Source organism: Deinococcus terrestris (assembly GCF_009377345.1).
Lineage (GTDB): Bacteria > Deinococcota > Deinococci > Deinococcales > Deinococcaceae > Deinococcus > Deinococcus terrestris.
On the sequence record NZ_WBSL01000001.1, the window covers coordinates 938,284 to 995,126 of the forward strand.

Here is a 56,843-nt window from a genome sequence, read left to right on the forward strand (position 1 = left end):
CGGCACGCGGGTCAGCGTGCATGTGGTTGTTCCGGCGGGAAGCGACACGCACAGCTTTCAGCCGAGCACGGCGGCCATTCGGCGGCTGGCGGGAAGCCGTGCCCTGTTCGCCAACGGGGCGGGGCTGGAGCCGTGGTTGCCGAAGCTGAAGGCGGCGGCGCCGAAGGTGCCCGTGACCGAACTGACACGCGGCCTGAAGCTGCGCGAGATGGGCCAAGCGGGGGGGGAGGACCACGGCCACGACGACCACGGTCCCCTCGACCCCCACGCCTGGTGGGACGCGGGCCTCGCCGCCGGGTACGTGCGGAACGTGCAGTCGGCCTTGACGCGGCTGGACCCGGCGGGGAAAGCAACCTACACGAAGAATGCGGCGGCGTACCTGCGTCAGCTCAGCGCGGCCGACGCTTACGCCAAAAAACAGTTCGCCACCGTCCCCGCTGCCCGCCGCCGCATCGTGACCAACCATGACAGCCTGGGCTACCTTGCCCGGCACTACGGGCTGACGGTGGTGGGGACCGTTCTCCCCGGCGGCGGCACCGAGCGCGAACCGAGCGCCCGCGAGCTTGCCGCGCTGGTGTCGGCTGTGAAGAAGAGCGGCGCCCGCGTGATCTTCACCGAGGCCGCGCTCAACACCCGCCTCGCGCAGACCCTGGCCCGCGAGACGGGCGCGAAGGTGGCCCCGCCCCTCTACACCGACACCCTGGGGCCGAAGGGCAGCCGGGGCGAGACGTTCCTGAAGGCGCTGCGGCACAACGTGGACGTGATGGTGCGGGCGCTGAGGGGCACGTAGCTAGCAATTCGAGGTGTCAAGAGGTCGAGGAGTGGCTGTTTTTCCTTCTCGACCCCCCGACTTCTGGACCCCTCGACCTCCTTTTTGATTCCGCCCTCGCAATATCACCCCGCGACCCGCTATGCTGGCCCGATGCTCGGCGTGGACAACCTGACAGTGCGCTACGGCACCCATACGGCGCTGGAGGGGGCGACCGTGCGCTTTGAGGCGGGGCAGTTCAGCGCCGTGATCGGGCCGAACGGGGCTGGCAAGAGCACGCTGCTTAAAGTGCTGGCGGGCCTGCTGCCCGACCCCCAGGGCAGCGTGCACTTCGACCCCGGCCACACGCCGCGGCAGTGCGTGTCCTACGTGCCACAGCAGCAGACGCTGGACTGGGCCTTTCCGGTCACGGTCTGGGACGTGGCGATGATGGGCCGCACCGGGCGGCTGGGCTGGCTGCGCTGGCCGGGGGGCAAGGACCGCCAGAAGGTGGCGGCGGCGCTGGAAGAAACGGGCGTGTATGACCTGCGCCACCGCCACATCGGGGCCCTGTCGGGCGGGCAGCGCCAGCGGGTGCTGCTCGCGCGGATGCTGGCGCGGGAAGGGCACCTGCTGCTGCTCGACGAGCCGCTCACGGGGGTGGACCCCGCCACCCAGGAGGGGCTGATGGCCCTGCTGCGCCGCCAGGCCGACCGGGGCCGCGCGGTCGTGATGGTGACCCATGATCTCGACCAGGCGCGGCGCTGGTGCGACCACCTCGTCCTGGTCAACCGCCGCATCGTCGCGGACGGCACCCCGGACGAGGTCTACACCCCGCACAACATCGAGGCGACCTTCAGCGTGAGCCACCTCGGGCACACGCACGCGGAGGCGTGATGGGAGCCTGGCCGCGCCCAGCCGCTGAGGGGGCAAGGGAGCGGGAAGCCCTTTCTCGCCTCCCCATCCCCCCGACTCCCCGACCCTCCCCGGCAGGCGCCCCCTGATGGAGTGGCTCACCGACCCCCTGCAATTTGACTTCTTCGTCCGGGCGCTCGCGGCGGTCATGATTGTCAGCGTGCTGTGTGCGCTCGTGGGCGCGTGGGTGGTGCTGCGGGGGCTGAGCTATATCGGGGACGCGATGAGCCACGCGGTGCTGCCGGGGCTGGTCGGGGCGCTGCTGGCGGGGGGCAACCTGCTGATCGGCGCCCTGGTCGCCGCCGTGCTAACTGCGCTGGGCATCGGGGCGGTGGGGCAGCGGTCGGGCCTCAAGCAGGACAGCGCCATCGGGATCGTGTTTGTGGGGATGTTCGCGCTCGGCGTGGTGATGCTCTCCAGGGCGCCGACCTTTGCCACCGACCTCAGCACCTTCTTGATTGGCAACCCGCTGGGCGTGACTCCGGCCGACCTGTGGAGTGCGCTGGGCGTGACGGCGCTGGTCGCGCTGGTGCTGGGGGCCTTTCACAAGGAGTTGCTGCTGGCTTCCTTCGACCCTACCGAGGCCCGCGCCATCGGGCTGCCGGTGGGGCGGTTGGGGCACCTGCTCTTGATCGTGATCGGGCTGGTCGTGGTGCTGACGGTGCAACTGGTGGGCACCACCCTGAGCGTGAGCCTGCTGGTGACCTCCAGCGCCGCCGCCCGGCTGCTGGCCCGCAGCCTGAAGAAGATGATGGTGCTCGCGGCTGGGCTGGGCATCCTGGGCGGAGTGACCGGGCTGTACCTCAGCTACTACCTGGACACGGCGGCGGGCGCGACCATCGTGCTGGTGAACACGGCGATCTTCGTACTGGCGCTGCTCTTCCGGCGCAGAGAGTAAAGGGGCAGACTTAGCCGATGCGCCCACTCTTCTCGCGGTTGTGGCGGGCACACAGCAGTTGCACGTTCTCGGGGGTCAGGCTGGTGCCCCCGCGCGACCACGGCAGGACATGGTCGAACTGAAGGTCGTCGGTCGCTCCGCACTCGACGCACTGGCCGCCGTCCCGCTGCCACACGGCCAGCTTGACCCAGCCGGGAATCACTCGGCGGCGCTCGGGGTGGGCGGGAACGGGGGTGGCGGCGTCCTCCTCGCCCGGCACCGCCTCCAACCGGAAGACAAAGACGTAGCGGGTGCCGTCGTGCTCCTGCGCGGCGCTGGTCAGGTGAAAGACGCCGTTAGAGGCCCAGATGCCGGGGCGCAGCTTCTCGTAGACGCGGACCCGTTCGGGGGGCACTTCCCCGCGCTCTGCGGCCCGCGCTGCCTCGAAAAAGAGGCCATTCTGGGTGAGCCTGCCGCCCGGCGTCCGCAGGGGCTGGTCCACCGTCTTGGGGTCGAGGCCACCCGCCTTGGTGCGGGGCGCGTCGTGGCCTTCGTAACGCAGCACCGTGCCGTCCTCGCTGAGCTGGTCGCGGTAGGGAGCATCCGGCTGCACAGACATCAGCAGGACGCTATGCCCTCCGCGCACCCGGAAGTTCATGCCGCGCTGAAGGGACACGCCCTCGCGCAGACACATCTCCAGGTGGCTCATCACGCGGGCGGGCATGGGGTTACGCTACCAGGTCCGGGGGCCGTCCCCACCAAAGAAGACCGCCCCCCGGAGGGAGCGGCTGATCGCTGAAGGCTTCAGTAGAACTTGGTGATGCGCTCGACCGAGTGGCGGTGGTGGGGGAAGCCTTCCTCGGCCCGCTTGCCGATGGGCAGCATTCCGGCGAACTGCACGTGCTCGGGCAGGCCCAGCAGCTCGCGCACCTTGTCAGGCTGGAAGCCCAGCATGGGCACGGTGTCGTAGCCCTTGCCACGGGCGGCCAGCATCAGGAACGAGAAGGCGATGTAGGCCTGGGTCAGCGCCCACTGGCCGCGCTGCACGGTGTCCTGGGCCTCGAACTGTCCCCGCAGTCCGGCGGCGCGGGTCGTGATCTGCTCCTCACCCATGCCGGGGTGAATGGTCTCCTCGGCGCTGGCCAGGGTGTCTTCCATATCGCTGTAGACGACGATCACGGCGGGGGCATTGGTGACCTGGGTCTGGCCGTAAGCGACTTCCTGAAGCTTGGCCTGGAGTTCGGGGTTCTGAATCACCGCGAAGCGCCACGTCTGCACGTTGTTGGCGCTGGGCGCGAGGCTGGCGAGGCGCAGGATCTCGCGCAGGTCGTTCTGGTCCATCGGCTCGGGCACGAACTTGCGGATGCTGCGGCGGCTCTCGATGGCTTCGGTCACGGTCAGGGGGCGGGTCAGGGTCGCGGTCATAGGTAAATGATATTCCCAACTGCTTTGGAAAGTCAAGCGGTGTGAGTTTCGTCCCGATTGGCGGCGCGGGAACGTGTACAGTTGGGGCATGAGCACCGCACACCCAGGCTTCTGCCCGGTCTACCGGGCCATCGGCGTGTTGCAGGAAAAGTGGGTGCTGCACATCGTCCGGGCGCTGCTGGGCGGCGAGAAGGGCTTCAACGAACTCGCGCGGGCGGTGGGCGGCTGCAACAGCGCCACCCTGACGCAGCGGCTGGAGCACCTCGAACACCTTCAACTCATCGCCAAGCGCACCGAGGACTCGCCGGGTAAACTCGCCCGCAGCGTCTACACCCTGACCCCCGCCGGGCGCGAGCTGCAAAGCGTCATTGACGCCATCGACGGTTGGGCGCGGCTGCACCTCGGCGCCGCCGACGTGGCGACCCCCGCGTGACGGCTGTTCTGATCTTTATCGTCCTGCCGCTGAGCCTGATCGTGCTGTCCCGCTTTATCCGGCCTGTTCAGCGCGACCCCCGCCACGGGGACGCGTTCGGCGAGTCGCTCGCGGCGGGCGGGATGTTCGGCGGGCATGGGCTGGAGCCAGACGAGCGGGCCGTGCGCGAGGACACCGAGCCGGTCCGGTTCAAGCTGGACTGACCTTACTCCCCTAACCTCTCAAAAGAGTGCCCCGGCATGGGCGGCGATCAGCAGGGCCGCGTTTGCCGGGGTGAGCTGCGCCGTATCGAGGACAATGGCGCCGGGGGGCGGGGCCAGCAGGCCGTTCTCCTCCACTATCCGGCGCACCCCCTCCGGGTCGCGCAGCTTGAGGCGGCCCACGCTGCGCTCCGGCAGGGCAGCGCGGCGGGCGAGTTCGTCGGTCGGGCAGGTCAGCCACACCGGCACGAAGGTCGCCCCCCGCCCCGCCGCCAGCGCCCGGAAGCGCTCCAGCGCCTCGGCCTCGCCGGGCTGGTCGGCCAGGTAGACCGTGAAGATGTGCGACAGCCCGCGCGGGGAGGCCGCCACCGCCTCGCGCACGACCGCCCGCACCTGCGAGGCAAAGGGCCACGCCTCCGGGGGCACGGGCCTCACCCCGTCTAGCCCGAAGGCATGAAAGACGGGATCGTTGGTGAGGTGGTTGTCGAGCAGCGGTGCCCCGGTCAGCCGCGAGAGGTGCGTGCCCACCGTGCGTTTCCCGCTGCCCGGCGGCCCGACGAGGAGATACAGGAACGAGGCCATGCCCGCCAGCCTAGCGGCCCGGCCCACTTCCAGCATCGGCCTAACGGCAACGCCCCCACCGCTGGGGTAGGGGCGTTAGGGGCGGACAGCAGAGCGCTACTCCAGCACCGCCTCGTGCACGATCTCCACGTTGCCGGTCATGATGCGGCTCAGGGGGCACATCTGGGCCGCCTGCTGCACGTGCTCCTCGAAGTCGGCGGGGTCACTGCCGCTCACCTTGCCGCGCACGACGAGGCGCATGGTGCTGATCTTGAAGCCTGCTCCGTCCTTGACCATCTCGCAGGTGGCCTCGGTCCGTAGGTCTTCGACGGTGTGCCCGTGGCCCGACAGCAGGGCCGAGAGCTGCATGGTAAAGCAGCCCGCGTGCGCGGCGGCGAGCAGTTCCTCGGGGTTGGTGCCCACGCCCTGCTCGAAGCGGGTCTTGAAGGAGTACTGGGCGTCTTGCAGGGTGCCCGACTCGGTGCTGACGGTGCCGCTGCCGCCCCGGAGGTCGCCCGTCCAGTGGGCGCTGGCCTTGCGTGCGATGTCTGCCATACCGGGCAGTGTGCGCCCGGCCCGGCGGGGCCGCACTTGAGGCAGCCTTTAGACTGCCGTATGACCACGCCGCCGCCGCACCCCTGGGAAACGGGCGCTCCCACCCAGGGCTACCACTGGCCCGCCCCGACTCCCCGCGCCGCCGTCCTGCTCACGCACGGGCTGGGCGAGTACGCCGGGCGCTATGTCGAACGCTACAACCGCCTGATTCCGCGCTTGCAAGAGGCGGGCTTTTCGGTCTACGCCTCCGACCTGCGGGGGCACGGGGCCTCCCCAGGGCGGCGGGCGGTCGTGGACGCGCGGGCGCTGGTGGAAGACCACCTGCTCGCACGGGAGGTGCTGCGGGGCCAGCCGCTCCCGATCTACGCCTTCGGGCACTCGCTGGGCGGCCTGATCACGGCGGCGAGCGTAGCCCGCGACCCACGGGGGCTGAGCGGCGTGATTCTCTCCAGCCCGGCCCTACTCGTCGGGGAGGATGAACCGCGCTGGCTGAAGGCCGCCGCGCCGCTGCTGGCCCGCGTCGCGCCGGGCGCGGCCACCACCGTGCTGGACAGCGCGGGCCTCTCCCGCGTCGCGGAGGAGGTCGAGGCCTACCGCGCCGACCCGCAGGTCTACCAGGGCAAGGTGCCCGCTCTGACTGCCGCGTCCATGCTGCGCCTCAGCGGCGAGCTGTGGGCGCACTATGACCGCTGGACACTGCCCACGCTGGTCCTGCACGGCGACGCCGACCGCATTACCGACGTGCGCGGGACCCGGCGCTTCATGGAGGCGATCCCCGCCCAGGACAAGACCCTGCACCTCGTGGAGGGCGGCCACCACGAACTCCTGAACGACGAGGGCCGCGATGAGGCGCTGGCGTGGATTCTGGGATGGCTGCGGGAGCGGACCACGTAAGGCGTTCATGTCGCCCTCACATGGGCTCATCACAGGTGGCCGCGTAACCTCCCCTCCATGCCCAAAGCCCTGCTGCCGCTGGCCCTGCTGTCCGCCGTCCTCGCCGCCTGCTCGGGAGCGCCGCAGGGCACCCCGCGAGTCCTGACCACACCGGGCGGGAGCCTAGCGGGCGAGCGGCCCCAGACGCGGCAGGCCACGCTGATCATGGAAGACGGCAGCCGCCAGACGGTGACGGGCTTCGTGCGGGACGGGATGCTGCTGCTCGAAGACGACATCATCCTTGCGGACGACGTGAGCGCCCTGTCGCTGCAGGGCACCTACGTGGTGGACACCCGTTACCGCTGGACGGGACGCACGATTCCTTACACCTTCGCCAGCAACGTGCCCCAGGCGATCCGTGACCGGGTCGCGCAGGCGGCCGCCAACATCCGTTCGACGACCAATGTGGTGGTCACCCCCCGCACGACCCAGAGCAACTACGTGCAGATCACCTACAACACCGGCACGAGCTGCGCCTCCGGCCTGGGCATGACGGGCGGGCGCCAGACCATCACGCTGGCCGACCGCTGCTCGGTGGGCACCATCGTCCACGAATTCGGGCACACCATGGGCCTCTTTCACGAGCAGACCCGCCCCGACCGCGACCAGTACGTCGCCATTCAGTGGCAGAACATTCCCGCCGACTGGCAGAGCCAGTACCAGATTCGCTCGGGCAGCCAGGGCTACGGGGCCTACGACTTCGACTCGATCATGCACTACCCCGCCTATTTCGAGGGCAAGCTGGCGATCAAGCCGCTCAACAGCAGCGTCAACCTCAACCGCATGGGGCAGCGCAACGGCTATAGTCCCACCGACGTGAGCACCATCAACGCCCTGTACCCGCGCTGAGCGGATGAAATGAGCGAGCCTGACCTCACCGGGCCAGGCTCGCTTTCAGGTCACGCGGTCAGGGCGTGACTTCGGCCAGCGGGCGCTCCACGCTCTCCCCTACCGGCTCCGGCTCGCGCTGCCCGCCGCCGTCCCGGATGTCGGGGTGAATCCCAAAGTCCTCGGCGATCAACCGGGCAGTCATCTTGGCGGACATCATCACGCTGGGGGTGCCCGCGCCGGGCTGCGCCCCGGCCCCGACGAGGTACAGGTTGCGGATGTCCTCCGAGCGGTTGTGCGGACGGAAATACGCGCTCTGAACGAGCTGCGGCTCTGGCCCGAAAGCGTTGCCCAGGTACGCGTCGAGCGTGCCCTCGAAATAGTCCGGCGTCACGAACTCGCAGTGGGTCAGGCGCGAGCGCAGGTCCGGAATGTGGCCGCGCTCCTCCAGAAAGGCGAGCACCCGGTCCACGAGTTTCGGCCCCTCGACCTCCCAGTCCAGCCCCGCGCCCTTGTGGGGGACCGGAATCAGGGTGTAGGCGGCGTGGTGGCCGGGGGGCGCCAGGGTGGGGTCGGTCAGGGTGGGGATGTGGAGGTACTGGCTGAAGTCGTCCGGCAGCGGTTTGCCGCCGAAAATCTCGCTCAGCAGTTCCTCGTAGCGCGGCCCCAGGATGATGTTGTGGTGGCGCAGGTCGAGGGGGCGGCCGTCGTCGCGGAAGCCGAAGTAGATCACCACCAGGCTCATGCTCTGGCGGGCGGCCTTCACGCGGGGGTCACGGTTGACCAGCCGGGCGCGGCGGGGCAGCCGCTTGAGGTAGGTGTTCGCCCAGTCTCCATTGCTCACCACGATGTCGGCGCGGCGTTCCTCGCCGTCCTCCAGCCGCACGCCCCGCGCCACCCGCGCCCCGATGGGTGCCCGCACCGGGCGGCCCCGGTCGTCACTGACCAGAATCTCCTCCACCCCGCGTCCGTACTCGATGCGCCCACCGAGTTCCTCGAACTTCTGGACAAAGGCCCGCACCAGCGACCCCGTCCCGCCCATCGCGTAGTGAATCCCCCACGTCTTCTCGACGAAGTGGATCATCGCGTAGATCGCGGGCACAGAGAGAGGATTGCCCCCGATCAGGAGCGTCTCGAAGGAGAAGACCTGCCGCATCTTGGGGTTCTGGAAGTACTTGGACGTGAAGGAAAAGAGGCTGCGCACCGCGTCCAGCCGCATCAGGTCGGGCACCACCCGCAGCATGGTGGGCACGTCCCCGAAGTGGGTGTACCCCAGCTCCAGAAAGCCGCGCTGAAAGATGGCCCCCGCGTCGGCGTGGAAGCGTTCGTAGCCCTCCAGGTCCTCGGGGGCAAGCTCCGCAATCTGGCGGCGGGTCGAGTCGGGGTCACCGTCGTAGTCAAAGAAGGTGCCGTCGTCGAAGAGGATGCGGTAGAAGGGCAGGATCGGGACCAGCCGCACGTACTCGCGGGTGCGCGGGCCACCGCTCTCGCCCTCGCGGACGCGCTCGCCGGTCAGGACGTGCTCGGGGTAATCGGGAAGGCCGAGTTGCCCGCCGCCTCGCTCCAGCGCGAACAGCTCCTCGATGAAATGCGGCACCGTGATCACGGTCGGCCCCATGTCGAAAACGTACCCGTCCGGCGTGCGCTTCTGGTAGGCGCGGCCGCCAGGACCGTCCATGCGTTCGAGGATGGTCGTGTCGAAGCCCAGGCTTTGCAGCCGGATGCCTAGGCTCAGGCCACCGAAGCCGGAGCCGATGATGAGGGCGGTCTTGCGGGTCTTGGCGGGGCGTGGGGAAGTGTGGGGATCAGGCATGGGGGGTCCTTGTCCGGCCCTGGCGCGGGGGTCAGAGGCCGTGGGGCAATGATCGGGGAGCCGTGGCTCGGGGGTAGGGCCTACGGCTCGAAACTCAGGCCCGCGCGGCCGCGCAGTTCCCACCACGCGCGGGGCAGCAGCATCAGCTTGCGGGTGCCGCTGACATACGCCCGGCGGCGGAAATTGTCGTAGTCGGCGCGGGCGAGGTCGTCGAGAATGCCCTCGTAGGAGTGGGCGGCCACCTGCACCGCGAGCCGGGCCGAGCCGTTCAGGCAGGGAATCCCGGCCCGGCCCTCGGCGTACATCTCGCGGGCGAGTCCGGAGAGGTGGCGCATCAGGGCGCGGTACTCGGGGGTCACCTCTCCGGCCTCCAGCGCCGCGCGGGAAACGCCGAACTCGCGCATGAGCGTGGCGGGCAGGTACACCCGTCCCCGCTCGAGGTCCTCGCCCACGTCGCGCAGGATGTTGGTGAGTTGCATCGCCTGCCCCAGCCGCAGCGCGGCGTGCAGGGTACGCTCGCCGCCCCGGTAGCCGCTGATGGGCGCGATCATGAAGCCCACCACGCCCGCGACCCGCCGGCAGTACAGCAGCAGGTCGTCCAGCGTGTGGTATTCGGCACCGCGCAGGTCCATCTGCAGGCCCTGGTGCAGTTCCCCGAAGGCCGAGAGGGGAATCGGCCAGCGGCCCGCCGCCCACGCGAGGGCCACGTCGCCGGGGTCGTGGCCCGGCTCGCCCGCGAAGGCCGCCTGCACCCGCGCCCACCAGTCGGCCAAGCCCCGCTCGGCGGCCTCGCCACGGCGTTCATCGACCACGTCGTCCCCGGTGCGGCAGGCGGCATACACGGCCCACACCGCCGCCCGCTCCTCGGGGCCGAAAAAGCGCGACCCCAGGTAAAAGGTCTTGCTGTGATGCCGCGTCACGTCCCGGCAGTGGGCGACGGCTGCCGGGGGCGGAGCCAGGTCTGGGGGGCGTTGGGTCACAATCGGCTCCTCTCCAGCCGAGTGTAGGGGCCACCGGGAGCGGGAACGTGACGGTTTCTTACAGATTTCTGCGACGTTGACCGGAGGAGCCTTTACTCGCCGCGTCCATACCGCTCGAAAACGGCCGCTCCCAGCCGCAGCCCGTGGGTCCGGACGCAACCCGGAAGCTGCCGCGCCACCCACGCCGGGTCGGGAAAGGTCAGGCCGCCCAGCGCGGGCCGCGACAGGGCGGCTTGCAGCGGTCCCCCGGTGCGGGCGAGGTACATCAGCCACAGGGTGCCGCCGGGCCGCAGCACACGCTCCAGCTCGGCCAGGAGGCGGGCGGGGTCGCGCGTCTCGTTCAGGGCGGCGCCCACGGTGACTCCGTCGAAGCTGGCGTCCGGCAGACCGCTCGCTTCCAGGTTGGTGAGGAGCCAGTCCACCCCCGGTGCTCGCACCCGCCGCCGCGCCGCCGCCAGCATCGGGGCACTGAGGTCGGCGGCAACCACCTCGCACCCGGCCTGCGTGAGCACCCCCGCATAGAAGCCGGTGCTGGTGCCCGCATCGAGCCAGCGCTGGCCGGGGCGGGGGCGGCACAGCACTGTGAACAGAGCCGCCTCGCGCTCCAGGGAGAAGGGCTGGCCGGTCAGCCACGTCAGCGACCGCGCCCGCCACGCGGCGTAGCCCCAGGCGGTGGGGTACAGGAGGTTGCTGCGCTGGGCCAGGGTCAGTGGGCGGGGGACGCCTGCGGCCGGGTTCAGGGTTTCTTTGGTGTGGCGCGGCGCGGGCATGGGGTTCATTATGCTGGTCACATTGGCCTGCTCCGGCAGGTTGAGTTCCTGGAGGACGTATGCAAGAGCAACGCAAGAGCATGGGGAGTGCCCTGGTCGACGTGTTCGACGCCGCCGTGGCCCTCGCCAAGACCGAAGTGCGGGGAATCGCCCATCAGGTTGGGCAGGTCGCCAAGGCCAAGGGTCTGGGCGTCGTCCTGCTGCTGGGCGCGACCGGGCCGCTGATTCTGGGGCTGGTGTTCCTGATTCTGGCCCTCTTCTACGGCCTGATGCGGCTGGGTCTGGGGGCCTGGGTCGCCGCACTCATCATCGCGCTGCTGAGCTTTGTCGTGATGGGCGTGCTGGTGATGATGGGCCTACGCAAGCTCAGCGCCGAGGTGCCGCGCGAGGGCGGCGACCGCTCCGATCCCGGCCGCCCCATGACCGAGGACGAGCGGCTGGAGGCCCAGTATCAGGCCGAGCAGAGCGGCAAGCTGCGCGAGGTCCAGTACCCCGCGCCCACGGGGACGCAGGCGGCGGCCCAGGTTGCCGGAACGGGCACCCGCGCCGTGGACACGGACACGGTGATTGCCACCCCGGTGGCAGGCGGCGCGGGCACGAGTGGGAGCCGGATGGGCGAGGCCAGCGTCAGCCCCAGCCGGGGGTCGTACCTGACGGGTCAGGCCACCGGGGCCCCGACGGGCAACTCGGCGCCGCACACCCGCACCTCGCCCGATACCGCCGCGAACATCGACAGCCTCGGCCCGGCCCACACCGGGACCCGTGCGAGCGCCGCGTCGGTGGCGATGGGCGCGGACGTGGAGCGCGGCACCGTGCGCCCCGGCGTCAGCACTTCCGGCTTTACGGCGGGGGGCGTCGGCGTGAACGCCAGCGATCAGGGGGCGGGCATCAAGACCACCCTCACCCGTCAGGAAGGCGTCTCTGACGGTGTGGCGCTGCGTGGCACCGACGCCGGGGAGGTGCGTCTCCCCGTGTACGAGGCCACCGAGACAGGCGAGCCGCAGGTGTACGGCAGCGGCCTGAACAAGAAGCTCGACGGCAGCGAGACCCATGACGCCGGAGCGGGCGGGCACGGCGGACACACCAAGCATGACCCCAACATCCAGCATCCCGTGGTGCTCAAGGACGCGCCGGGAATCCCGGTCAGCACCGAGCCCACCTTCCGGGACGACATGCCCAAGGAGGACCAGTGATGGACGCCTACTCCCGCAGTGAGCGTGACGAGGCCCGCGCCCGCCTGAGGGCCAGCGTGGACGCATTGACCGAACAGGCCAGCCTTCAAGTGCAGATGCAGAAAGACCCCCTCAGGATGCTGGGCGGCGCGTCGGCGGTCGGCGCCCTGGTGGGAATCGCGGTGGGGCGGCAATTCCGGCGCAGCAAGAAGATTTATGTGGACGCCACCAGCCCCGCCAAGCACCAGAAGGCCCTGATCAAGGCCCAGCACAAGCAGCAGGGCGGCAAGGGCGTGGGTGGAGCCCTCGTCGCCACCCTGACAACCCTGGCTTTCAAGGCGCTGAACGAGCGGGTACTGACGCCCAAACTCGAGGAGATCGCGGGTGGGCTGATGGAGAAGGCCGGACAGGAGCCGGGCAAGGGGAGCGGTGGGCAGGCCGCGAAGACCAGCGCCCGCCCCAGCGCGGCAGCCCCCGCAGCCTCTTCCGGCGGAGCGGCCAGTTTCCTCAAGCGTCCCGAGCCTGTGGGGACGGCAGGCACGTCCGGCAAGCCGACCTACGGCGAGCAAAGCCTCGATCAGGCGGTGGCCAGCGGCTCGCCCAGCGTGTCGGCCGCGACTGCTCCCTCCCACGTCGGTGTGCTCCCCACGCCCAAAAGCATGGTGGAAGCCAAGGCCCAGGGCACGCCCATCGCGCCCGATGAGAAGGTCAATCCCAATCTGCGCTGAGCCGCCTCTTGTCATCAGCAGCCCACCCGCGAAGGTGGGCTGCTTTGGCATAGGTCGTGATTCGGTCTGCTAGCCTGCGCCCCATGACGGCGACCCGCAGCACCCGCCAGCGCGACGTGATCGCCCGCGTGATGGACGACGCGGAAGGCCCCCTCGCGGTGGGGGACGTGCTGGCCAGGGCACAGTCCGACCTGCCAGGTCTGGGGGTCGCCACCGTCTACCGCACCCTCAAGCTGCTCACCGAGCAGGGCCGCATCCACCCGGTCACGCTCGACGGCGAGACGCGCTATGAGCGGGCCGGGCGCGGCCACCACCATCACTTTTCCTGCACCCGCTGCGGCCGAGTGTTCACCCTGCATACCTGCCCGGTGGCCTTGCCCAGCGGTACGGTGTACCCCGGCGGCTTCATCGTGGAGGCGCACGAGGTGACGCTCTACGGGCAGTGCCCGGCGTGCGCCCAGGCCGGATGAGGCCGGGCCGCTTGTTCAGGCACAGTTAGGGAGTCAAGGACATATGCAAGCGCTCAAGCACCGCCGCGTTGGGTCCCGGTGTGCGGTAGGGATTGAGGGCAGACTGGGCCAGGAGGACCTGAACCGTCCCGAGTCCCCCAGGCACCTGAAAGCTGTAGAGCAGCGCCGTGCGGTTGACCGGGCCATCCGGCGCGGCAAAGCGGGCACGGGCGGCGAGCAGTTCGGCCCGGCGGGCGAGGTCGGCCTCGGCCCGCGCAAGCTGGGTGCGCTGGCTGGTTGTCAGTGCGGCGAGCAGGCGCTCCCGACTCTGCCCCGCCGCTGAGGCTCCCAGGGTGGGGGCGGCGGCCAGGGCCTGGGCCTCGGCCCGCAGGGCGGCGCGGGCGGGGGCGTCCAGGGTCAGCGTGCCCCGCGCGGTGAGATCGGCCAGCACCCGCACGGTGCGGAGGAGGTGCAGGGTGGGCAGGGCCGCCTGCACCCGCTGGGGCGTCTGGACACTCATGGGCACCTCGCTGCGGGGCGCCGCCGTCCGGCCCGCAGCCGGGGAACTCGCCGCCCCCATGCCCCCACCGAGGGCCACCAGAGCCAGGCCGATCAGCACACACCGCGTCATGGATTCAGCTTAGCCCCAGCCGGTGACGGGCGGCTGACCCTGCGCGGCCCAGCAGAAGGGAGCCGGGACTCCCAGATCCCGGCTCCCCTCCCCAGCGTATCGGCTGGTGTCGGCTTTACTCCGACAGGCGGCGGGCACGCTGCTCGGGGGTTTCCTCGGGCAGGATCCAGGCGCCCTTCTTGGGAAGGTGATCCTTGCTGACGCGCGGCTGGGCCTTGACCGTCTGTGCCGACAGCCCGGTCAGGTTCTCGTACCACTTGTAGGCCTGCACCTGCACGCCCGCCGTGGTCGCGGCGTCCAGCACGGCGCGATAGCCCTGGTGCCCCAGCTCGGCGGCCCTGAGGTAGTTCAGGGCGGCGTACTCGCGCTCGGCCTGCGCGAAGAGGGCGTCGGCGCTGCGGGCCGCGCTCTGCACGCCCTGGACCTTGCCCGCGCGGCGGGTGATTTCCAGAATCGCGTTGGTGTTGTTAAGGTACGCGGCCGTCAGGTAGCGGTACTGGGCGTCGAGGTTGAACTGCCCGAAGGTGCGCGACAGGTCGTTGTAGGACATGATCGTCGCGCTCTGGTCGCCCGAATCCACGAAGCGGAAGGGACCGCTGGAGCCGTACGAGAGGTCCTCTTCGCTGTCGTAGCCGTCGTGCGGGTGCGAGAGGCTGAGGTGGTGCCCGACCTCGTGGACGGTCGTGTCGGTAAAGCCGTAGCCCGCGTTGATCAGGCTGGGCGTCAGGAAGGAGTACACGAAGCTCTGGGTCCCGGTCTGACCGTCGTCGTAGGCCACGCCCAGCAGCCCGCCCTGACTGTCGCTCGCATCGTTGAAGGCGTAGATCGGCAGCAGGTACTTGTCCCCGGCCGCCCTGTAGCTCTCGCGCAGCTCGCGCACCCCGAACTGGAACAGCTCCTCACCGGAGAAATCCGCGAAGTCGGGCGAGCAGATGTCTTCCGCCTCGACCGGGAAAAAGCAGTTGTACACGTCCGCGAGGTCGCCGTCGAGCGCCGTCTGCCGGACGTTGGTGCTGAACTTGGCGAAGGGCTGGAGCACCGACACACGGCTCTGCAGCAGAGTGCGGTTGAGCAGCGTGCCGGGGTCGCGGGCGCCCTCGCCCTGCTCGACGCGCACGTCGAGTTCGATCTCCTCGGGCATGCGCGGCGGCGTCAGGGCCACCCGGTAGATCGGGCTGGGGGTGAACAGCAGGTTCAGGGCGGTGTAGCGGACCACCCGCGCGAGGTCCACGCTGACCTTGCGGCCATAGGCCGTGCTGGCCTTGCGGGTGCCGTATTCCCAGATGGGCGGCATGCGGTAGTCGGGCTCCCCGTCCCCGGTCGAGTCCGCGTTCGTCACGTCCCAGGCGTCGGTCCAGGGGTCGGGGTTGGCCGACAGGTCGTAGAACCACACGCGCTGCGGCGCCGCACCCTGGCGCACGCTGCCGCCCCAGGCGATCAGGCGTCGGCTGGCGCGGGCGCCGAAGCGCGTCCCGGTGTCGGTGTCAGCGGCGTCCGCGCGGGTGTAGGAGTGGAACTTGAAGTCTGGGCGGCTGTACCAGTTCACCAGGTAGATCGTGTACTCGCCGGGCTTGACCCCCACGCGCGAGACGTTGTCGGCCAGCCAGTTCTCGGTCGCCAGGGCGTCAATCTCGAAGTTTTTTTCGACGGGGCGGTTGATCAGCGGGGAGGGCGTCTCGCAGTCGTCCACGGGCACCTGATAGGGCTCACCTGTCTCCTCGTCCACCTCCGTCACGAACTGGCAGTTGAAGTACTTCTGAAAGACCGTCAGCGGCCTCTCGGCGGCGTTCTGCGACAGGTACCCGAAAAAGTCGTTCTCGAACTGCTGGTCCGCAAACACGTAGTTGTAGTCGTAGTCGAAGACGTTGCCGGTGTACTCAGTATTGCCGTAGGCGCTGGGAAGGCGGGCAATGGTCTCGTACGACTTCGGCAGGATGTTCTGAAAATCCCGCGTGTTCACGTTCTGGGCGGTCTGGACCTGGCCGGGCAGCGCTTCGCGGTAGCCCACGAAGACCACATTGACCTTCAGGCGGGTGCGGACGCTGTCCTGCTCGCCGGGCTTGAGGGTGCTCAGGCGGCCGAACTCGGTGTCGGTGCCCGGCGTCGGCTGAGTCCGGGTGGTGCAGGAGGCGAGCAGCGAGGCGCTGAGCAAAAACAGGGCGGTGGCGCGAAGGTTCATAGGCCTCCTGGGGTCCTGGCTGGGGACCGTGAGTGGAATCGAGTGGTGCAATGAGAAGTTTAGCCATTTTTAGGGAGGCCATGCCCCCCACCTGGGGGCAGCGTCGCCTGGACAAGTGCGTTGACCTGCCGCCGCCTGGCCTGTTACCTTTCTGGACAGCTCCCGCGTGGAGCGACCCCTATCCAGAGCGCCCGAGAGACCTGGCTCGTTGACGGCGCGGCAACCGGACCCCATCACGTCACGGTGCCAAGGCCAGCCCGGTGCGGTGTCAACGATGACCGCCGCACACGGGACCGATCAGGGAAGGTCACGCGGATGACTCTGCCGCCCCTTCTCGACTGTCCGGGAGGGGGCCTTGCCTTGGGCGCGGCTCCCCACAGCTTCCCCGCTTCTTTTCTGTGAGGAGGGTCACCGTGACCAGTTCCAAGTCTGCGCCGCTGCACTTTGACACCCTGCAAGTTCACGCCGGGCAACGCCCCGACCCCGCGACCGGGGCGCAGGCCGTGCCCATCTACGCGACCAACTCCTACGTCTTCGAGTCACCGGAACACGCGGCGAACCTCTTCGGGCTGCGGGCGTTTGGGAACATCTACAGCCGGATTCAGAACCCCACGACCGCCGTGCTGGAGGAACGGGTGGCGGCGCTGGAGGGCGGCGTGGGGGCGCTGGCCGTGGCGAGCGGGCACGCCGCGCAGTTCCTGGCGATCACGAACGTCGCGCAGGCCGGGGACAACATCGTCTCGACACCCAACCTGTACGGCGGCACGGTCAACCAGTTCCGGGTGACCCTGCGGCGGCTGGGCATCGAGGTGCGCTTCACGAGCAAGGAGGAGCGCCCGGAGGAGTTCGCCGCACTGATCGACGACCGCACGCGGGCGGTGTACCTGGAAACCATCGGCAACCCGGCGCTGAACGTGCCCGATTTTGAGGGCATCGCGGCGGCGGCGCACGCGCAGGGCGTGGCGGTCTTCGTGGACAACACCTTCGGGGCGGGCGGGTACTACTGCCAACCGCTGAAGCATGGGGCGGACGTGGTGCTGCACTCGGCGAGCAAGTGGATCGGCGGGCACGGCAACGGCATCGGCGGGATCATCGTGGACGGGGGAACCTTTGACTGGGGCAACGGGCGATATCCGCTGTTCACCGAGCCCAGCCCCAGTTACCACGGGCTGAACTTCTGGGAGACGTTCGGCGAGGGCAATGCGCTGGGGCTTCCCAACGTCGCCTTTATCACCCGCGCCCGCACCGAGGGGCTGCGGGACCTGGGGCCGACGCTGGCCCCTCAGCAAGCGTGGCAGTTTCTTCAAGGGGTCGAGACGCTCTCCTTGCGGGCCGAGCGGCACGCGCAGAACGCGCTCGCGCTTGCCTCGTGGCTGAGTGCCCACCCAGACGTGGCGCGGGTGACGTACCCCGGCCTCGCCAACCACCCCCACCACGACCGGGCGCAGGCGTACCTGCCGCGCGGAGCGGGAGCGGTGCTGACCTTCGAGTTGCGGGGAGGCCGGGAGGCGGGCGAGGCGTTTATCCGCTCGGTGCAGCTGGCGCAGCATGTGGCGAACGTGGGCGACACCCGCACGCTGGTCATCCACCCGGCGAGCACGACGCACTCGCAGCTCGACGAGATCACGCAGGCGGCGGCGGGCGTGACGCCGGGGCTGGTGCGGGTGTCGGTGGGCATCGAGCACATCGGCGACATTCAGGAGGACTTCGCGCAGGCGCTCGCCGCCGCGCTGGTCGGGGCGTGACGGCCCTGGCGCGGCCCCGCGAACCCGGCCCGCCGCCTGCCGCGCGGGAACAGGCAGGGCGGCAGATCGCCCTCCTTTTCCGGGAGGCCCCGCTGCTGCTGGATTGCGGCCAGCCAGTGTCGGACGTGCGGGTCGCGTACCACACCTACGGGACGCCCGCTGAGCACGCCATCCTCGTGCTGCACGCGCTGACGGGCACGAGCGCAGTGCATGAGTGGTGGCCGGGCTTTCTGGGTGAGGGGCGACCGCTGGACCCCACGCGGGACTACGTGGTGTGCGCCAACGTGCTGGGGGGCTGCGCGGGCACGGCGGGTCCGGCCGAGTTACCGCGTGTGGGGGGCGAGGACCCGCCCCTCACGCTGCGGGACCTGGCGCGGGCAGGGCGGGCGCTGCTGGAGCACCTCGGCGTGCGGCGGGTGTCGCTGGTGGGCGCGAGCATGGGCGGGATGCTGGCCTATGCCTGGCTGCTGGAGTGTCCCGATCTGGTGGAGCGGGCGGTGATCATCGGGGCGCCCGCCCGCCACTCGCCGTGGGCGGTGGGCCTGAATACGGCGGCGCGGGCAGCGATCCGCGCGGCCCCCGGCGGAGAGGGGCTAAAGGTGGCGCGGCAGATTGCCACCCTGAGTTACCGCAGCCCCGAGAGCTTTGCCCGCACCCAGTCCGGCTGGGGCACCCGGCGCCCCGGCACCGCCGACATCACGACTTATCTGGAATACCAGGGCGAGAAGCTCGCCGACCGCTTCGACGAACGGTCCTACCTGGCCCTCACCGGAGCGATGGACCGCTTTCAGCCGTCGGACGCCGAGCTGCGCTCTGTCCAGGTGCCCGTGCTGGTGGTCGGAATTTCCAGCGACCTCCTGTATTCACCCGCCGAGGTGCGGGCCTATGCTGAGCTGCTGCCGCGCGGCCAGTACCGGGAACTGGAGAGTCCGCACGGCCACGACGCGTTCCTGATGGACCCCGGCCCGCTGCCGGAGTGGGTAACGACTTTTTCACGCCCCTAGAGCATTGGACAGAGTGACGGCCCCCGGGAAACAGCGCCCCAGGTGCCTCCCCAAACGCCCAATGCTCTCCTTGAATTCGCTCGCTCTACCCGGCCAACGAATGCGGAACACCGCCGCAGTCTTATGGCAAATCCTCTAGGGCTCTGCTCAGACTTCGCGCAGCAGCTCGGCCAGGCGGTCGGCCGTGTGGGTCAGGGTGTGGCGAGAGAGAACATGCGCCCGTGCCGCCGCCCCGAACTCGCGGGCACGGTGGGGGTGGGCGGCCAGGGCACCCAGCGCCGTGGCGAGCAGGCCCGGCCGGGGCTTGACGAGCAGGCCCGACACCCCGTCCTGCACGAGTTCGGCCTGCGCGGGGATGGGCGTGGTCACGACTGGCAGGCCGGAAGCCATCGCCTCCAGCGTCACGAGCGACTGGTTTTCCGCCAGGGTGGGTTGTAGCAGCGCGTCGGCGGCGCGGTAGAGGTCGGGCATGTCCCAGCGGCGGCCCAGGAAGCGCGTGTTCGTGATGCTCCCCCGCCGCGCCACCCCCTGCACGAGGTTCCCCAGCGGCGAGTCCATGTCCCCGGTAAAGACGAAGTCGAGGTGGGGCGCAGCCCGCGCCGCGAGCAGGGCCGTCATCTGGTTCTTCTCGGGGGCGAAGCGGCCCGGCACAAGGACGGTGAAGCGCCGGAAGCCGTGCGCCTCCCGCAGCGCGGCCCGTTCCGCCTCGTCGTGCGCGGGGCGGTAGCGCTCCACGTCCACGCCGTTGTGCAGCACGCGCACGTCGGGCAGGCGCATCTGCCGCCGCACGAAGTCCCCGGCCCACTCGGAGACGGTCAGAATGCGGTCGGCCTGCCGGAACGGTCCGGCCTTCGTCCAGGGGTACGCCTCGCGGTGGGTGAAGCGCAGGGGCTGGGGGTAGTGGAACTCCATCTGGTCGTGGCTGACCACCCAGCGTGGCCCCCGCAGGCGGGGCAGCAGCTCGCTGTAGTGGTGGCGGTACCACATCTGAAGCACGCGCAGGTCGAAGTCACGGGTCAGCTCGGGCAATTCCTCCAGCGCTCTGTAACGGTGCACCGCCACCCCCGCCTCCCCGAAGCGGCGCACGAGTTCGTCCAGCCGGGGCTCGCGGCTCAGGAACATGGTCGTCCGCAGGCCCCGCGCCTGAAGCATGGGCAACAGGTCCAGCAGCCAGACCTCGCTGCCCGCCACGCGCGGCGCGTCGGTCATGAAGGCGATGTGGGTGCGGGAGGAGGTCAGGGAGGCGGGGGCCGTGGAGGGAGCCGACGAACGCATTCGCGCAGGCTAGAGCAAATCTTGGGCAGGCAGGCGCCGACCCCGCCCGGTCCCTACTCCACCGTCTCTCCGCGCTGCAACTTCACCGCCCGCACGAGGTTCTGGAACATCAGCGCACTCGTCAGCGGCCCGACGCCGCCCGGCACCGGGGTCTGTGCCCGCACGAGGAGGCCAGGCCGGGCGTCGCCCACCACCCCTTCTCCGTCATTGGGCACGTTGATCCCCGCGTCCACAACGACGTGGTGCGGCTGCACATGCTCCGGGCGCAGCAGGTCCGCGTGCCCGACGGCGACGACCACCGCGTCCTGCCCCCGCAAGACCCCGGCGAGGTCGCCTGTATGCTCGTTGCACAGGGTCACGGTGACGCCCCGGTTGTTCAGCATGAAGGTCAGGGGCCGTCCCACCGTGCGCCCCGGCCCGATCACGGCGACCCGCCGCCCGCGCAGATCGTCCCCCAGCGCCTCCCGCAGCAGGAAGCGCACGCTGCGCGGAGTGGGGGGCAGCAGGGCCTCGGCCTCCCGGCCCGCCGCGATCAGGGCGAGATTGGCAGGGGTCAGGCCCTCCACGTCCTTGCGGGGGGCGATGTGGAGGAGCGCGGCGTCGGCATCCAGCCCCGGCGCGAGCGGCAGTTCGAGGACGACGCCGTGCACCTCCGGGTCGGCGGAGAAGCCTTGCAACTCGGCCTCCAACTCGGCCTGCGTCGCCTCCGCGCCCAGGTCGCGCACGCTGAAGCGCACCCCGATCCGCTCGGCCTGTCGCTCCTTGCTGTGCACATAGACCGCCGAAGCCTCGTCGTGCGAGGCGAGCACCGAGACGAGGTGGGGCCGGAAGGTCCACTCTGCGAGCGCCGCCCGCACCTCGCGGGTCACCTGGCCCGCCAGGGGTTTGCCGAGGAGAGAGGTCGTCATCTCCCCTCCCCTAGTGCCGGAAATGCCGCGAGCCGGTCAGGACCATGCTCAGGCCCAGCTCGTTCGCCGCTGCGATGACCTCCGGGTCGCGCTTGGCGCCGCCGGGCTGGAGGATGGCCGTGACACCCGCCCCCGCCGCGAGCCGCACCACGTCGTCAAAGGGGAAGAAAGCCTCGGACGCGAGGACCGCCCCGCGTGCCCGCTCGCCCGCGTTGGCGACGGCGCGTTCGGCGGCCCAGATGCGGCTGACCGCGCCCGCGCCCAGGCCCACCGTCACGCCGCCCCGTGCCAGGGCCACCGCGTTGGAGCGGGCGTGCTTGACCACCGCCCAGGCGAAGCGCAGGTCGGGCCACTCTTCCTCGGAGGGCGGGCGGGTGGTCACCACCTCCGGGCACAGGTCGTCCCAAACGCGGGCGTCCCGCCCCTGCACGGCGAAGCCCCCCGCGATCGGACGGAGGTCCAGCGGGCCGGGGGCCATGTCCGGCGTCGCGACGAGGACCCGCAGGTCGGGCTTTTTCGCCGCGAACCACGCCGCCGCCTCGGGGGTCACGTCGGGGGCGACCAACACTTCCAGAAAGGTGCCGCGCATCGCCTGCGCTGCTACGAGGTCCACCGGGCGACTGACCGCGACCACCCCGCCGAACACGCTGAGGGTGTCGGCGTCGCGGGCGCGTTCCCAGGCCTCGGCCACCGTCCCCGCGACCGCCACCCCACAGGGGTTGCCGTGCTTGACGGCCACGCAGACCGCGCCCTGCTCCTGCCCGCCCAGCTCGGCGGCGAGCGCCCAGGCGGAATCGGCGTCGGCATAGTTGTTGAAGCTCATGGGCTTGCCCGACAGCAGCCGGGCGTCCAGCACTGGGCCGCGCTCTCCCTCCCGGCGGTAGATTGCGCCGGGCTGGTGAGGGTTCTCGCCGTAGCGGACCTCGGCCACGCGCGACAGGGCGAGGGGAAGGCGCTCGGGGAACTGGCCTCCCTCCTCCCCCGTCAGGTATCCGGCAATCGCCGCGTCGTAGTCGGCGGTGTGGCGAAAAGCCTTGGCGGCGAGGCGGCGGCGCTCTGCCGGGGACACTTCCCCTGCGAGGGCGAGCGGGTAGTCGGCAGGGTCCACCAGCACCAGCACCGCCGCGTGGTTCTTGGCCGCCGCCCGCAGCATCGCGGGGCCGCCGATATCGATCTGGTCGACGGCTTCTCCGAACGCCGCGCCCCGCGCCACCGTCTCGCGGAACGGGTAGAGGTTAACGCACACGAGGTCGATGGGGCCGATGCCGTGCGCCTCCAACTCCGCGAGGTGCCCCGGCTCCCGCCGCGCCAGAATGCCGCCGTGGATGGCCGGGTGCAGGGTCTTGACCCGCCCGTCCAGAATCTCCGGGAACCCCGTCACGTCGCTCACCGCCGTCGCGGGCACGCCCGCTGCCCGCAGCGCCGCCAGCGTCCCGCCCGTGCTGAGAATCTCCCAGCCCCGCGCGGCCAACTCGCGGCCGAACTCTGCCACGCCCGTCTTGTCGCTTACCGAGATCAAGGCCCGTTGCGTCATGCTGTTCCCCCTGCATCAGCGGACGCCCCCGCCATTAGCAGCGGAAGCGTCCGACCCAGGCGTGCGGTCTGTGAGAATCCGGGCGGCTTCCCCGTGGTGTGCCCCACGTTCAGCGCCAGTCGCCGCCGGTCTGGCGAGAGGATACAGAGTCAGGGCGCAGCGGCGATAGCCTCCACCTCGACGAGCAGTTCGGGGCGCACGAGCCCGGCGACCTGCACCGCGCTGCTCGCCGGGGGCTGGGCAAGATCGATGAACTCGTCCCGCACGGCCCGGAGCTGGGGCAGGTCCGCCATATCCGTCAGGAAAAGGGTGAGCTTGACCACGTGATCGAATGTACGCCCGACCTCGGCCAGCGCGAGCCGGAGGTTCTCGAAAACCTGCCGCGCCTGGGTGGTGAAGTCGCCCGGCCCCACCACCTCCCCCTGGGCATCCACCGCAATCTGACCGGAGAGGTAAACCGTGCGCCCACCGCGAACCTCGGCGAGATGGGAGTATCCCGGAGTCAGTCCCAGGGCAGGCACCTGAACAAAACGGAGATGGTCCGCCGATTCCCCCATCAGTTGCTATTCCCCGACCCGTCGGGGTTGCCGCTTGGCGGCGTCTCGTGGAGGAGGGCGGGCGCAGCAGCGGGCGTCCCCTCATCTCCCAGGATGGCCCGCAGCTCGGCGACGACCTGCCGCTCGCGCTCGTTGATCTGCTCGCCGCCGAAGCCCAGGAAGCCGCCCTCCTTGGCCGCCGCCGCCGTGCGCTCGGCCACGCTCAGAAGCAGGCGGCGGAAGGCGGCGAGGTCCTCGGGGCCAGCCTTGGCGCCCACCAGCCACGCGGCGCGGCGCACCTCCTCCAGGCTGCGGGCGCGGGCTTCTTCCAGGGTGCGGGGGCGGTCCTGCGTGGGGACCTCCTGGGCGGTGGGCGGCGTGCCCATCAGGTCGGCGGCCATCGCTTCGAGCAGCGGCGTGCGGTCGGCCGCACCCACGCTCTCGCGGATGGCGGCCCCGACCGCCTGCGCCTCCGCGACGAGGCCGGTCACCCCGCTGGGGCTGGCAGCGACCACGGCGGCCCCCACGCGGCCGGGGGCAGTCATGACCTGATACCACTCGTCGGGGGTGAAGCTGTCTTTGAGGCTCATGGGGGCACCTTACGGGGCGGGCAGCGGACGCTGCCTTGCGGGAGCCTTTACGCGGGGGCGGGCCATCCGTCCGCCCGGCCCGGCGCTTAGGCTGGGGGCATGGAAGAACTCACGGTCTCCACTTGGCCGGAGCTGCACGATGTCCTGTACGCCGACTCCTGGAATCCAGAGCTGCGGAGGCACCGCTCGCCCTACGTATTCCGGGGGCAGGGACGGGGGTCCGCACCGCTGACGACCTCGCTCCAGCGGCAGGGGGGCGACACGCGGGCCATCGAGGGGCATTTGCTGCGGAACTTCCGCAAGTACGCCCACCGCAGCGGCATCGACCGCGACCTGGCGTGGTACTGGCTGGCGGTAGGGCAGCACCACGGCCTGCCCACCCGGCTGCTGGACTGGACCTCCTCGCCCCTCGTGGCGCTGCACTTCGCCACCGCCGAGGAGGACCTGTACGGCGAGGACGGCGTGGTCTGGATGACCCACGTGGGGCGGACGAACGCGACCCTGCCCGCGCCGCTCTCGGCCCTGCTGGAGCATGAGGGGGCGGACGTGTTCACGGTGGACATGCTGGCCGCCTTCTCGCGGGCGCGGGAGCCCCTGGCGGCGGCCCCGGCCTCGCCCGCCTTCGAGTTGAACTGGCTCGAGGACCTGGAGCGCGAGGGCGAGCAGCCCTTCTTGCTGTTTCTGGAACCGCCTTCGCTCGACGAGCGGATCGTGCAGCAGGCAGCCCTGTTCTCGCTGCTCTCGGCACCCGACCTCGCTCTCGACGAGTGGCTGGCCAGGCACCCCGGCAGCGCCCGCAAGGTCATCCTCCCGGCCGAGTTCAAGTGGGAAATCCGCGACAAGCTCGACCAAGCCAACATCACCGAGCGCACCCTCTTTCCGGGGCTGGGCGGCCTGGGCAAATCCCTGCAACGCTACTACCGCCAGCGCGGCGAGGGCCAGGGCCAGGGCGACGCGCTGGAGGAGCAGAAGGAGGAATTGCGCCAGCGGGGGTGAGGTTGTCCGACTTAACGCAACCAGTACACGAACTGTTCCAGGGAAAATGCGGCCAGTTCGCCCTCCACAAAACCAGAGAGGGGCAAGCGCTCAGTCAACTCGGCACTGGTTTCAGGGGAGAGGGAAAGGAGGGGCGTAGACCACTCCTCTACGGCCACAAGCTCATGGCCAAATTTATGCAGCAACGGCGTGAGTCCCGGCGGACTGGCTGGCAACGTCAGGGCCAGAGGCAGGAAGACATGCTCTACAGCGACGACTACGCCATCAGCATTCGCCAGGGTGATCACGTATTCGCCCTCTTCCCACTCTCGCCGCAGCCCCAAACGCTCTATGCCATCCACAAATTGCTGCAAGTCCTCGGGCGTCCAGTGAGGGCGTCGCCTGAGCGCCCTTTGTAGGAACGGGCTGAGGTTAAGGGTTTTCCGCTGAAGGTCGGGCACCGTTACCACTCGGACCTGGCAGCGGTACAGGACGGACATGATGACAAGAGGTGTATCTGGCAGCACAAAAGCGACATGGTGGCTGTTGCTGAGATGAGCAGTTGCCCTGCCCCGGAACTGCACGTAAGCCCAATATTGGCCGGTCTCAGGCTCATCGTAGAGGGCATCGTCCCAGATGACCTCGACCTCCGGCTGACCTTCAAGTTCGCCAAGGACGTGCCAGAAATCGGGTACGCGGTTCACGGCATCACCCTAATACACGTGAAACTCCTGCAAGCCCGTCGCCTCGCTGTACTGGGGGTCCACCGCCGTCACGCGGGCGTGGGGCGGGCCGCGCCGCAGCCAGTGCAGCAAGCGGGCCAGGGCTTCCTCGGGGCCTTCGGCGACCACCTCTACCCGGCCGTCGAGGAGGTTCTCGGCACTGCCCGACAACCCGAGGTCGCGGGCGTGCCGCTGCACGTAGCGGCGGTAGCCCACCCCCTGCACGGTGCCGGAAACGAGAGCGGTCAGACGCATGGGAGGATGCTAGCCCGCCCATCCGGGGGGGAGGGTGCCGAAGCTGACGCTGGGGTGAAAAAAACGGGGGGACCCTCACCCCAGGGCCTTTAGAATGGGCCAGATGCCCGCCCCAACCGTCCTCTTCACAGGCCCGGCGTGACGCCGACCCCCCCCGCGCCTTCCCGGCCCCCCCGCTCCCGGCGGGCCGGGTGGGTGCTGCTGGCTCTGGCCGCGCTGCTGGGGCTGGCGGCATGGTTTGCCCCCACCCTGCTGGGGCAGTGGGCGCTGCGGCAATTCGGCGGCGACGTGGTGACGGCCGAGGGCGTGGACGGGCGGCTGTGGTCGCCGGGCCTGCGGGGGGCGCGGGTCCAGATTCCCGGCGTGGACGCCACGGCAGACGAGGCCAGCGTGCGCGTGACCGGGGTGGACCCCCGCACCCGCACCTTGCGGCTGGACGCGGCTGTGAAGAACGGCACCGTGAACCTGCGCCTGGGCGACCTGCTGCGGCGCGGTCCGGCCTCCGGGGAGGCCAGCGGGGGAGGCGGCTGGCGGGTGGTGCTGGGCGGGCTGGACGTGCAGGGCACGCGGGTGAATGTGGACGGGGCAGGACTGAACGTGCCCGACGGCCGTTTCCGGGTCTCGCCTCTGGACGATGGGCGGCTGGCCGTGCGTGGACAGACCCGGCAGGGCGACCTCAACGCGAACGTGACCGTGCAAGAGGGCGAGCTGGGCAACCGCTTCCTGCTGGACGTGGATGCCGACGCGCGGATCATCAACCACTACTGGCCGGGCGTGACAGGCGGACGCATCACCGGGCAGTACGCGGTGGGCGGGGGGGCGCCGATTCGCGGGGACCTGCGGGTGCGCGGCGCGGGCCTGCGGGTGCCGGAAGCCGAATACGTGACGGTGGGGGACGTGAACGGCACCCTCGCCCACCGGGGCGACGACCTCGCCCTGCGGCTCGCCGGGCGCGGCTGGGACGGCCCGGTGACGGCACGGGCCACCGCGAACACCCGCCAGCAGCGCTGGGACGTGACCGCCGAGGCGACCCCCCGCGTGGCAGGACTGGCGCAGGCACTCGGCACCACGGGCGACGGCGCCCTGCGCCTGCGGGCCACCGCCGGGGGTTGGAGCCGCGCCGAGGTGCGGGCGGAGGTGGCCGGGGCGGGGCGCTTCGCCGGGGTGCCCTTCGACGACCTGCGGGCGCAGTACGCCTTCGCCAGCCCGAGCGGGGAGGGCGAGTTGCCCCAGGCCAACACCCTCACCTTCCGGGCCGACACCCGCCTGAGCGGGGAACAGACCCTGGCGGGCGAGTGGACGTTCGGGCGTTCGGGGCGGGCGACCTGGGCGGGCGACTTCGCCGGGAGGCCGCTGGACGTGCGGGCGGGCGTGGACGCGCGAAACCTCGTCACCCTGACGGGCGAGGGGCTGGGCGGGCCGCTGGCTGGGCGCTACTCGCTGCCCACGCAGGCGCTGACCGCCACCCTCAACCCCGACTACGGGGCGGCGTCGGCGCGGGTGGCCCTGAGTGGCACCCCGCGTGACCTGCGGGCGCGGGTGACGGATGGGGCGGCGGGTCCCTTCCGGCTGGAGGGCACCGCCCGGCTGAACGGGGAAGGGCTGCGGGCCGACTTCGGCGCGGCGCGGCTGGACCTGAACCGCGAGTTCCGGGGGGGCTGGAGCGTGCAGGGCCTCAGCGGGGCGGGCGTGACCCTCAGTGGCGAGGGCGACCTTGACCTGACCGAAGGACTCCTGGGTGGAACGCTCGCGGCGGACGTGCCCGGCGTGACGGGGACCCTGCGTGGCCCGGTCGCGCTGAACCTGCCGGAGCAGCGCGGCACTTTTGCCCCGAACGGGCAGCGGCTGGTGTGGAACGGGGACGCCTTCACCCTCACGGCGCGGGACCTTGCGGTGGCGGGCGGGGCGCGGGTCAACGGGACGGCGACGGTGATGACGGACCGCCGGGTCACGGGCACGCTGACGGCGCAGGGGAACGGCTACGACCTGACGGCCACCGGGCGCGGCGACTATGCCGACCTGCGCGGCACGGCGGGCGGCGTGAGCGTCTCGGCACGAACCGTCCTGGCCGACGACTTCCGCACGACGGCGCAGGTCGAGGGGGCCGACATCGCGGGCGAGTTCGCTCTGGAAGGCGGTGGCGTCCGCTTCGCCCTCACGACGGCGGGGCCGGACGGCGGGCGCGAGACAGCGCGGGGCGTCCTCAGCGGAGAGAGCTGGGACGCGGCCGGGCGGGTCAACCTCGCGGCGCTGCGGCCGCTGGTGGGGCAGCCCGACCTCGCCGGAACGCTGGACCTCGCGCTGGCGGGAACGGGCGGCACGGCGGGGGTGGACGTGCGGGTCGCTGGGGCGAGCGTGGCGGGCACGCTGACCCGGCGCGGCGGCGAGGTCACGGCCGAGCTGCGTGGCGCTTACGCGGACGCGGTCGCCCGGTTGAGCGGCCGGGTGTATCCGGACGTGGCCGCCTCCGGCCCGGTGACGTGGCAGGGGCAGACGCTCGCGGCGAGCGTGGCCGGGCCATACGGCGACCTGCGGGCACGGCTGACTGGGCGCACCACCCCGCTGACCCAGGCGGGCGTGACGCTGCCGGGGCAGGCGGTGGACCTCACGGCCACGCTGACGCCGCGCCTCACGGCGAGCGGGACCTGGGGCGACCTACGGGTGCGGTACGACGCCCGGACGGGATTGGTGGCGGTTGAAGGGACCCAGGCCCTCACCGCCTTTGGGCGCTCCGGGCAGGTGCAGGGCCGCGCGACGTGGGGGCCAGGCTTCGCGGGCGAGGTGCGGGCGCGGGGCACGCTGGAAGGCGGCTATGCGGTCGCGCTGGCCGGACCGTGGCGGGCACTGGACGTGACCGCGCAGGGTCCGGGTGGCCTGCGGGCGAGCGGGACGGCGGCGCTCCCGGAAGCGAGCTATGACCTGCGGGTGCGTGGGCCGCTGGAGGGCTTCTATGTGGACGGGCGGGTGCGCGGCACCGGGGCCGAGCCACGCGGCACCCTGGACGTGTTTGACGGGGCGGGCGGCACGGCGCGGGTCAATCTGCACGGCCTCTCCGACTTCGACGTGCGGGCGCGGCAGCTCACGCTGGCGGGGCAACCGCTGGTGGGCGACCTGACGGCGCGGAGCGGGCAACTTTCGGGCACCCTGAGCGCCGGGCCGCTGCGCCTCGTGGCGCGGGACGGGCGGGTGGACGGCTCCGGGGAACTTGCCGGGCATCGTCTGACCGCCCAGGGCCGACTGACCCTTCCCGCGACCTTGCAGGACCTGCGTGTGAACGTGACCGGGCCGCTGCTGACTGCCTCGGCCACCGGGAATGTGGACTCTCTGCGCGGCACCGTGCGTCTGCGTCCGCAAGCTGTTGGGGAGGGGGCGGCGCGGGCCAGCCTTCCGGCGCAGTCCTTCCCGCTCACCGCCGACCTGACCGGACCACGTGTGACCGTGGGTGGACTGACCTACGCGGCGGGACGCTGGAGTGGCGGGCTGGGCGTGCGGTACGCGCTGGGTGGGCGGGCCGGGACGGTGGCGGTGCGCGGTGGGGGCCGGACGCTGGCGGCGCTGCCGTCGGGTCCACTCGCTGGACGGGTCAACCTCCTGCCGCGCCTGGGTGGGCAACTTCAGACCGACCTCTCCCCCTTCCTGACCGCGCTCCCTGCCGATCTGCGGACAGAACTCGTCGCCGGGCGGCTCGTCGCGGACGTGACGGCGCAAGGCGCAACGCTGACCAACTCCGGCAGCCGTTACCTGGGCCAGCCGCTGGATCTGCGGGCGCAGGTGGACTGGCGGCGCGGGGTGCGGGCGTCGGGCACGCTGACCCATCCGGGAGGCCGGGTGCCCTTCGCCTACGACGGGCGCGATCTGCGGGTGCGCGGCGCGAGGTTGGACGCCCGCGTGCTGCGGCCCTTCGTGGAGGCGACCGGGCGCGTGACGGCCACACTGACGCTGCCGGGGCTGGACGTGGAGCGGGCGAGCGGGCAAATCGGCGTGAATGTGCAGGCGCTGGGCGAGCGGGTCACGGGCCGCCTCACGCTGGCGAACGGGCAAGCTGCGGGCGAGTTGCGGGCCGGGCCTCTGCGCCTGACCGCACGGGATGGGAGGCTGGCGCTGACGGGCGAGGCAGCCGACCACACCCTGACCGCGACGGCCCGGCTGCGAGGGCTGAGCGAGGTGTCGGACGTGCGGGCCAATGTGACCGGCCCCTACCTGGAAGCGAGCGCGGCGGGCGACCTGACGGCCCTGCGCGGCAGCGTGCGGGTGCGTGGGCAGAGCTTCGGGGCCGACGCCGCGCAACTTGTGCTTCCGGCCCAGACGTTGCCGCTGAGTGTCGCCCCCACGGCGGGCCGGATCAACGTGGGTGGCCTGACCTTCGCGGGGGGACGCTGGGATAGCGGAACCAACCTGCGCTACACCCTCGGCGGGCGGGCGGGGACGGTGGCCGTGCGAGGTGGGGGCCGGACGCTGGCGGCGCTGCCGTCGGGTCCACTCGCTGGACGGGTCAACCTCCTTCCACGCCTGGGTGGGCAACTTCAGACCGACCTCTCCCCCTTCTTGGCCGCACTCCCTGCCGATCTGAGGGGCGAACTCGTTGCCGGGCGACTCGTCGCGGACGTGACCCCGGACGGCGCGACCCTGAGCAATTCGGGCACGCGCTACCTGGGCCAGCCGCTGGGCCTGAGTGGGGCCGTCTCGTGGCAAGGCGGCGTGCGGGCCACCGCCGAGCTGACCCACCCCGGCACCCGCATCCCGCTGACCTACGACGGGCGCGACTTCGCCATCCGGGGGGCGGTGCTAGACGCCCTCGCGCTGCGGCCCTTCGTGGAGGCGACTGGGCGCGTCACCGCCGACCTGACCGTGCCGGAGCTGGACTTTGACCGGGCGACGGGGCGAGCGGACGTGAATCTCTCGGCGGCCGGGCAGAGCGCGACCGGGCGGGTCACCCTGACGCGCGGGCAGCTCGCGGGCGACCTGGCGAGCGACCTCGGCGGGCTGGCGCTGCGGGTGCGCGGGCCGCTCTACCCCCGTGCGGAGGCCGACCTGACCCTAGGAGAGGTGCGAGGCACCCTGACGGGGAACGCGGCCGACACCTTGACCTTGCGGGCGGCGGGGCGGTACGAGGGCCGGGCCGTGGACCTCACGGCGGTGGGCCGGGCGCTCACCGGGCCGGGCGCAAGCGCGACCCTCCAGGCGACGGTTGCGGGCGGCACCCTGGCGCTCAACCTCAGCCGGACCCCGGACGACTGGGCCGTCACGGGCCGGGTGGACGTGCCCGACCTGGGGCCGCTCGCGGGGACGAATGGGTGGGTCAGCGGCAGCGTGAGCGGCACCCTGCGCGCGTTGCGGCTGGACACGGAGGGCGAGGTCGCGGGCGTGACCTTCCGCGCCCCGGCCACCTACGCGGGCGGCGTGCTGCGGGTGCAGGGCGGCACAGGCACGCTGCCGGACGGGCTGGGCACCTTCCGGACGAGCGGTCCTGTCATCCCCGAGCTGCGCCTCAGCGCGAAGGCCAGCCTGCGCGATGCTCTCCCCGGCGAGTACACCGGGCAGGTGTTGGGGTCGTTCAGCAAGCCCGACGTGCGGGTGCAGGGCGTCCTCAATAGTGGAGTCGGTGGCCTTCAGGCGGCGGGCACCCGTGTCACCGCGCGGCTGTTCGGGCGCGATTGGAAGGCCGACCTGGGCGGCGAGGCCCTGGCCGGAACCGTGCGGGGGCGGCTGGGGTCGGGGGCGCTCGGCGGGCTGCTGACGGCGCGGCTGAACGTCCACGCGCCCTACGTCGCCGGGGACACCCGTGTGCGGCTCGACGGGGTGACCGGCTGGAATGTCCGCACCGGCTGGCTGGGTGACCTGCGGGCCACCGGCAGCGTACCGGGCGGGGCGCTGGACGCCCGCCTCACCGGAGCGGGGCCGCTGGCCCTGGCCGCGAGCGTCGGCCCAGCACGGGTGACGGGGACCTTCCCCGCCGACCTCCCGCTGCGGCCGGGCGGCACGCTGGACCTCGCGGCGCTGGACGTGGGCGCCCTGTGGGAGCGTCCCGGCCAACTGCGGGCGACGGGCCGGGCCACGCTGGAGGGCGACACCTGGGCGGGCGCTGGGGCCACCTTCGCCGGGCGACTGGACGATGTGGAAGGGGACCTCAGCGGCGACGTGGGGGCGACGTACCGGGCCGGGACCGTCTCGCTGCGGCTCGCCGGGGCGCGGCTCTCGGGCGGGGGCACGCTGGAGGGCGGGCGCTACCGCCTGAGCGTGCGGGCCGAGCCCGTGCGTCTTGCGCGGCTGCTGCCTCCCGCGTGGGACGTAGACGCGCTGACCTTCGGCGGCACCGTGGAGGCGAACGGTACCCTGACGGGCGGGCCGGAGCGGGTCGAGGCCCGCCAAGTGGCCCTGCGTGGCGAACAGGGGCAGGCCGGGCCATTCAGCCTGTACGGGCGGGCCACGTTCTCGCGGCAGCCGGGAACACCCGACCGTCTGGACGCCGAACTGGACGGCAGCCTGCGCGGAGGGGTGTTGAAGGCGCGGGGGGCGCTGCCCGACGGTGTGCGCTTGACCGTGCGTGATGTGGACGCCCGCGCCGTCGGCGTCGGCCAGGTGGGGGGCGACCTCACCCTGACTGGACCGCTGCGTGACCTGCGCGTGTCCGGGCAGGCGACCGCCCGCGCGGACGGCTTCGACGCCCTCGCCACTCTCTCCGGCCCCGTGCGTGACGCCCGTGCCCACGCTCGCCTGACCCTGAAGGGTAAGGAGCAAAGTGGCATCCTCTACGCCGACGCCCGCGACCTCGACCTGGGCGCGGGCACCGTGCGGACACGGGTCTACGGCACGGCGCGGCAGGGCGGCAATGACCTTACACTGGACCTGGAGGGCACCTGGCCCCGGCTGGCGGGCACCGCGACCGCGCGGGTCGGTGGCTTGCCTGCCCCGGTCACCCTGCGCGGTGACGGACAGGGCGGCTACGCGCTGGCGGCGGGGGCGCTGGGCGAGGGTGCTCTGACCCTCACGGACGGGGAGGGCTTCGTGCCCAACCTCGGCGGCACCCTGCGGCTGCGGCCCCTCGCGCTGGTGGAGGGTGCCATGGGCGAGGCGGCGGCAGAGGTCACCCTCTCCGGCCCGCTGACTGCTCCGAGCCTGACGGGGACGCTGGAGACGCGCGAAGCGGAAGCCTTCGGCGTCACGCTGGCCGACACGCGGGGCACCTTCGGGGGCACCCTCGCCGACCTGCGCGGCACGCTGACCCAGGGCACGGACCCCGTGCTGACGCTGGAGGGCCACCGCCTCACCCTCGCGGGTCTAACGCTGGGTGCGGCGGGCGGCACTGTGCGGGCCAGCGGCACCGTCACGCTGAACGGCTCCCCTGCGGCCGACCTCACCCTCGCGGCGGGGGGCGGGCTGGAGGGCAACGTGCGGGCCACCTACCGCGCCCGGGCGCTGACGCTGGACGGCACCCTGGGGGCGGCGGGCCTGCGGGCCGCGCTCGACGTGAACGCCGACCCCTTTACCGGCTGGCACGGCACCGTGCGGGTCACGGGCGGCCCCGACGGGGTGCTGACCGCGCCCGCCGTGCTGCGGCTGGACGGCCCGCTGGCGCAGCCCCTGGTCAGCGGCGAGGCTGGGCTGCTGGGGGCGGGAGCGCGGATCGTGGCGACCCCAGGCGGCGTGCAGGTCCGGCTGGTAGACGGCCCCGGCGCCCAGGCGAACGGGGTGCTGGAAGTGCGCCCCGACGAGGCGGGGGGCTGGCGCTGGCTGGGCACCGCCGCGCTGACCCGCCCCGAACTCAGCCTCAGCGTGACCCCGCAGGGACCGTTGGCCGATCCCCGCCTGACCCTCAGCCTGCGCCGGGGCGAGTGGCGGGCGGCGGGCGAGGCCAGCCTCCAGGCGGCCGACCTCGACGTGACCGACGGCGAGCGCACCGGGCAGGTCACCTGGACCGGCGACGTGCTGCGGGCCGAGTTGCCGGGCCTGGACCTGGGGCGGCTGAATCTGGAAGGCGTGACGGGCCGCCTCACCGCGAGCGGGACGGCGAACACGGCGAGCGGCGAGGGGCGCGTGGCCCTGCGCGTCACCGACGTGACCACCACCTACGAGGTCCCCTACCTGGGCCTGACCCTGGGGGGCGACCTCACCGGGGAGCTGACGCTGGCGGGCGGACGCCCCAGCCTCACCGCTACGGCCGCCCTGCCCGCCGGAACGCTGAACCTGACCGCCGCGCAGGGCGAGGGCGGCTGGACCGGGCGCCTCAGCGGAAGCGTGCGGCAGGGGGACGGCACCCTCACGGCGGACGTGACCGCCGGGGCGGGGGGCCTGACGGGAACGCTGGCGGCGGCCCGCTATCCCCTGGACCTGCCGGGCCTCAGCGCGACCGGAGAAGGAGTCCGGCTGGACGGCACAGTGGCCCTTCAGGGGCAGACCTTCGCGGCGAATCTGAGCGCGGTAAACACGGTGGGGGCCGCCCGCGTCACGGGTACGGGCGGGCTGGCCGACGTGCTGCCCGCGCTGGAGGCCCTGGGCACCCTGCGCCCCACTGGGGACGGCTACCGCTTGCGGGCGCGGCTGGACGAGGTGGAACTGGGCGAACTCGCGCTCGCCCCAGGCCTCGCCGGGCGGGTCAGCGGCGAGGCCACCCTGAACGACGGGGGCGGCACGGTCATCCTGACCAGCCCGGCCCTGACCCTGGGGCCGAAGCAGCTCGGCGCCCGCGTGGAGGGCACCCTGATCGGCGGCGACTGGCGCCTGCGCGGATTCCTGGGCGAGACGGACTTTCTGGCCTCGCTGACGGGCGGCGTGTTGAGTGGGCAGGCGACCCTCCAGGCACTGCCGCTGGGAGCGCTGACCACCGCCGTGACGGGCACCCCGGTGGGCGAAGGCGTGGTCACCGGCGTGGCCCGCTTCCGCGTTCCGCTGGCCGATCCCCTGGCGGGCAGCGCCACCGTCGTGGCCGAGCGCATCCGGGTGACCGCCGTGACGGGAACCGGGCCGCAGGCCATCACCGAGACGCTGACGGGTACGGGCACGCTGGATTACGCCGACCGGGAACTGCGGAACGTCAACATCCAGCTTGCCGGGGCCGGGACCTGGGACGTGCGCGGGGGCTACACGCGCGAGCGGGTGGACTTGCAAGCCCGCTTCGACGGCACGACCTTTACCCCGGTGCTGCGGCTGCTGCCGGGGCTGGCCGGGCTGGACCCCAGCCTCAAGGGGACCGTGACCCTGTCGGCGGCGGGCACCTACGACCGCCCACGCGGGCTGCTGCGGGCACAGAACCTCGCCGGGAGCCTCGCGGGGCTGAGCCTTCAGGTGCCTGCGCTGGAGGGCGACCTGCCCGACTCCGGGGCCTTCAACGCCAGCGGGCGCGTCCTGACCGGCGGCGTGCTGGGCAGCGACGGCACCCTGGAGGTGCGCGGGCAGCTCAGCCTGGGGCGCCTGTCGGGGACGACCGCCACCTTCCGGGGCCTGCTCGCGCCGCAGGCGCTGGGAGCCCTGCCGAACAGCGTCGTGACGGTGACTCAGGCCGGGGAGGACCGCTGGACCGTGGAGGCGAGCAGCCGCACGCCCGCCACTGCCGCTGGCCCTGCCGGAACGCTGCGGCTGACCGGAGCGCTGACCCCCCGCCTCGACCTGAGCCTGACCGCGCAGGGCTACGCGCTGCCCATCTCGGTGATCTCGGCGCGGGACAGCAGCCTGGACGCCGACCTGCGGCTCCTCGACGACGGCACGGTGGTGCGCGTCAGCGGCGCGGCCTCCTTCGCGCGGCTGGTGCTGGGGCGCACGGACGCGGTGGCGACCATTCCCCCGCCCGGCCAGAGCACCTCGGGCACGGATGGCCGCCCCACCGACACCTTCCCATCGCCGCTGCCGCCCGAATACACGACCTTTCCCGACCCCGCCGGGGAGGAGGGAGCGGACGTGCCCGCCCCGGTGCGCCCCTTCCTGGAGCGGCTGGTGTTCGAGGATATTCCCATCCGTGCGCCCGGCGGCATCCGGGTGGACGAGGCGCTGGCGCGGGCCGAGTTCGGCGGCGGGCTGGTGCTGTCGGGCACGGGAGCGCGGCCCCGGCTGACGGGCGAGATCGTCGCCGAACGCGGCAGCCTCTTCCTGCGCGAGAACGAGTTCACCCTGCGCGAGGGCCGGGTGACCTTCGCCGGGGACGGCCTCTACCCCTCCTTCGCGCTCAACGCCGCTGGAACGGTCGCCGCCGTGACCACCCGGCAGCGGGTGCCCGTGGTCCTGGACGTGCGCGGGCAGTTTGAGCCGCAGCCCAGCGGCCAGAATGTCCTGAACCTCCAGACCACCCTGAGCTGTGCGCCGGGCGCGAATGGAAACTGCGCCGACCCGGTGACCCGCACCCCCTACACCGAGGCGCAGCTGTACGCGCTGGTGGCGACCGGGGTGCCCAACCTCGACGCGCTGCCGGAGAACCTCGCCTCGCTGGGCACGAGTGCGCTCCAGACCGCGCTGAACATCTTCGTGCTGGGCGAGCTGGAACGGAACGTGGCCCGCGCCCTGGGGCTGGACGTGTTCCGCCTGACGCCCAACCTCGCGGCGGACGGCGGCGAGTTCGGAGCGACGATCACGCTGGGGTCATACCTCACCCGCGACCTCTACCTGCAGTACCAGGTGGACCTGACGGGCGAAGGCCTGCTGGACGCCACCTACACCACGCCCGACGGCCGCCTGTCCTTCCAGGTCAGCACGCCGCTGGGCCTGGGGCTCCAGGCGGTGCGGCCCTCCATCAGCGCGGCGTACAACTTCGGCCCGCGCAGCAGCGTGAGCGTCGGCGTGGCGAACGACGAGGACAGCACGACGTTCCGGTTCGGGGTGACGTACCGGTTTTTCGGGAGGTAGTCGCCAGTCGCCAGGTATCAAAGCAGACGCCCCAGGCTGAGGCCGGGGCGTTGTTGCTGGAAGCTGGCGACTGGCGGCTGGCGGCTTAGCGGCTCACCGCCCCGCTCACCCGAGGCTCCAGCGCGTACAGCGCCACCACCGCGACGAGGGTGCCCACCCAGCCGGGAGCCGAGCCGAGGTCGAGTTCGAAGGTGCGGCCCAGGACCGTGCTGCCGAGCTGCCCGCTGAGCTTCTCGCCCTGCTGCTGGGCGACGATGTTCCAGCCCACGATGGGCTCGCCCAGAAAGCCGGTCACCCGGTCCACGCCACGCAGCACCAGCTTCTGGCCGCCGACGTTGCCGCGCAGCTCGCCTTCTTCCAGCTCGATGCGCACGCTTTCGTCGCCGACGGTGCCCTGCACGCCGCGCTCGGTGATTTCGAGGTCGATGTCTTTGCCGTACAACTGGCCGCCCGCGCGGCCCGAGATGCGGTCGCCGTCAATGGCGCAGCGGACGCCGAAGCCGTCCGCACCGCCGAGTCGGCCCTTGATCAGGTCTTCACTCATGCCGGGGAGTATAGCGGGGTGGGGCGGGGGGCTGGTCGCCTGGGGGGTGTGGGGGACCGTGGTCCCCGCTGCCGCTCCCCGCCACCAGCCCCACTCGCTCGAAATACGCCCGCCGCCGCAGCACCGGCCCGCCGTCGCCCAGCCGCGCCCGGCCCACGTTCCAGCGCTCGAAGAGAATCCGTAGCGCCCCGCCCAGCAGCGCCGCCCCGTACCACGCGGGCGGCGGGGCCGAGAAGCGCAGCGTCTCGCCGTCCCAGGCGAGGTGGGGGCACGTCTCGTCGTGGGCGGCCCAGACCATGCCGCCCCGCTCGCCCAAGCGCTGCCCCCGCACCCGCAGCGGCCCCTCGCGCACCTCCGCGTCGTACTGGGGGGCGGCGTGAACCTCGGCGTAGAGGTCGTAGAGGTGCCCCTGAAGGCGGTGGGCCTGCGCCCGCAAGCGGGCCTCCTCGCGGCCCGTCAGGGTGCCGGGGGGGGCGTCGAGTTGGCGGCGTACGTCCGCCAGTTGGTTCTCGACGGGCACCAGCCGTTGCCGGGCGGTGGGCGGCGGTGGAGGGGGCGGCGGGTCGCCCTCCAGCGTGCGGGCGGGGTCGGCGTACTCGCGCGACCCCCAGCCCTGCGGCTCGCGCAGAGTCCCCTCCTCAATCACCCACAGGCGATTGGCGACCTCGCGGGCAAAGCGGCGGTCGTGGGTCACGATGACGACCGCGCCGCCATAGGCGTGAACGGCCCCCTCCAGCGCCTGCAACGCCTCCACGTCGAGGTGGTTGGTGGGTTCGTCCAGCAGCAGCAGGTCCGAGCGCAGCGCACTCACGAGCGCGAGGCCCGCCCGCGCCCGCTCGCCGCCCGACAGGACCTCCGGGGTCTTGGGCCAGTCGTCGGCGGTGAATCCGGCGCGGCCCAGCAGCGCGTTTGCCCGTGCCCCGAAGCGGCGCTCGAACTGTGCCCGCAGCCCCTCACCGGGGGTCAGGCCGTGCCAGGTCTGGTCGAGGGAGGCGACCGTGACCCCGTTCGCCACCCGCAGCACCGGCTCGGGGGGACCGGGGTCGGGGTGCAGCTCCCCCGCCAGCAGACGCATTAGCGTGGTCTTGCCGGTGCCGTTCGCGCCCATCAGGGCCACCCGGTCGCCCTGCCGCAGCTTGAAGGCCACGTCCCGCAGCACCCCCCGCTCGCCGTAATACTTGGAGAGGTGCTCGCCCCAGGCCACCAGCGGTGCCCGCGCCGTGCCCGCCAGCAGGCGCATCCGAATCTGGCGCTCGGGGAGGGGCGCTTCGGTCACGGGCACACGTCCCGCCCGCGTCTTGATCGCACGGGACCGGCGGCCCCACTCGTCGAGCCGCTCGGCGCTTCCGCTCAACCGGGCGGCCTCCTGCTGGCCCAGTCGGGCGGCTTTGGACTGCGTGCGGCGTTCCAGCTCACGCTGCTCGCGGGCGCGGGAGTAGCCACCGGGATACTCGCGGGCCTCGCCACCTTCCAGCCACAGGCTGCGGGTCGCCACGGCGTCCAGAAAATCGCGGTCGTGGCTGGTGAGCAGCACGCCGCCCGAAAAGTCGCGCAGCCAGCCTTCCAGCCACTCGCGCATCCGGATGTCGAGGTGGTTGGTCGGCTCGTCGAGGAGCAGCAGGTCGGGTTCCCGCGCGAGCGCGAGGGCCAGCGCCAGCCGGGTGCGCTCGCCGCCCGAGAGGGTGGCTGCCTCCCGGTGCAGGAAGCGGGTCAGGTCCAGCATCCCCAGCACCCGCGCGGCGCGGGCAGGCCAGCGGTAAGCGTCGGCGTCCTCCAGCCGGGCGTGCAGGGCCGACCACGCGGCGAGGGTCGCGGGGTCCCCCAGGTTCACCTCCAGCGCGAGCAGCTCGGTTTCCAGTGCCCGGTAGGGGTGCGCCGCGTCCACCATCTCGCGCACGGTCCGGCCCGGCGGGTGAACGTGATGCTGCGCCAGCACGGCCATCCGCAGCCCCTCGCGCCGCCAGAGGGTGCCCTCCTCGGGCACGACCTCTCCGGTCAGCACCCGCAGCAGCGTGGTCTTGCCCGCCCCGTTGCGCCCCAGCAGGGCGAGGCGGTCGCCGCTCCCCACCGCCAGCGACACCTCGCGCAGCACCGCCCGTTCCCCGAAGGTGACGGTGAGCGAATCGGCGGTCAGGAGAGGCGGCACGGGAGGGAGGCTAGCAGAGGGCGTAAGCGGTACCTGTCATAGGGGTTTCAGAGAGGCAGCGACGCGCCGAAAGTTGGGGTCGCGGCCCCACGAACTGTTGAATACTCATGACATGACACAGGCCCAGCGCCGGGGACAGATGAGATACCCGCTCAAAGACGTGCAGCAGCGGCCTTCCAACAAGACCCCGGCTGCCCATCAGGAGCAGGCCCTTTCCGCGCTGGACAAGTGGTTCAGCCAGAGGCGGCACCCCAGGGGCGGCATCTTGGTCCTGCCCACAGGCGGCGGGAAAACGTTTACCGCCACGCGCTTTCTGACCACCGGGCCGCTCAGCAAGGGCCACAAGGTCATCTGGCTGGCCCACACGCATCACCTGCTGGATCAGGCTTTCGCGGGATTCGGCCGGGGAAATGACGGCCGATATGAACTGGGACACGTACGCGGCAAGCGCGACGCCGTCACGTTCAGGACCGTTTCGGGAACCATCGGGCACGGCAAGGTGCGTGAGATCAGGGGCACCGACGACGTAATTATCATCACCTTGCAGACGCTGGCAAGAGCCATGCAAAACCGCCTGCACGCCGGACTGCGCGACTTCCTGAGTTCGGCGGCAGAAACGGGCCTGACGGTCATCTTTGACGAATGCCACCACGCCCCGGCCCGGAGTTACCGCCAGCTTCTGGAGGCCCTGCGCGAGGCGGTGCCCGATCTGCACCTGCTGGGGCTGACCGCCACGCCGACCTACACCAACGAGAAGCTGCGGGGTCACCTGACGCGGCTGTTCCCACAAAACATCCTGTATCAGGTCAGCCCACAAGACCTCATGGCAGCGGGCATTCTGGCGCGGCCCGTGGTGGTGGAGCTGCCCACCGGCCACCAGGCCGTGTTCTCCGAACGGGACTACCGTGAGTGGCTGGGGTCGAACCGCGACATTCCCGAAACCATCATTGCCGAACTCGCGCAAAGTGCCGAACGTAACGCCCTGATTGCCGACACCTACGTCCTGAACCGCGAGAAATACGGCCAGACGATCATTTTCGCTGACCGCTGGTATCAGTGCACGGCGCTGGTCGAACTGCTCAGGCAGCGCGGCGTGAGGGCCGCCGCCATTTTCGCCCATCAAGACGCCAATCCAGGTTCCCCCGAGGCCCGAAACGCCCGCAGGCACGATGAGAACGAGGCAGTGCTGGAACAGTTCCGGACAGGCAAGCTGGACGTGCTGGTCAATATCCGGATGCTGACCGAGGGCACGGACGTTCCCAACGTGCAGACCGTGTTCCTGACCCGGCAGACCACCAGCCGCATCCTGCTGACCCAGATGATTGGGCGGGCGTTGCGTGGTCCCCGCTTCGGCGGCACCGCAGAGGCCTACATCGTCGCCTTTATCGACGAGTGGAAGCAGCACGTCAACTGGGCACGCTGGGACGACCTCGTGGCCGGGCAGACGGAGGACGAGGCCGCCGCCATCTCCACTCGCCTCCCGGTCCAGACCATCAGCACCGAACTGATTGAGCACCTCGCCCGCGAACTGGACCCCGGCGAGAGTGCGGCCATCCCCTTCCTGACGCTGCTGCCGTTGGGCTGGTATGCGGTGAGCTACGACGCGGCCGTCAAACCCAGGGAGGTTCCCGCGTCGGGCGAGCGAGCCGCCGATGAGGACCGCGAGGCGGAACTGGAAAACGAGCAGACCGCCGACGACATCGAGACGGTACGGCTGCTGATTCCTGTTTTCAACCGCGACCAGGCAGGGTATGAGCGGATGTTCCGCGAACTGGATGCCAAACCGCTGGACGAGTTTGAGGACGTGAATGTCAGCGCGGCGGCGGAACGGAGGGCTGGGCAGTGGGCCGGGCGTTTTTTCGCCGCAGGCGACCGCCTGACCCGCCTGGAACAGGACGTGCTGACCGTTCTCCGCCACCGTGCCCACAACGGCGCATGGCCCCAGTTCACGCCCTTCGAGGCGCGGGACCTGCACGACATGGACGCTCTCGCGCAGACGCTGGCCTTTGAGCGCAAGCTGAACCGCTTGGAAGAGGAGCAGGAGTTACGGCAGGAGTTCAGCCACCCCGACCGCCTCTGGACGACGCTCTACACCAACTATGACCAGTTCAAACGCCAATACAACGCCAGCGCCGACCGCCTGCTGTACCTGCAAACTCACCCGGAAGCCGCCCCCGAAGTCGGCGTTGTGGACGAGGTCTTTGAAGCGGAAGAGGTGCCCACCAAGCTCAAGAGGGCCATCCGGAAGCGGGACAGGGTGTGCCTGTGCTGCGGCAGAGACACCAAGTTGCAGGTGGACCATATCCGCTCGCGCTATGTGGGCGGCCTCAACGTGGAGGACAACCTACAAACACTCTGCCGGGTCTGCAACGGCCTCAAGGGCATCCGCGAGATGGATTTCCGGCAGACGGTCACACCCGTGGCCGACCCCGAGTCCATCCTTGAAAAAGCGGCATGGCTTTTCCCCGGCGGGGGAGAGTTCGAGCCTCTGGAACGGCATCTGCGCCGGATCACCAACCTCGCCTTCGAATGTGCAGCGGTCAAGTATGTCCGGGCTGTGGCCCACCAAGGGACGGCTGGCATCTGGGAGGTTCACCTGCTGCCCGGCAATGAGGCTGCCTGGGTGCAACCTCTCCTCGACCGGGCCTACCAGGCGTGGGCTAGGAAGACCCCTCGCTTCGCGGAAACGGTCGCTGCGGATTTCGAAGCCGTCCAGACCGCGAGGTAGCTGCCCGCCAGGAATCCCCCCAATCGCTATCATCTCCCGGTGTCCGTCCCCGCCCCCTCCCCCGCCTGGGTCGTCGCCGCCCTCTACCAGTTCCGTCCGCTGGAAAACCCCGCCCGACTGCGGGACGACCTGCGGCCCCTCGCCTCGCGCCTGGGGCTGTGCGGCACCCTGATCGTCGCGCCGGAGGGAATCAACGGCACGGTGGCCGGGTCGCGGGAAGGCATCGACGAACTGCACGCCTTCTTGCGGGAGGCCGGGTTCGACCGGATGGAATACAAGGAGTCCGCGAGCGCGGAGCGGCCCTTCCGGCGGCTGAAGGTGCGCCTCAAGCGCGAGATCGTGACGATGGGCGTGCCGGTGCAGCCGCCCTTGCAGGCTGGGCATTACGTCACCCCAGCCGAGTGGAACGCGCTGCTGGACGACCCCGACGTGCTCGTGATCGACACCCGCAACCGCTACGAGGTGGAGGCCGGGACGTTCCGGGGGGCCATGAGTCCGGAGCTGGACTCCTTCCGCGAGTTCCCGGCCTGGGTGGAGGCCCACCGCGATGACCTCGCGGGGCGCCGCGTCGCCATGTTCTGCACCGGGGGCATCCGCTGCGAGAAGTCCACCAGCCTGCTGCGGGGGCTGGGCTTTGAGGACGTGTTCCACCTTCAGGGCGGCATCCTGCGCTACCTGGAGGAGGTTGCCGAGGAAGAGAGCCGCTGGGAGGGCGAGTGCTTCGTGTTCGACGGCCGCGTGACGGTCGGGCACGGCCTGACGCCCGGCACCGCGCAGATGTGCCACTCCTGCGGCTGGCCCCTGACCCCGGAGGACACCGCACACCCCCAATTTGAACCCGGCGTGAGCTGCGGCCACTGTTTTGGGGCGACGACTCCGGCGCAGAAGGCCGCCTTCCGCGAGCGCCAGCGCCAGTACGACGCGGCGGGGCCCACTTAACCCCCAAACCAAAACGCCCCGGCGCAGGACCGGGGCATGGGTGGGGGCTTAAGTTATTCCTGGGACTGTTCGGTCTGGTCGCCCTGCTCGGCGTCCACCGTCTTCGGGGCGCTCAGTTGCTGCCCCCCCGTGCGAATCTGGATGGAGCGCTTCTGGGCCGCTTCCGAGCGGGGCACATGCAGGGTCAGGGTGCCGTGGTCGAAACTGGCCTCGACCTTGGTCAGGTCGTACTTGGCGGGCACGCTGAAGGTCCGCACAAAGGTCCCGTAGGCCCGCTCAACGCGGTGGGCAGTGCGGCCCTCTTTGCGGTCGTAGCGGCGCTGACCCTGCACGGTCAGCGTGTTGTTCTCGGCCTCGATCTGGATGTCGTCGGGGCTCACGCCGGGCAGGTCGAGCGTGAGCTCGAGGCCCTGCTCATCCTCGTGGATGTCGATGGGGGGGGCGAGACGGGCGGCCTGGCCGTTCATGGCGCCGCCGAATGCCCGGTCCATGCGCTGGGTCAGTTCTTCGATTTCGCGGAAGGGATCAAATCGCATCATCTTGAAACCTCCTGATGGGGGAAGCGCGGGGGCATCGCCTGCACCTCGCGCTCAACTGTCCAGAGTGTAAAACCTGAGTGCGCTTCTGTCAAGTTTAGTGCGCCTTAAACTGTGCGGTCGAGGGTGGCTTCCGCGCGGGCGGCGGCGCGGTGTACACTCCCGCAGGCGCAGAGCCACCCTGGTTCGCGCTGTCCCCACCCCTTTTCGGCGGTCCCGTGAGGCCGCACCCGCCCCGTGAGGCAGGAGAAGGAGTTTTCATGCGCCCCACCCCGACGAGCCGACCGCCTGTGCTGGACGGCGTTTTTTTTGTGCCTGACCGGAGCCGCCGGTGACGCCCAAGGCAATCATCCTCACCGCCGACGAGGTGCGCCGGGCGCTGACCCGCATCGCCCACGAGATCGTGGAGCGCAACAAGGGGGCCGAGAATCTCGCGCTGATCGGCATCCACACGCGCGGCATTCCGCTGGCGGAGCGGCTGGCCCGCAAGCTGGAGGACCTGGAGGGGGTGTCCATCCCTACCGGGATGCTCGACATCACCCTCTACCGCGACGACCTCTCCGAAGTCGCGCACCAGCCCATCATCCGCGAGACGCAGGTGCCCTTCGACCTCGCCCGGCGCCGGGTGGTGCTGGTGGACGACGTGCTGTACACCGGGCGCACGGTGCGCTCGGCCCTCGACGCCCTGATCGACCTGGGGCGGCCCGAAGGCATCCAGCTCGCGGTGCTGGTGGACCGGGGCCACCGCGAATTGCCCATCCGCGCCGACTACGTGGGCAAGAACCTGCCCACCGCCCGCAGCGAGATGGTCAAGGTGAAACTGACCGAGACGGACGGCGTGGACGTGGTCGAACTTCACGACATGCCTGAGGAGCGCCCGTGACCGCGCCCACGACGGCGGGCACCCGGCCCCGGCACCTCCTCGACTTCGCGGACTGGACGCCCGAGCGCCTGACCGCGCTGCTGGACAACGCCGACACCATGAGCCAAGTGCTCGACCGCCCGGTCCGCAAGGTTCCGGCGCTGCAAGGGCTGACCGTCTGCACCGCCTTTTTCGAGAACAGCACCCGCACCCGCGTGAGCTTCGAGTTGGCTGCCCGGCGCATGAGTGCCGACGTGGTGAGTTTCGCGGCGGGCGCGAGCAGCCTGAACAAGGGCGAATCGCTGCGCGACACGGTGGAGGTGCTGACCGCCTACAAGGTGGACGCCTACGTCGTGCGGCACCCGGCGAGCGGGGCGGCGCATCTGGTGGCCCGCTACAGCGGCAAACCCGTCATCAACGCGGGCGACGGCCGCCGGGCGCACCCCACCCAGGCGCTGCTCGACGCCTACACCATCCGGCAGGAGTTCGGCTCCCTGGAGGGCAAGACGGTGGCCATCCTGGGCGACATTCGGCACTCGCGGGTGGCCCGCTCGAACGCCGAGCTGCTGCCCAAGCTGGGCGCCCGCGTGCGGCTATGCGGCCCCGCGACGCTGCTCCCGGCTGACCTCGCCGCGCTGCCCGGCGTGACCGTCACCACCGACCCGCGCGAGGCCGTGCGGGGCGCCCATGCGGTGATGGCCCTGCGACTCCAGCAGGAGCGCATGTCGGGCGGCTACCTCGCCAGCCTCGCCGAGTACGCCGACCACTATCAGGTGAACGCCAGGCTGCTGCGCGAGGCCGAGCCCGGTGCCATCGTGCTGCACCCCGGCCCCATGAACCGCGACCTGGAAATCAGCTCCGACGTGGCCGACGGCGAGCAGAGCCGGATTCTGCGGCAGGTCGAGAATGGGCAGGCCGTGCGGATGAGCGTGCTTTACCACCTGCTGGTGGGGCGGGAGTGACCATGACACTGACCATCACCAACATCAAGCGCCCCGGCTCCGAGGCGCCCGAATCCGTCACCGTCGAGAACGGCGTCATCAAGGGCTGGAACCTTCCGCACGAGGGAGAAGTCATCGACGGCCAGGGCGGCGCGGTCGCTCCCGCCTTGATCGAGCCGCACGCGCACCTGCGCGAACCGGGGCAGACGCAGAAAGAAGATCTCGCCTCGGGCCTCGCGGCGGCGGCGGCGGGGGGGTACGGGACGGTCGTCTCCATGCCCAACACGTCGCCCGTGGTGGACGACCCGGCGACCGTGCGGACGCTGATCGAGAAGGCGGACGGCCTGGGCTTCGCCCGGCTGCGCCCCGCCGCCGCTCTGACGCGCGGGCAAGAGGGCGAACACCTCGCCGAACTCGCTTACCTGAAGGAAGCGGGCGCCGTCATGTTCACCGACGACGGCCGCACGAACGAGGACGCCCGCGTGCTGCGGCTGGGGCTGGAGTACGCCCGGAGCCTTGACATGGTCGTCAGCGTGCACGCTGAAGACGCCTCCCTGCGGGCGGGCGGCGTGATGAACGAGGGGCCGGTGTCCGAAGCGCTGGGGCTGCCCGGCAACCCGGCGGCGGCGGAAGCGGCGCGGGTGGCCCGTGACCTGGAAATCGTGGCCCAGACGGGTGCCCGGCTGCACGTCCAGCACCTCTCGACGGCGCGGGCGCTGGAGCTGGTGCGGGGGGCCAAGGCGCGGGGCCTGCCCGTCACCTGCGAGGTCTGCCCCCACCACCTCACCCTCACGGACGAGGCGCTGCGCTCCTTCGACGCGGTCTACAAGGTCGCCCCACCGCTGCGGACCCAGGTCGACGCCGACGCACTGCTGGGGGGGCTGCTCGACGGCACGGTGGACTGCCTCGCCACCGACCACGCGCCCCACACGGGGGCGGAAAAGGAACGCGACCTTCTCGAAGCCCCCTTCGGTATCGCCTACATCGAACTTGCTTTCCCGCTGATGTGGACCCGCTTTGGGGAGCGGCTGGGCCTGGAGCGGCTGCTCGACCTGATGACGGCGGCCCCCGCCCGCGTGCTGGGCTGGCCTGCGCCGACGCTGGAACCGGGTGCGCCCGCTGACCTCGTGGTGCTGGACCTGGACACCGAGCGAGAGGTGGACCCCCGCACCTTCCTCAGCAAGGCGAAGTTCTCGCCGTGGGCCGGTGAAACGCTGCGCGGCTGGCCTACCCTGACCGTAGTGGGGGGCCGGATCGCCTTCAGACGGTAACGGGAGATAAGAAAACGCCGGGCACATGGAGGCCCGGCGCTGTTCTGTTCGGCTTACTGGTCGAGGGGATCGGGGTTCTCGGACGCCATCGAACCCTCGTCCTTATCGTTGCGCTGGAGGGCTTCTTCAAGGCGCTCTTCCCCTATGCCGGGGTTGACCCGCTTGGTCTCGGGGAACTCTTCGCGGGCGTTGGCGTCGGTGTTGGCGAGGTCTCCGGGATCGGTCATGCAGGCATGCTGCCACGCGGCCCCCGGCCCCGAGCGGCGGGCTTCTTACACTGTGACCCTTTGACTAAGGCGACCTCAACGGGCGTCCACGCCGACCGCCTCTGTCACCGACGCGAAGCCGTCGCGCTCCAGCAGGCGCGAGAGGCCCCGGCCCAAGCGGGCGGGCAGACCCGGCCCCTCGTAGATCAGGGCCGTGTAGACCTCCACCAGACTGGCTCCCGCACGAATCTTGGCGTAGGCGTCCTCGGCGGTGAACACGCCGCCGACCCCCACGACCGGCACCCGGCCACGGGTCAGGCGGTACGCCCCCCGCACCAGCGCCGTGCTCCGCTCGGTCAGGGGCCGCCCGCTGAGGCCCCCCGCCTGCTCGCGGCTGGGGTGGGTCAGGCCGCCCCGCGAGAGGGTCGTGTTGCTCACGATCAGGCCGTGGGCTCCAGCGTCCAGCACCGCGCCCACGCTCGCCTCAAAGTCGGCGGGGTGCAGGTCGGGGGCCAGCTTCACGAGGACGGGGGGACGGTTCAGGGTGCGGACGCGCCCCTCCTCCACCTCGTCCACCACCGCCCGCACGAGGGCCGCGAGGTCACCCGCCGCCTGCAATGCCCGTAAGCCCGGCGTGTTGGGGCTGCTCACGTTGACCACAAAGGCGTCGGCCACGTCCCCCAGCGCCCGCACGAGGCGGAGGTAGTCACTTGTCGCCTCTTCATTGGGCGTCGCCTTGTTCCTGCCGATGTTGACCCACACGGGGACCGGGCGAGTCCCCAATGCGGCGAGACGGGCGTGCAGCGCGTCTGCCCCCGCGTTGTTGAAGCCCATGCGGTTGATCAGCGCCCGGTCGGGCGGCAACCGGAAGAGGCGGGGCCGCTCGTTGCCGGGCTGTGCGAGCGGCGTGACCGTGCCGACCTCCACGAAGCCAAAGCCCAGGGCACAGAAGGCCGGGACCGCCTCCCCGTTCTTGTCCAGCCCCGCCGCCAGCCCCAGCGGGGAGGGGTAAGCGTGGCCCCACAGCGTTTGCGTCAGCCGGGGGTCGGCCGGGGCCGTGAGTGCCCGGACGGGAGCGGTCCACCCCGGCACCCGCGAGGCCATGCCCAACGCCCGCAGGGTGAGGTGGTGGGCGTCCTCGGCGTCGAGGTGGAAGAGGGCAGGCTTGAGCAGGCGGCGGTACATCGGGCCTCAGGATACGGGGCGAGCCAGAAAAAGGGCGCCTTCGGGGGGAAGGCGCCGCGTGGCTGGAAGGGGAAGGCTAGCTCCTGGCTCCCGGATAAGTCGGCTCCAGCTGCACCAGGCGGGCGTGTTCCTGCCGCTCGCTGTCGGCGATCAGGTCGGCCAGGGTGGTGGCTCCCAGCACGTCACGCAGGGCGGTGTCCACCCGCTGCCACAGGTCCACCGTGCCGCAGACGTGCCCCTTGTCGCAGACATGGTCCTCCTCGACGCAGGAGACGGGCGCAATGCTGCCCTCCATCGCGGTGACGACGTCGTAGGCGCTGATCTCGGGGGCGGGGCGGGCGAGACGGTAGCCGCCGTGGGCACCGCGCACGCTCTTGATGAACCCCGAGCGGCGCAGGTTGCTGGCGATCTGCTCCAGGTAATGCTGGCTGATGCCCTGGCGTTCGGCCACGTCCTTGAGCGGCACGGCCACGCCGCCTTCCCGGCGCCCGATCTCGATCAGGGCACGCAGGCCGTACTGGGCTTTGGTCGAGACCCACATGGGACAAGTGTACCCGTAAACCCGGACGAGGTGTAGGGATTTAACGACATTGAGAGGGGGCAAGGGGAGGGGTGGAACGCCAGAGGGTGACCCCAGTGACCTCATGCGCCTCACTCTCCACACGGCTCACCCGGAATGGACAGCCGCAGTTCCGTCACGTCTAGCCGCAAGCGGTCGCCTGCCTGGACCGGCAGATGATGACAGCCGGGTGGGAGAGACCGGTCCGCGAGGGTCATTGTGCCGCCCGCGTACTCCGCCCGAACCGACGACGCCCCGGTGAAGGTCAAGGTGGCGGCATATCGGCCCGCGACGACATGCTGGGCGCCTCCTTTGTGCCACGAGCGTTCGGCCTGTGCCACCTTGTCCGAGGTCTGGAAAGGGACATGGGGGATGGTGCAGGCGGCTAGCAACAGGACGAGCGTGACCGCAGAAACCAGTCGCAGACGAGCAGAAACCGTCATCGTGAACCTCCGGGGAACGGGACGTGCCCTCAGCCTAACCGGGTAGGGCCTGCCAGGACGCCGCACATCCAAAGCGGTCACGTAGAACTGACCCCCGCCCTCGCTCCCCTACAATCCGGCCCGTGACGGCTCCGCCCCCCCTGCCCGCCTCCCTCGCCTCCCTCTCGCCCGCCGACATGCTGCTGCGGCTGCGGGCGGCGGGGGCGCCGGGGGTCGCGCTGCTGGAATCGCTGGGGCCAGTCGTGGAGTACGGACGGTATTCCTTCCTGAGTGCCTGGCCCGTGCGGGTGCAGGAGGACGTGCCCGAGCGCCCCGCCGGGAGCGCCCTCTTCCCTGCGTGGCTGGGAGGCCTGAAGTACGAGGCGGCAGGCGCCTTTGGGCTGGACACCCACGCCCCGGACAGGCGGGCAGGGTGGTGGGGCCTCTATCCCAGTGGGCTGGTGTGGGACCGCGCGGCGGGCACGCTGGAAGCCGTGGGCGAAGCCGGACATGTGGACTGGGCGGCGGTGCTCGCGGGACAACCCGCGCCCCAACCGACCCTCCGCGTGGGCACCTTCGGGGCCGACGACGTGGACTACCCGGCGGGCGTCCGCGCCGTGCAGGAGCTGATCCGGGCCGGGGAGGTCTATCAGGTCAACCTCTCGCGGGGGGTGCGGGCAACTGCCGAGGGCGATCCCCTCGCCGCCTACCTGCGGCTGCGGGAGGTCAACCCCAGCCCGTTCATGGCCTTTGTGGACCTGGGGAACGAGGTCATCGTGTCGTGCTCCCCCGAGCGGCTGGTGCTGTGGACGGAGGGGGAAGTGTCGGCCCGGCCCATCGCGGGCACCCGGCGCCGGGGCGACACGCCGGGGGAGGACGCGGCGCTGGAGCGCGAACTCCGCTCGGACCCCAAGGAGACCGCCGAACACACCATGCTGGTGGACCTCGTGCGGCACGACCTGGGGCGGGTGGCCGCGCCCGGCACGGTGACGGTGCCCGACTTCGGGTTGGTGGAGCGCTACAGCCACGTCATGCACCTCGTCTCGGAGGTGCGGGCGCGGGCGCGGGAAGACCTGACCGTCCGCGAACTGCTCGCCGCCACCTTTCCCGGCGGCACGATCACGGGGGCTCCCAAACCCCGCGTGATGACCGCGATCCATGACCTCGAACCCGGCCCACGCGGGTGGTACACGGGCGGGGTGGGGATCGTCAGCGGGGCGCGGGTGGACGTGAACATCCTGATTCGGACGGCGGGGTTCAGTCGCCAGCTTCCATCGGCCAGCTCCCAGCCGGACAAGCTGGAAGCTGGCGACTGGCCGCTGGACGCTCCCACCTGGACCGTCACCGTCCGCGCGGGCGGCGGCACCGTCATCGACGCCGACCCCCGGCGGGAGGCGCAGGAGACGGTCCACAAGGCGCAGGCCCTCCTCGCGGTCCTCGCGGGGCAGCCGGGGCGCCCGCCGCAGCCGCCCGCGCCGCCCGTGCCGGGGCGCCCCTGGGCACCGCCGCCCGCCGGGACGCGCACGGGGCTGCGGGTGCTGGTGCTCGACAACCGGGATTCCTTCACCCTCAACCTCGTCCACGACCTCCTCGCGCTGGGGGCCGAGGTGGACCTGCGGACCCAGGACGAGAGCGCCGACGCGCTGCTGGCCTCCCGCCCCGACGCCGTGCTGGTGGGGCCGGGGCCGGGCACTCCTGCCACGAGCGGCCCCACGCTGGAGCTGACCCGCCGCTGCCTGGAGGGAGGCGTGCCGCTGCTGGGCGTCTGCCTGGGGCATCAGGCGCTGGGCGAGGTGCTGGGGGGCCGGGTGGAGCGGGCGGCCCCGGTCCACGGTCGTCCGGCGGCGGTGCGGCACACGGGGGCGGGCCTCTTCGCCGGGATCGCGGACGGTGCTCCCTTCGGCCGCTATCACTCGCTGGTGGTGCGCGGCCTGCCGGGCGAGCTGGTGACCGCCCGCAGCGAGGACGGCGAGGTGATGGCGCTGGAGGTGCCGGGCCGCCCCGCCTGGGGGGTGCAGTTCCACCCCGAAAGTGTGCTGAGTCCGGCCGGGCGGGTGCTGCTGGGCAACTGGCTGCGGCTCAGCCGGGAGGCGCGGGGGTGAGGCCCCTGCCGCCCGAGGTCAACGCGCCCGCCTGGCTGCTGGGCGAGTCGGCCTTTACCACCGTGCGGACGTGGAACGGGGCGGCGCTGCTCTGGCCCCAGCACCTCGCCCGGCTGCGCGGGACATGCGCGTGGCTGGGCCTCCCCGACCCGGAAGAGAAGCTGCCCCGGCTGGAAACGGCGGGCTGGGGCCTGCTGCGCGTCACCGTGACCCCGGACGGGACATTCTGGTCTTGGCGACCGCTCGCACCGGGGCCGAGATCGGAGGGGGGCGTCGCCGTGCGGCTCACCGACGTGCAGGTCCATTTGCAACTCGCCGCTCACAAGACCGGGAACTACCTGCCCTATCTCCTCGCGGGGCGGGGGGCAGCCGGGGCTTTTGAGGGCTGGTTGACGGACGGGACTGGGCATATCGTCGACGGGAGCCGCACCTCGCCGCTGCTGGAGTTGGACGGGGGGCTGGTCGTGCCCTCGGGCGGGTTGCCGGGAGTGACGCGGGCGGCTTTCCTGGCAGGGCAGACGTTCGAGACCCGGCCCGTCACCGTGGCCGAGCTGCCCAGCGTCACCCGCGCGTGGGTGTGCGGCAGCGGGGTGGGGGTGGTTCCGGTGCGCCAGATCGTGGGGGAGGGCTGGGAGGTCAACCTCCCCGCCGAGTGGCCCACGGTGACCGACCGGGCGCTGGTGTGGCCGGGAGCGCAAGCACGTCCTTGACGCTGTTCGGACGCTGCCAGACAACGAAGGAGCGGCGAGGTCTCCCCCGCCGCTCCTGTCTCGCCTCCCGGCTCTAGCGCCCGTCTTGCCCCTCGCGCTCGCTCTGGAGGCGGCCACCGCCCACCGCGTCTTCGAGGCGCAGGGCACCGTGTCGGCGCATCAGGCTAAGGGCCTCGTCGGCGCGGCGGCCGTCGGGGTCGCGGGCGATCACGAGGACGTGGCCGTCGCCCATCGCCTGCTGAAAGCGCTCGGCCTCGGCGGGGGGCACGCCCATGCGGCGCAGCAGCTTGACGTAGTCACCGTGGTCACTGCCCGTCAGTGCCCCGAAGATGCCGCCCAGGCCCGCTCCGCCGATCACGCCGAACAGGATGGTCAGCAGGCCGCCTTCCTGATAGACGCGGGTTTCGGGAATCCACAGCAGCAGCAGCCAGATGGGTACGGTGAGGGCCAGGGCCGCCAGCACCCCCCGGAGAATGCCGCGAATCACGTTGGCCGACCCACCCGGCGCGCCCTCCTCGGGGCTGATGCCGGTGGCCTGCGCGAGGTCGTTTTCGGCCACCGCGTCGGCCAGAGCAAAGGCGAGGCGGTCACGGTCGAAGCCACGGGCCTGAAGAGCGGTCAGGGCGCCCTGGGCTTGCCGGGGATCACGAAAGAGGGCAACGACGCTTTCCATTCCTCCGGTTTTACCACGCCCCAGCGCCCCGCGGCGAGGGACAGGCGGGCCGGGCTGTCCCCCGCCGGGTGGGGGGGGGCCAGACCTTGCGCCCGGCGGTACGTTCCGCCCAGGGGTCCTTTCCTATACTGCCCGCATGACTGGCGTGGCCGCCCTGACCCTCCCCGGTACCGCTTTCGAGGCGCGGCTGCGCGAGGTGCTGCGCTCGCGCGTGGCCTTTATCGAGCTGATCGGAGACGACCTCGTGGCCGCCGGGGGCAAGCGGGCCCGCCCCGCCGTGACGCTGCTCGCGGCGCAGGCCCTCGGCGCCCGGCCGGAGGCGCCGGAGTGGGGGCACGTCACGGACCTCGCCGTCTGCGTGGAGCTTCTGCACTCGGCCTCGCTGCTGCACGACGACCTGATCGACGACGCCGACACCCGCCGGGGCCAGCCCGCCGCCTTCCGGCGCTTCGGCAACGTGGTCAGCGTGATGAGCGGCGACTTCATGCTCTCGCGGCTGCTCACGCTGCTGGCCGGATTGCCCGGAGGCGCCGACCTGACCCGCGCCTTCGGGGACGCGGCCTCGCGCATCTGCGAGGGCGAGGTGCTGCAATTCCAGGTCGCGGCCTACGGGGAATACAGCCTGGAGGCCTACCTGGAAGTCATCGGCGGCAAGACGGCGGCCTTGCTCGCGCTGGCGGCCTGCGGTCCCGCGTGGCTGCTGGGCGCCTCCGCCGCGCAGCGCGAGGCCCTGGCGACCTTCGGCTGGGAATACGGCCTGGCCTTTCAGATGCGCGACGACCTGCTGGACCTGACGGGCGACGAGGCGGCCCTGGGCAAGCCCGTCGGCGGCGACCTGCGCGAGGGCAAGGCCACCCTGCCGGTGCTGGACCTGCTCGCGGGGCCGCACGCGGGCGAGGTGCGTGAGGTGCTGGAGCGCCGCGCCGCCCGCCCCGGCGACGTGGAGCGGGTGCGGGACCTCGTGGAAGGTACGGGAGCGGCCGAGCGCACGCACGCCGAGATTCGCCGCCGCGCCGACCTCGCCGCCAACGCGCTGGAGGCCCTGCCCCCCTCCGCCGCCCGCGAGGCCCTGGCGGACCTCGCCCGCCACGAGAGCCGCCGCCGGGCCTGAGTGTCTGCTGGCAAAGGCTCGTTCCCTGGCCGTCCCATCCTCGCGGACACTCTCTAGACCGGGTTCAAGTTCGGTGTGCCTGTGGCTGTCAGTTGCCAAGTCAGAGGGTGATTCACCCTCCCCCCTCTCCTCTGGAAGCATTTCCAAGTTCTTGCCGTCCAGGCAGGCGGTTTTCCGAGGTTGACGCTCTCAGGTTGCCCCGATACAACGGGGGTGCCCCCGGCAAGTGGGGCGGGGCCGGAGCCGGGACGCGCGGCGCTGCGGCGCGTGTATCCTCGGGCGGACACCGGGACGAACCCCAAAGGAGCGTGATGAGGGCATCAGGACTCAACTGGCAGGGCCTCATGGAGCAACTCCAGGAGGCTTTGCCCCACTGCGAGGTGACTGACCAGTCGCTCGCGTATTTCAAGTATCCCCGGCGCACCGTCGCCGTGAACCTGCCCGTGCGGATGGACGACGGGCGCATTCAGGTCTTCCGGGGCTACCGCACGGTGCATTCCACCGCGCGGGGGCCGAGCATGGGCGGCGTGCGTTTCCGCACGGGCCTCAGCGCCCATGAGTGCGAGGTGCTCGCCGCAATCATGACCCTCAAGGCGGCGGTCGCGGACCTGCCCCTCGGCGGTGCCAAGGGCGGGGTGGACGTGGACCCGCAGACCCTCAGCCCGCATGAACTTGAGGGCCTGACCCGGCGCTACACCTCCGAACTCGTCGAGCTGATCGGTCCGTCCGAGGACATCCTCGCCCCCGACGTGGGCACCGACGCGCAGACCATGGCGTGGATACTCGATGCCTACGGTGAGAACACCGGATCGACCCAGGGCGGCATGGTGGTGGGCAAGCCCATCCCGCTGGGCGGCTCCTACGGCAGCAAGGACGCGCGGGGCCGCTCGGCGGCGATGGTGGCCGCGCAGGTGCTGGAAGACCGGGGCGAGAGCCTGCGCGGGGCGCGGGTCGCTGTCTACGGGTTCGGGGACGTGGGCCGCAAGGCCGCGCAGGTGCTGGCAGAGCGCGGCGCCCTCGTGATCGCGGTGTCCGACCAGCACGGAGCCTCCTTCGCCAGCGGCGGCCTCGACCTCACGGCACTCTCGGCCTACCGCGAGGAGCACGGCAGCGTGCGCGGCTTCGCCACCGAGATCAGTCCCGACGAGGTCGTCGAACTCGACGCGGACATCCTGATGCTGGCCTACGACTACGGCTCGGTGAACGCGGGCAACGCCTACGCGGTCCGCGCCCGTTACGTCGTGGAGGCCACCAACCGCGCCGTGCTGCCCGAGGCCGAGCGCGTCTTGCGGGCGCAGGGCGTGTGCGTGCTGCCCGACCTCGTCGCCAGCATCGGCGGCGTGATCGTGAACTACCTCGAGTGGGTGCAGGACGCCAGCAACTTCTTCTGGACGCCTGCCGAGGTCGAACGCGCCATCGACCTGCGGGTGAACGCAGCCCTGCGGGACGTGACCGCCTTTATGCGGACCCGCGACCTCGACATGCGGACGGCCGCCTACGCGCTGGCCCTGAACCGCCTGCACGAGGCGGCGGTGATGCGCGGCGTGTACCCGTAACCCAGGTTCCAGGCGCGTCCCCCCAGCCAGCGGCCACGCGCGAGCCGCCCCGTGCGGCAAAGTCGGACACCGTCACCCTGCCCCTTTCCCCGGAGGCTTTCCCACCATGACCACCACCCAGGACCCGCAGGCCCAACCGCCGCAAAATACGCAGCGCCTCGGCCAGCACACCATCCCCAGCTACCTCGACCCCAACAACATCGGCCCCTACGAGATCTTCCTTGAGCAGGTCGAGCGCGTCACGCCCTACCTCGGCAAGCTCGCCTACTGGGTCGAGACCCTCAAGCGGCCCAAGCGCATCCTCGTCGTGGACATTCCCATTCACCTCGACGACGGCACGGTCGCGCACTTCGAGGGCTACCGGGTGCAGCACAACACCTCGCGCGGGCCCGCCAAGGGCGGTATCCGCTACCACCAGGACGTGACCCTCAGTGAGGTGATGGCCCTTTCCGCGTGGATGACGGTCAAGAACGCCGCCGTGAACCTGCCCTACGGCGGCGGCAAGGGCGGCATCCGTATCGACCCGCGCAAGTACTCGACCGGGGAACTCGAGCGCCTGACCCGGCGCTACACCACCGAGATCGGACTGATCATCGGGCCGGACAAGGACATCCCCGCCCCCGACGTGAACACCGGGCCGAGAGAGATGGCCTGGATGATGGACACCTACTCCATGAACGTGGGCCGCACCTCGACCGGCGTGGTGACCGGCAAGCCCGTGACCCTGGGCGGCTCGCTGGGCCGCGCCGACGCGACCGGGCGCGGCGTCTTCGTGACGGGTGCCGAGGCGATGAAGAAGCTCGGGATGCCGATGGAAGGAGCGAAGGTCGCCGTGCAGGGCTTCGGCAACGTGGGCGAGGCCGCCGCCCGCATCTTCCACGGGCATGGGGCGAAGATCGTCGCCATTCAGGACGTGACGGGGACGATCTACAGCGAAGCAGGCATCGACCCGGCGGCGGCCCTGGCGCACCTGCGGCAGACAGGCAAGATCACCGACCTGCCCGGCACCGAGGAACTCACCCGTGACGAGTTCTGGGGAGTGGACTGCGACGTGCTGGTGCCCGCCGCGCTGGAAAAGCAGATCACGCTGGCAAACGCCGACCGCATCAAGGCCAAACTCATCGTGGAGGGCGCCAACGGCCCCACCATCCCCGCTGCCGACGACCTGCTGGCCGAGCGCGGCGTCACGGTGGTGCCCGATGTGCTCGCCAACGCAGGCGGCGTGACGGTGTCGTACTTCGAGTGGGTGCAGGACTTCTCGTCGTTCTTCTGGACCGAAGAGGAGATCAATGGCCGCCTCGACCGCATCATGGCGGAAGCCTTCCTGAGCCTGTGGGACGTGAAGGAGCGCCACGGCGTGACCCTGCGTACCGCCGTGTACATCGTGGCCTGCACGCGGGTGCTGGAGGCGCGGGCGCTGCGGGGGCTGTACCCGTAAGGGCGGCCAGCTTCCAGCCGCCAGCAAGTCCGAAAGCCTCAGCCCCGTGCTGGGGCTTTTTTGGCTGGTCGCTGGGGGCTGGCCGCTACAATGCCCCCCATGACCGACCCCCTCCGCGGCTGGCAGCCCGCACCTCCCGGCTTCAAGCATGTCGTGAGCGTGTCGCTGGGCAACTCCTCGCGCAATGCCCGCGAGGAACTGACCGTGCTGGGCCAGCCTTTCGTGCTCGAGCGGCTCGGGACGGACGGGGACGCGAAGAAGGCCGCCGCCCTGTTCGCCTCGCTCGACGGGCGGGTGGACGCCTTTGGGCTGGGGGGGGCGGACCTGTACCTGATCGCGGACG

The 56,843-nt window shown here is 71.3% G+C and carries 49 protein-coding genes and 2 riboswitches (2 of these 51 only partly in view); of the genes, 25 read left to right on the forward strand and 24 right to left on the reverse strand.

From position 1 onward, the window contains the following. The 3 genes from F8S09_RS04650 to F8S09_RS04660 all read left to right on the forward strand — a co-directional run. Positions 1–790 carry the 3' portion of a metal ABC transporter solute-binding protein, Zn/Mn family gene (locus F8S09_RS04650; RefSeq protein WP_152869310.1) on the forward strand. The gene continues 122 nt to the left of window position 1, outside the view, so 790 of the gene's 912 nt are visible here — the last part of the coding sequence; the start codon falls outside the window, past its left edge; the stop codon is at positions 788–790. Between the two features lie 132 nt (positions 791–922). Then, positions 923–1,645, forward strand: coding sequence for a metal ABC transporter ATP-binding protein (locus tag F8S09_RS04655; protein WP_152869312.1), 723 nt, complete (start codon positions 923–925; stop codon positions 1,643–1,645). Between the two features lie 106 nt (positions 1,646–1,751). Continuing rightward, complete coding sequence (locus F8S09_RS04660; RefSeq protein ID WP_152869314.1) at positions 1,752–2,561, forward strand: metal ABC transporter permease; 810 nt, start codon at positions 1,752–1,754, stop codon at positions 2,559–2,561. 10 nt (positions 2,562–2,571) lie between these two features. On the opposite strand, the gene F8S09_RS04665 is transcribed toward F8S09_RS04660, so the two are convergent. Together F8S09_RS04665 and F8S09_RS04670 are read right to left on the reverse strand one after the other, a co-directional pair. Further along, complete coding sequence (locus F8S09_RS04665; protein WP_152869316.1) at positions 2,572–3,264, reverse strand: HNH endonuclease; 693 nt, start codon at positions 3,262–3,264, stop codon at positions 2,572–2,574. Positions 3,265–3,344: 80 nt separating this feature from the next. After that, on the reverse strand, positions 3,345–3,965 hold the full coding sequence (locus F8S09_RS04670; protein ID WP_152869318.1) for a nitroreductase family protein: 621 nt from the start codon (positions 3,963–3,965) through the stop codon (positions 3,345–3,347). Positions 3,966–4,053: 88 nt separating this feature from the next. Here F8S09_RS04670 and F8S09_RS04675 point away from each other — a divergent pair, with 88 nt between their 5' ends. Together F8S09_RS04675 and F8S09_RS04680 are read left to right on the forward strand one after the other, a co-directional pair. Continuing rightward, complete coding sequence (locus F8S09_RS04675; protein WP_152869320.1) at positions 4,054–4,398, forward strand: winged helix-turn-helix transcriptional regulator; 345 nt, start codon at positions 4,054–4,056, stop codon at positions 4,396–4,398. Continuing rightward, entirely contained in the window at positions 4,395–4,601 is a 207-nt protein-coding gene (locus F8S09_RS04680) for a hypothetical protein (protein WP_322618526.1), read from the forward strand. The genes F8S09_RS04675 and F8S09_RS04680 overlap by 4 nt, the downstream gene beginning before the upstream one ends. 18 nt (positions 4,602–4,619) lie before the next feature. Here F8S09_RS04680 and F8S09_RS04685 read toward each other — a convergent pair whose 3' ends face one another. Both F8S09_RS04685 and F8S09_RS04690 read right to left on the reverse strand, forming a co-directional pair. After that, positions 4,620–5,180, reverse strand: a complete 561-nt coding sequence (locus tag F8S09_RS04685; protein WP_152869324.1) for an AAA family ATPase — start codon at positions 5,178–5,180, stop codon at positions 4,620–4,622. A gap of 96 nt (positions 5,181–5,276) precedes the next feature. Continuing rightward, positions 5,277–5,714, reverse strand: a complete 438-nt coding sequence (locus F8S09_RS04690) for an OsmC family protein (RefSeq protein WP_152869326.1) — start codon at positions 5,712–5,714, stop codon at positions 5,277–5,279. A gap of 60 nt (positions 5,715–5,774) precedes the next feature. Here F8S09_RS04690 and F8S09_RS04695 point away from each other — a divergent pair, with 60 nt between their 5' ends. Together F8S09_RS04695 and F8S09_RS04700 are read left to right on the forward strand one after the other, a co-directional pair. Beyond that, positions 5,775–6,608: an alpha/beta hydrolase gene (locus F8S09_RS04695; protein ID WP_152869328.1), complete on the forward strand. Its 834-nt coding sequence runs from the start codon at positions 5,775–5,777 to the stop codon at positions 6,606–6,608. A gap of 57 nt (positions 6,609–6,665) precedes the next feature. After that, entirely contained in the window at positions 6,666–7,496 is an 831-nt protein-coding gene (locus tag F8S09_RS04700) for a M12 family metallopeptidase (RefSeq protein ID WP_152869330.1), read from the forward strand. A gap of 58 nt (positions 7,497–7,554) precedes the next feature. Here the strand turns inward: F8S09_RS04700 and crtI are convergent, their stop codons facing one another. From crtI to F8S09_RS04715, 3 genes are all read right to left on the reverse strand, one after another. After that, positions 7,555–9,288: a phytoene desaturase family protein gene (crtI, locus tag F8S09_RS04705; protein WP_152869332.1), complete on the reverse strand. Its 1,734-nt coding sequence runs from the start codon at positions 9,286–9,288 to the stop codon at positions 7,555–7,557. Positions 9,289–9,368: 80 nt separating this feature from the next. Beyond that, entirely contained in the window at positions 9,369–10,268 is a 900-nt protein-coding gene (locus F8S09_RS04710) for a phytoene/squalene synthase family protein (RefSeq protein WP_322618527.1), read from the reverse strand. 92 nt (positions 10,269–10,360) lie between these two features. Next, positions 10,361–11,038, reverse strand: coding sequence for a class I SAM-dependent methyltransferase (locus F8S09_RS04715; RefSeq protein WP_227978445.1), 678 nt, complete (start codon positions 11,036–11,038; stop codon positions 10,361–10,363). A 59-nt stretch (positions 11,039–11,097) separates the two neighbouring features. Here F8S09_RS04715 and F8S09_RS17855 point away from each other — a divergent pair, with 59 nt between their 5' ends. The 3 genes from F8S09_RS17855 (at position 11,098) to F8S09_RS04730 (ending at position 13,408) form a co-directional block, all read left to right on the forward strand. After that, positions 11,098–12,231 carry a phage holin family protein gene (locus tag F8S09_RS17855; RefSeq protein WP_227978446.1) on the forward strand — a complete coding sequence of 378 codons (1,134 nt, stop codon included), beginning with the start codon at positions 11,098–11,100 and terminating at the stop codon, positions 12,229–12,231. Further along, entirely contained in the window at positions 12,231–12,938 is a 708-nt protein-coding gene (locus tag F8S09_RS04725) for a hypothetical protein (protein ID WP_152869334.1), read from the forward strand. Before F8S09_RS17855 ends, F8S09_RS04725 begins: the two co-directional genes overlap by 1 nt. 83 nt (positions 12,939–13,021) lie before the next feature. Beyond that, positions 13,022–13,408 (forward strand): Fur family transcriptional regulator, encoded by a 387-nt coding sequence (locus F8S09_RS04730; protein WP_152869336.1) that lies wholly within the window; start codon positions 13,022–13,024, stop codon positions 13,406–13,408. A gap of 25 nt (positions 13,409–13,433) precedes the next feature. Here the strand turns inward: F8S09_RS04730 and F8S09_RS04735 are convergent, their stop codons facing one another. Further along, positions 13,434–14,018: a hypothetical protein gene (locus F8S09_RS04735; protein WP_152869338.1), complete on the reverse strand. Its 585-nt coding sequence runs from the start codon at positions 14,016–14,018 to the stop codon at positions 13,434–13,436. A 115-nt stretch (positions 14,019–14,133) separates the two neighbouring features. Next, a complete protein-coding gene (locus F8S09_RS04740; protein ID WP_152869340.1) occupies positions 14,134–16,197 on the reverse strand; it encodes a zinc metalloprotease in 2,064 nt (687 codons plus the stop codon). Between the two features lie 175 nt (positions 16,198–16,372). Then, positions 16,373–16,464, forward strand: a riboswitch (SAM riboswitch). Positions 16,465–16,610: 146 nt separating this feature from the next. Here F8S09_RS04740 and F8S09_RS04745 point away from each other — a divergent pair. Then, entirely contained in the window at positions 16,611–17,942 is a 1,332-nt protein-coding gene (locus F8S09_RS04745) for an O-acetylhomoserine aminocarboxypropyltransferase/cysteine synthase family protein (RefSeq protein ID WP_322618528.1), read from the forward strand. Further along, positions 17,939–18,946: a homoserine O-acetyltransferase family protein gene (locus F8S09_RS04750; RefSeq protein WP_407643651.1), complete on the forward strand. Its 1,008-nt coding sequence runs from the start codon at positions 17,939–17,941 to the stop codon at positions 18,944–18,946. The genes F8S09_RS04745 and F8S09_RS04750 overlap by 4 nt, the downstream gene beginning before the upstream one ends. 147 nt (positions 18,947–19,093) lie before the next feature. Here the strand turns inward: F8S09_RS04750 and F8S09_RS04755 are convergent, their stop codons facing one another. From F8S09_RS04755 to F8S09_RS04775, 5 genes are all read right to left on the reverse strand, one after another. Next, a complete protein-coding gene (locus F8S09_RS04755) occupies positions 19,094–20,221 on the reverse strand; it encodes a glycosyltransferase family 4 protein (protein WP_152869342.1) in 1,128 nt (375 codons plus the stop codon). A gap of 53 nt (positions 20,222–20,274) precedes the next feature. Continuing rightward, positions 20,275–21,129, reverse strand: a complete 855-nt coding sequence (locus F8S09_RS04760) for a bifunctional 5,10-methylenetetrahydrofolate dehydrogenase/5,10-methenyltetrahydrofolate cyclohydrolase (RefSeq protein ID WP_152869344.1) — start codon at positions 21,127–21,129, stop codon at positions 20,275–20,277. A gap of 10 nt (positions 21,130–21,139) precedes the next feature. Beyond that, entirely contained in the window at positions 21,140–22,663 is a 1,524-nt protein-coding gene (gene purH, locus F8S09_RS04765) for a bifunctional phosphoribosylaminoimidazolecarboxamide formyltransferase/IMP cyclohydrolase (protein ID WP_152869346.1), read from the reverse strand. A gap of 46 nt (positions 22,664–22,709) precedes the next feature. Then, positions 22,710–22,796, reverse strand: a riboswitch (ZMP/ZTP riboswitch). Positions 22,797–22,812: 16 nt separating this feature from the next. Further along, positions 22,813–23,184, reverse strand: coding sequence for a RidA family protein (locus F8S09_RS04770; RefSeq protein ID WP_322618529.1), 372 nt, complete (start codon positions 23,182–23,184; stop codon positions 22,813–22,815). 35 nt (positions 23,185–23,219) lie between these two features. Further along, positions 23,220–23,789, reverse strand: coding sequence for a hypothetical protein (locus tag F8S09_RS04775; RefSeq protein WP_152869350.1), 570 nt, complete (start codon positions 23,787–23,789; stop codon positions 23,220–23,222). Between the two features lie 99 nt (positions 23,790–23,888). Here F8S09_RS04775 and F8S09_RS04780 point away from each other — a divergent pair, with 99 nt between their 5' ends. Further along, the gene (locus F8S09_RS04780; RefSeq protein ID WP_152869352.1) at positions 23,889–24,785 is read left to right on the forward strand and encodes an FRG domain-containing protein; all 897 of its coding nucleotides are present in this window, start codon (positions 23,889–23,891) and stop codon (positions 24,783–24,785) included. Positions 24,786–24,796: 11 nt separating this feature from the next. Here the strand turns inward: F8S09_RS04780 and F8S09_RS04785 are convergent, their stop codons facing one another. Then, positions 24,797–25,468 carry a hypothetical protein gene (locus F8S09_RS04785; protein WP_152869354.1) on the reverse strand — a complete coding sequence of 224 codons (672 nt, stop codon included), beginning with the start codon at positions 25,466–25,468 and terminating at the stop codon, positions 24,797–24,799. Positions 25,469–25,477: 9 nt separating this feature from the next. Continuing rightward, positions 25,478–25,741, reverse strand: coding sequence for an acylphosphatase (locus F8S09_RS04790; RefSeq protein ID WP_152869356.1), 264 nt, complete (start codon positions 25,739–25,741; stop codon positions 25,478–25,480). Positions 25,742–25,879: 138 nt separating this feature from the next. On the opposite strand from F8S09_RS04790, the gene F8S09_RS04795 reads away from it, so the two are divergent. Beyond that, on the forward strand, positions 25,880–36,571 hold the full coding sequence (locus tag F8S09_RS04795) for a translocation/assembly module TamB domain-containing protein (RefSeq protein ID WP_322618530.1): 10,692 nt from the start codon (positions 25,880–25,882) through the stop codon (positions 36,569–36,571). A gap of 85 nt (positions 36,572–36,656) precedes the next feature. Here F8S09_RS04795 and F8S09_RS04800 read toward each other — a convergent pair whose 3' ends face one another. Both F8S09_RS04800 and F8S09_RS04805 read right to left on the reverse strand, forming a co-directional pair. Next, complete coding sequence (locus tag F8S09_RS04800; protein ID WP_152869359.1) at positions 36,657–37,115, reverse strand: hypothetical protein; 459 nt, start codon at positions 37,113–37,115, stop codon at positions 36,657–36,659. Continuing rightward, on the reverse strand, positions 37,108–39,261 hold the full coding sequence (locus tag F8S09_RS04805; protein ID WP_322618531.1) for an ABC-F family ATP-binding cassette domain-containing protein: 2,154 nt from the start codon (positions 39,259–39,261) through the stop codon (positions 37,108–37,110). The genes F8S09_RS04800 and F8S09_RS04805 overlap by 8 nt, the downstream gene beginning before the upstream one ends. Positions 39,262–39,373: 112 nt before the next feature. Between F8S09_RS04805 and F8S09_RS04810 the strand changes: the two genes are divergently transcribed. Both F8S09_RS04810 and trhO read left to right on the forward strand, forming a co-directional pair. After that, a complete protein-coding gene (locus F8S09_RS04810) occupies positions 39,374–41,989 on the forward strand; it encodes a DEAD/DEAH box helicase family protein (protein ID WP_152869361.1) in 2,616 nt (871 codons plus the stop codon). A 39-nt stretch (positions 41,990–42,028) separates the two neighbouring features. Next, positions 42,029–42,928 (forward strand): oxygen-dependent tRNA uridine(34) hydroxylase TrhO, encoded by a 900-nt coding sequence (gene trhO, locus F8S09_RS04815; RefSeq protein ID WP_322618532.1) that lies wholly within the window; start codon positions 42,029–42,031, stop codon positions 42,926–42,928. Between the two features lie 53 nt (positions 42,929–42,981). On the opposite strand, the gene F8S09_RS04820 is transcribed toward trhO, so the two are convergent. Next, positions 42,982–43,467 carry an Hsp20/alpha crystallin family protein gene (locus F8S09_RS04820; RefSeq protein WP_152869365.1) on the reverse strand — a complete coding sequence of 162 codons (486 nt, stop codon included), beginning with the start codon at positions 43,465–43,467 and terminating at the stop codon, positions 42,982–42,984. Positions 43,468–43,795: 328 nt separating this feature from the next. Between F8S09_RS04820 and pyrR the strand changes: the two genes are divergently transcribed. Genes pyrR through F8S09_RS04835 form a run of 3 tightly spaced genes read left to right on the forward strand, consistent with a single transcriptional unit; the run spans position 43,796 to position 46,538 of the window. Next, positions 43,796–44,347: a bifunctional pyr operon transcriptional regulator/uracil phosphoribosyltransferase PyrR gene (pyrR, locus tag F8S09_RS04825; RefSeq protein WP_322618533.1), complete on the forward strand. Its 552-nt coding sequence runs from the start codon at positions 43,796–43,798 to the stop codon at positions 44,345–44,347. After that, a complete protein-coding gene (locus F8S09_RS04830; RefSeq protein WP_322618534.1) occupies positions 44,344–45,288 on the forward strand; it encodes an aspartate carbamoyltransferase catalytic subunit in 945 nt (314 codons plus the stop codon). Before pyrR ends, F8S09_RS04830 begins: the two co-directional genes overlap by 4 nt. 2 nt (positions 45,289–45,290) lie before the next feature. Beyond that, a complete protein-coding gene (locus F8S09_RS04835) occupies positions 45,291–46,538 on the forward strand; it encodes a dihydroorotase (protein ID WP_152869367.1) in 1,248 nt (415 codons plus the stop codon). A gap of 53 nt (positions 46,539–46,591) precedes the next feature. Here F8S09_RS04835 and F8S09_RS17600 read toward each other — a convergent pair whose 3' ends face one another. From F8S09_RS17600 to F8S09_RS04850, 4 genes are all read right to left on the reverse strand, one after another. Next, positions 46,592–46,765: a hypothetical protein gene (locus F8S09_RS17600; protein WP_194165213.1), complete on the reverse strand. Its 174-nt coding sequence runs from the start codon at positions 46,763–46,765 to the stop codon at positions 46,592–46,594. 75 nt (positions 46,766–46,840) lie between these two features. Next, positions 46,841–47,929 (reverse strand): quinone-dependent dihydroorotate dehydrogenase, encoded by a 1,089-nt coding sequence (locus F8S09_RS04840; protein ID WP_152869369.1) that lies wholly within the window; start codon positions 47,927–47,929, stop codon positions 46,841–46,843. A gap of 76 nt (positions 47,930–48,005) precedes the next feature. After that, the gene (locus F8S09_RS04845) at positions 48,006–48,470 is read right to left on the reverse strand and encodes an RrF2 family transcriptional regulator (protein ID WP_152869371.1); all 465 of its coding nucleotides are present in this window, start codon (positions 48,468–48,470) and stop codon (positions 48,006–48,008) included. 110 nt (positions 48,471–48,580) lie between these two features. Beyond that, positions 48,581–48,931 carry a hypothetical protein gene (locus F8S09_RS04850; protein ID WP_152869373.1) on the reverse strand — a complete coding sequence of 117 codons (351 nt, stop codon included), beginning with the start codon at positions 48,929–48,931 and terminating at the stop codon, positions 48,581–48,583. A gap of 176 nt (positions 48,932–49,107) precedes the next feature. On the opposite strand from F8S09_RS04850, the gene F8S09_RS04855 reads away from it, so the two are divergent. Both F8S09_RS04855 and F8S09_RS04860 read left to right on the forward strand, forming a co-directional pair. After that, entirely contained in the window at positions 49,108–51,012 is a 1,905-nt protein-coding gene (locus tag F8S09_RS04855) for a chorismate-binding protein (protein WP_152870146.1), read from the forward strand. Next, the gene (locus F8S09_RS04860; RefSeq protein ID WP_322618535.1) at positions 51,009–51,722 is read left to right on the forward strand and encodes an aminotransferase class IV; all 714 of its coding nucleotides are present in this window, start codon (positions 51,009–51,011) and stop codon (positions 51,720–51,722) included. Before F8S09_RS04855 ends, F8S09_RS04860 begins: the two co-directional genes overlap by 4 nt. Positions 51,723–51,795: 73 nt before the next feature. Here the strand turns inward: F8S09_RS04860 and F8S09_RS04865 are convergent, their stop codons facing one another. After that, a complete protein-coding gene (locus F8S09_RS04865; RefSeq protein ID WP_152869375.1) occupies positions 51,796–52,395 on the reverse strand; it encodes a hypothetical protein in 600 nt (199 codons plus the stop codon). A gap of 136 nt (positions 52,396–52,531) precedes the next feature. Here F8S09_RS04865 and F8S09_RS04870 point away from each other — a divergent pair, with 136 nt between their 5' ends. From F8S09_RS04870 to F8S09_RS04885, 4 genes are all read left to right on the forward strand, one after another. Then, positions 52,532–53,506, forward strand: coding sequence for a polyprenyl synthetase family protein (locus tag F8S09_RS04870; RefSeq protein WP_152869377.1), 975 nt, complete (start codon positions 52,532–52,534; stop codon positions 53,504–53,506). A 311-nt stretch (positions 53,507–53,817) separates the two neighbouring features. Continuing rightward, entirely contained in the window at positions 53,818–55,062 is a 1,245-nt protein-coding gene (locus F8S09_RS04875; protein WP_152869379.1) for a Glu/Leu/Phe/Val family dehydrogenase, read from the forward strand. Positions 55,063–55,168: 106 nt separating this feature from the next. Continuing rightward, positions 55,169–56,500, forward strand: coding sequence for a Glu/Leu/Phe/Val family dehydrogenase (locus tag F8S09_RS04880; RefSeq protein ID WP_152869381.1), 1,332 nt, complete (start codon positions 55,169–55,171; stop codon positions 56,498–56,500). Between the two features lie 99 nt (positions 56,501–56,599). Then, positions 56,600–56,843, forward strand: the 5' portion of a protein-coding gene (locus F8S09_RS04885; RefSeq protein ID WP_152869383.1) for a quinate 5-dehydrogenase. Its footprint extends 755 nt past the window's final position; 244 of the gene's 999 nt are visible here — the first part of the coding sequence; its start codon is at positions 56,600–56,602; its stop codon lies beyond the right edge, outside the window.

Bases quoted from the DNA above. Each gene is read 5' to 3' on its own strand.
- F8S09_RS04880 (WP_152869381.1), top strand. From the start codon at position 55,169: ATGACCACCACCCAGGACCCGCAGGCCCAACCGCCGCAAAATACGCAG.
- F8S09_RS04835 (WP_152869367.1), top strand. From the start codon at position 45,291: ATGACACTGACCATCACCAACATCAAGCGCCCCGGCTCCGAGGCGCCC.
- F8S09_RS04845 (WP_152869371.1), bottom strand. From the start codon at position 48,470: ATGTGGGTCTCGACCAAAGCCCAGTACGGCCTGCGTGCCCTGATCGAG.
- purH (WP_152869346.1), bottom strand. From the start codon at position 22,663: ATGACGCAACGGGCCTTGATCTCGGTAAGCGACAAGACGGGCGTGGCA.
- F8S09_RS04820 (WP_152869365.1), bottom strand. From the start codon at position 43,467: ATGATGCGATTTGATCCCTTCCGCGAAATCGAAGAACTGACCCAGCGC.
- F8S09_RS04715 (WP_227978445.1), bottom strand. From the start codon at position 11,038: ATGCCCGCGCCGCGCCACACCAAAGAAACCCTGAACCCGGCCGCAGGC.
- F8S09_RS04865 (WP_152869375.1), bottom strand. From the start codon at position 52,395: ATGGAAAGCGTCGTTGCCCTCTTTCGTGATCCCCGGCAAGCCCAGGGC.
- F8S09_RS17855 (WP_227978446.1), top strand. From the start codon at position 11,098: ATGCAAGAGCAACGCAAGAGCATGGGGAGTGCCCTGGTCGACGTGTTC.
- F8S09_RS04870 (WP_152869377.1), top strand. From the start codon at position 52,532: ATGACTGGCGTGGCCGCCCTGACCCTCCCCGGTACCGCTTTCGAGGCG.
- F8S09_RS04875 (WP_152869379.1), top strand. From the start codon at position 53,818: ATGAGGGCATCAGGACTCAACTGGCAGGGCCTCATGGAGCAACTCCAG.
- F8S09_RS04695 (WP_152869328.1), top strand. From the start codon at position 5,775: ATGACCACGCCGCCGCCGCACCCCTGGGAAACGGGCGCTCCCACCCAG.
- F8S09_RS04855 (WP_152870146.1), top strand. From the start codon at position 49,108: ATGCTGCTGCGGCTGCGGGCGGCGGGGGCGCCGGGGGTCGCGCTGCTG.
- F8S09_RS04660 (WP_152869314.1), top strand. From the start codon at position 1,752: ATGGAGTGGCTCACCGACCCCCTGCAATTTGACTTCTTCGTCCGGGCG.
- F8S09_RS04790 (WP_152869356.1), bottom strand. From the start codon at position 25,741: ATGCGTCTGACCGCTCTCGTTTCCGGCACCGTGCAGGGGGTGGGCTAC.
- F8S09_RS04755 (WP_152869342.1), bottom strand. From the start codon at position 20,221: ATGCGTTCGTCGGCTCCCTCCACGGCCCCCGCCTCCCTGACCTCCTCC.
- F8S09_RS04840 (WP_152869369.1), bottom strand. From the start codon at position 47,929: ATGTACCGCCGCCTGCTCAAGCCTGCCCTCTTCCACCTCGACGCCGAG.
- F8S09_RS04655 (WP_152869312.1), top strand. From the start codon at position 923: ATGCTCGGCGTGGACAACCTGACAGTGCGCTACGGCACCCATACGGCG.
- F8S09_RS04730 (WP_152869336.1), top strand. From the start codon at position 13,022: ATGACGGCGACCCGCAGCACCCGCCAGCGCGACGTGATCGCCCGCGTG.
- F8S09_RS04810 (WP_152869361.1), top strand. From the start codon at position 39,374: ATGACACAGGCCCAGCGCCGGGGACAGATGAGATACCCGCTCAAAGAC.
- F8S09_RS04740 (WP_152869340.1), bottom strand. From the start codon at position 16,197: ATGAACCTTCGCGCCACCGCCCTGTTTTTGCTCAGCGCCTCGCTGCTC.
- F8S09_RS04775 (WP_152869350.1), bottom strand. From the start codon at position 23,789: ATGAGCCTCAAAGACAGCTTCACCCCCGACGAGTGGTATCAGGTCATG.
- F8S09_RS04735 (WP_152869338.1), bottom strand. From the start codon at position 14,018: ATGACGCGGTGTGTGCTGATCGGCCTGGCTCTGGTGGCCCTCGGTGGG.
- F8S09_RS04685 (WP_152869324.1), bottom strand. From the start codon at position 5,180: ATGGCCTCGTTCCTGTATCTCCTCGTCGGGCCGCCGGGCAGCGGGAAA.
- F8S09_RS04850 (WP_152869373.1), bottom strand. From the start codon at position 48,931: ATGACGGTTTCTGCTCGTCTGCGACTGGTTTCTGCGGTCACGCTCGTC.
- F8S09_RS04700 (WP_152869330.1), top strand. From the start codon at position 6,666: ATGCCCAAAGCCCTGCTGCCGCTGGCCCTGCTGTCCGCCGTCCTCGCC.
- crtI (WP_152869332.1), bottom strand. From the start codon at position 9,288: ATGCCTGATCCCCACACTTCCCCACGCCCCGCCAAGACCCGCAAGACC.
- F8S09_RS04760 (WP_152869344.1), bottom strand. From the start codon at position 21,129: ATGACGACCTCTCTCCTCGGCAAACCCCTGGCGGGCCAGGTGACCCGC.
- F8S09_RS17600 (WP_194165213.1), bottom strand. From the start codon at position 46,765: ATGACCGATCCCGGAGACCTCGCCAACACCGACGCCAACGCCCGCGAA.
- F8S09_RS04690 (WP_152869326.1), bottom strand. From the start codon at position 5,714: ATGGCAGACATCGCACGCAAGGCCAGCGCCCACTGGACGGGCGACCTC.
- F8S09_RS04665 (WP_152869316.1), bottom strand. From the start codon at position 3,264: ATGCCCGCCCGCGTGATGAGCCACCTGGAGATGTGTCTGCGCGAGGGC.
- F8S09_RS04675 (WP_152869320.1), top strand. From the start codon at position 4,054: ATGAGCACCGCACACCCAGGCTTCTGCCCGGTCTACCGGGCCATCGGC.
- F8S09_RS04725 (WP_152869334.1), top strand. From the start codon at position 12,231: ATGGACGCCTACTCCCGCAGTGAGCGTGACGAGGCCCGCGCCCGCCTG.
- F8S09_RS04670 (WP_152869318.1), bottom strand. From the start codon at position 3,965: ATGACCGCGACCCTGACCCGCCCCCTGACCGTGACCGAAGCCATCGAG.
- F8S09_RS04780 (WP_152869352.1), top strand. From the start codon at position 23,889: ATGGAAGAACTCACGGTCTCCACTTGGCCGGAGCTGCACGATGTCCTG.
- F8S09_RS04800 (WP_152869359.1), bottom strand. From the start codon at position 37,115: ATGAGTGAAGACCTGATCAAGGGCCGACTCGGCGGTGCGGACGGCTTC.